Origin of the sequence: Pseudomonas sp. E6002, from assembly GCF_013385565.1 — a bacterium.
In the GTDB taxonomy this organism is placed as follows: Bacteria; Pseudomonadota; Gammaproteobacteria; order Pseudomonadales; family Pseudomonadaceae; genus Aquipseudomonas.
The window spans coordinates 1-49223 of the sequence record NZ_JACAPT010000056.1 but is presented as its reverse complement, the minus strand read 5'-3'; the positions used below and the strand labels follow the sequence as shown (position 1 = coordinate 49223).

49 protein-coding genes are annotated in these 49223 nt (G+C 61.4%); 33 read left to right on the top strand and 16 right to left on the bottom strand.

Annotation, left to right across the window (positions count from 1 at the left end):
* Positions 1-395: 395 nt before the first annotated feature.
* Positions 396-698 (bottom strand): DUF2288 domain-containing protein, encoded by a 303-nt coding sequence (locus HX815_RS30800; RefSeq protein WP_177029455.1) that lies wholly within the window; start codon positions 696-698, stop codon positions 396-398.
* A gap of 340 nt (positions 699-1038) precedes the next feature.
* On the opposite strand from HX815_RS30800, the gene HX815_RS30795 reads away from it, so the two are divergent.
* From HX815_RS30795 to HX815_RS30750, 10 genes are all read left to right on the top strand, one after another.
* Entirely contained in the window at positions 1039-2166 is a 1128-nt protein-coding gene (locus tag HX815_RS30795) for a branched-chain amino acid ABC transporter substrate-binding protein (protein ID WP_087693197.1), read from the top strand.
* 45 nt (positions 2167-2211) lie between these two features.
* Positions 2212-2394, top strand: coding sequence for a hypothetical protein (locus HX815_RS30790; protein WP_003211657.1), 183 nt, complete (start codon positions 2212-2214; stop codon positions 2392-2394).
* Positions 2394-3317: a high-affinity branched-chain amino acid ABC transporter permease LivH gene (gene livH, locus HX815_RS30785; RefSeq protein ID WP_003211659.1), complete on the top strand. Its 924-nt coding sequence runs from the start codon at positions 2394-2396 to the stop codon at positions 3315-3317. The genes HX815_RS30790 and livH overlap by 1 nt, the downstream gene beginning before the upstream one ends.
* A complete protein-coding gene (locus HX815_RS30780; protein ID WP_003211661.1) occupies positions 3314-4567 on the top strand; it encodes a high-affinity branched-chain amino acid ABC transporter permease LivM in 1254 nt (417 codons plus the stop codon). The genes livH and HX815_RS30780 overlap by 4 nt, the downstream gene beginning before the upstream one ends.
* On the top strand, positions 4564-5331 hold the full coding sequence (gene livG, locus HX815_RS30775; protein ID WP_003211663.1) for a high-affinity branched-chain amino acid ABC transporter ATP-binding protein LivG: 768 nt from the start codon (positions 4564-4566) through the stop codon (positions 5329-5331). The genes HX815_RS30780 and livG overlap by 4 nt, the downstream gene beginning before the upstream one ends.
* A 1-nt stretch (position 5332) precedes the next feature.
* Positions 5333-6034, top strand: a complete 702-nt coding sequence (locus HX815_RS30770) for an ABC transporter ATP-binding protein (protein WP_003211664.1) — start codon at positions 5333-5335, stop codon at positions 6032-6034.
* Positions 6035-6294: 260 nt separating this feature from the next.
* A complete protein-coding gene (locus HX815_RS30765; RefSeq protein ID WP_177029454.1) occupies positions 6295-6600 on the top strand; it encodes a DUF2282 domain-containing protein in 306 nt (101 codons plus the stop codon).
* A gap of 26 nt (positions 6601-6626) precedes the next feature.
* On the top strand, positions 6627-7502 hold the full coding sequence (locus HX815_RS30760; protein ID WP_003211668.1) for a DUF692 domain-containing protein: 876 nt from the start codon (positions 6627-6629) through the stop codon (positions 7500-7502).
* Positions 7499-8275, top strand: coding sequence for a DUF2063 domain-containing protein (locus HX815_RS30755; RefSeq protein WP_003211670.1), 777 nt, complete (start codon positions 7499-7501; stop codon positions 8273-8275). Before HX815_RS30760 ends, HX815_RS30755 begins: the two co-directional genes overlap by 4 nt.
* The gene (locus HX815_RS30750) at positions 8272-8757 is read left to right on the top strand and encodes a DoxX family protein (protein ID WP_008432068.1); all 486 of its coding nucleotides are present in this window, start codon (positions 8272-8274) and stop codon (positions 8755-8757) included. Before HX815_RS30755 ends, HX815_RS30750 begins: the two co-directional genes overlap by 4 nt.
* Here HX815_RS30750 and HX815_RS30745 read toward each other — a convergent pair.
* Positions 8754-9662, bottom strand: coding sequence for a LysR family transcriptional regulator (locus tag HX815_RS30745; protein ID WP_003211675.1), 909 nt, complete (start codon positions 9660-9662; stop codon positions 8754-8756). The genes HX815_RS30750 and HX815_RS30745 overlap by 4 nt on opposite strands.
* A 104-nt stretch (positions 9663-9766) precedes the next feature.
* Here HX815_RS30745 and HX815_RS30740 point away from each other — a divergent pair, with 104 nt between their 5' ends.
* Complete coding sequence (locus HX815_RS30740; RefSeq protein ID WP_003211677.1) at positions 9767-10366, top strand: short chain dehydrogenase; 600 nt, start codon at positions 9767-9769, stop codon at positions 10364-10366.
* A 16-nt stretch (positions 10367-10382) separates the two neighbouring features.
* Here HX815_RS30740 and HX815_RS30735 read toward each other — a convergent pair whose 3' ends face one another.
* Complete coding sequence (locus HX815_RS30735; RefSeq protein ID WP_008432073.1) at positions 10383-10778, bottom strand: hypothetical protein; 396 nt, start codon at positions 10776-10778, stop codon at positions 10383-10385.
* 136 nt (positions 10779-10914) lie between these two features.
* On the opposite strand from HX815_RS30735, the gene HX815_RS30730 reads away from it, so the two are divergent.
* Both HX815_RS30730 and HX815_RS30725 read left to right on the top strand, forming a co-directional pair.
* Entirely contained in the window at positions 10915-11586 is a 672-nt protein-coding gene (locus tag HX815_RS30730; RefSeq protein ID WP_003211681.1) for a COG3650 family protein, read from the top strand.
* A 107-nt stretch (positions 11587-11693) separates the two neighbouring features.
* Positions 11694-13307, top strand: coding sequence for an NAD(P)/FAD-dependent oxidoreductase (locus HX815_RS30725; RefSeq protein ID WP_102368251.1), 1614 nt, complete (start codon positions 11694-11696; stop codon positions 13305-13307).
* Positions 13308-13442: 135 nt separating this feature from the next.
* Here HX815_RS30725 and HX815_RS30720 read toward each other — a convergent pair whose 3' ends face one another.
* Complete coding sequence (locus HX815_RS30720) at positions 13443-14540, bottom strand: PLP-dependent cysteine synthase family protein (protein WP_173406096.1); 1098 nt, start codon at positions 14538-14540, stop codon at positions 13443-13445.
* A gap of 213 nt (positions 14541-14753) precedes the next feature.
* Between HX815_RS30720 and nhaA the strand changes: the two genes are divergently transcribed.
* On the top strand, positions 14754-15941 hold the full coding sequence (gene nhaA, locus HX815_RS30715) for a Na+/H+ antiporter NhaA (RefSeq protein WP_177029453.1): 1188 nt from the start codon (positions 14754-14756) through the stop codon (positions 15939-15941).
* 81 nt (positions 15942-16022) lie between these two features.
* On the opposite strand, the gene HX815_RS30710 is transcribed toward nhaA, so the two are convergent.
* The 6 genes from HX815_RS30710 to dinG form a co-directional block, all read right to left on the bottom strand.
* Positions 16023-16487, bottom strand: a complete 465-nt coding sequence (locus HX815_RS30710) for a glycine zipper 2TM domain-containing protein (protein WP_003189251.1) — start codon at positions 16485-16487, stop codon at positions 16023-16025.
* 281 nt (positions 16488-16768) lie between these two features.
* Positions 16769-17416: a pyridoxamine 5'-phosphate oxidase gene (pdxH, locus tag HX815_RS30705; RefSeq protein ID WP_177029452.1), complete on the bottom strand. Its 648-nt coding sequence runs from the start codon at positions 17414-17416 to the stop codon at positions 16769-16771.
* 27 nt (positions 17417-17443) lie between these two features.
* Positions 17444-18604: an OmpA family protein gene (locus tag HX815_RS30700; RefSeq protein ID WP_177021286.1), complete on the bottom strand. Its 1161-nt coding sequence runs from the start codon at positions 18602-18604 to the stop codon at positions 17444-17446.
* Positions 18605-18746: 142 nt separating this feature from the next.
* Positions 18747-19892 (bottom strand): serine hydrolase domain-containing protein, encoded by a 1146-nt coding sequence (locus tag HX815_RS30695; protein WP_102368248.1) that lies wholly within the window; start codon positions 19890-19892, stop codon positions 18747-18749.
* 92 nt (positions 19893-19984) lie between these two features.
* A complete protein-coding gene (locus HX815_RS30690) occupies positions 19985-22312 on the bottom strand; it encodes a beta-galactosidase (protein WP_008432094.1) in 2328 nt (775 codons plus the stop codon).
* A 95-nt stretch (positions 22313-22407) separates the two neighbouring features.
* Complete coding sequence (gene dinG, locus HX815_RS30685) at positions 22408-24552, bottom strand: ATP-dependent DNA helicase DinG (protein WP_008432096.1); 2145 nt, start codon at positions 24550-24552, stop codon at positions 22408-22410.
* Between the two features lie 99 nt (positions 24553-24651).
* On the opposite strand from dinG, the gene HX815_RS30680 reads away from it, so the two are divergent.
* Positions 24652-25116: a CopD family protein gene (locus HX815_RS30680; protein WP_003213709.1), complete on the top strand. Its 465-nt coding sequence runs from the start codon at positions 24652-24654 to the stop codon at positions 25114-25116.
* A gap of 102 nt (positions 25117-25218) precedes the next feature.
* Here HX815_RS30680 and HX815_RS30675 read toward each other — a convergent pair whose 3' ends face one another.
* The 3 genes from HX815_RS30675 to HX815_RS30665 form a co-directional block, all read right to left on the bottom strand.
* Positions 25219-25977 carry a hypothetical protein gene (locus tag HX815_RS30675; RefSeq protein WP_003213707.1) on the bottom strand — a complete coding sequence of 253 codons (759 nt, stop codon included), beginning with the start codon at positions 25975-25977 and terminating at the stop codon, positions 25219-25221.
* A complete protein-coding gene (locus HX815_RS30670; protein WP_177029451.1) occupies positions 25970-26263 on the bottom strand; it encodes a DUF1145 domain-containing protein in 294 nt (97 codons plus the stop codon). The genes HX815_RS30675 and HX815_RS30670 overlap by 8 nt, the downstream gene beginning before the upstream one ends.
* A 128-nt stretch (positions 26264-26391) precedes the next feature.
* Entirely contained in the window at positions 26392-27087 is a 696-nt protein-coding gene (locus tag HX815_RS30665) for an OmpA family protein (protein ID WP_177029450.1), read from the bottom strand.
* 180 nt (positions 27088-27267) lie between these two features.
* On the opposite strand from HX815_RS30665, the gene HX815_RS30660 reads away from it, so the two are divergent.
* The 4 genes from HX815_RS30660 (at position 27268) to HX815_RS30645 (ending at position 28999) form a co-directional block, all read left to right on the top strand.
* Positions 27268-27765: a DUF6231 family protein gene (locus HX815_RS30660; RefSeq protein ID WP_008432105.1), complete on the top strand. Its 498-nt coding sequence runs from the start codon at positions 27268-27270 to the stop codon at positions 27763-27765.
* A gap of 4 nt (positions 27766-27769) precedes the next feature.
* A complete protein-coding gene (locus tag HX815_RS30655; protein ID WP_003213699.1) occupies positions 27770-28240 on the top strand; it encodes a YchJ family protein in 471 nt (156 codons plus the stop codon).
* Between the two features lie 61 nt (positions 28241-28301).
* The gene (locus HX815_RS30650; RefSeq protein ID WP_177029449.1) at positions 28302-28802 is read left to right on the top strand and encodes an LEA type 2 family protein; all 501 of its coding nucleotides are present in this window, start codon (positions 28302-28304) and stop codon (positions 28800-28802) included.
* On the top strand, positions 28799-28999 hold the full coding sequence (locus HX815_RS30645) for an SEC-C metal-binding domain-containing protein (protein WP_003213695.1): 201 nt from the start codon (positions 28799-28801) through the stop codon (positions 28997-28999). Before HX815_RS30650 ends, HX815_RS30645 begins: the two co-directional genes overlap by 4 nt.
* Before the next feature lie 140 nt (positions 29000-29139).
* Here the strand turns inward: HX815_RS30645 and HX815_RS30640 are convergent, their stop codons facing one another.
* Both HX815_RS30640 and HX815_RS30635 read right to left on the bottom strand, forming a co-directional pair.
* Entirely contained in the window at positions 29140-30531 is a 1392-nt protein-coding gene (locus tag HX815_RS30640; protein WP_177029448.1) for an ATP-binding protein, read from the bottom strand.
* Positions 30528-31238: a response regulator gene (locus HX815_RS30635; RefSeq protein WP_003213692.1), complete on the bottom strand. Its 711-nt coding sequence runs from the start codon at positions 31236-31238 to the stop codon at positions 30528-30530. Before HX815_RS30635 ends, HX815_RS30640 begins: the two co-directional genes overlap by 4 nt.
* Before the next feature lie 196 nt (positions 31239-31434).
* Between HX815_RS30635 and HX815_RS30630 the strand changes: the two genes are divergently transcribed.
* The 5 genes from HX815_RS30630 (at position 31435) to HX815_RS30610 (ending at position 37649) form a co-directional block, all read left to right on the top strand.
* On the top strand, positions 31435-33816 hold the full coding sequence (locus HX815_RS30630) for a TonB-dependent siderophore receptor (RefSeq protein ID WP_177029447.1): 2382 nt from the start codon (positions 31435-31437) through the stop codon (positions 33814-33816).
* Between the two features lie 3 nt (positions 33817-33819).
* On the top strand, positions 33820-34500 hold the full coding sequence (locus HX815_RS30625; protein WP_177029446.1) for a Fe2+-dependent dioxygenase: 681 nt from the start codon (positions 33820-33822) through the stop codon (positions 34498-34500).
* Between the two features lie 28 nt (positions 34501-34528).
* Positions 34529-35644 (top strand): ABC transporter substrate-binding protein, encoded by a 1116-nt coding sequence (locus HX815_RS30620; RefSeq protein ID WP_177021283.1) that lies wholly within the window; start codon positions 34529-34531, stop codon positions 35642-35644.
* A 161-nt stretch (positions 35645-35805) separates the two neighbouring features.
* Complete coding sequence (locus HX815_RS30615) at positions 35806-36864, top strand: iron ABC transporter permease (protein WP_008432118.1); 1059 nt, start codon at positions 35806-35808, stop codon at positions 36862-36864.
* Positions 36861-37649, top strand: a complete 789-nt coding sequence (locus HX815_RS30610) for an ABC transporter ATP-binding protein (protein WP_134325842.1) — start codon at positions 36861-36863, stop codon at positions 37647-37649. Before HX815_RS30615 ends, HX815_RS30610 begins: the two co-directional genes overlap by 4 nt.
* 168 nt (positions 37650-37817) lie before the next feature.
* Here the strand turns inward: HX815_RS30610 and HX815_RS30605 are convergent, their stop codons facing one another.
* Positions 37818-38369, bottom strand: a complete 552-nt coding sequence (locus HX815_RS30605) for a cysteine hydrolase family protein (RefSeq protein ID WP_177021281.1) — start codon at positions 38367-38369, stop codon at positions 37818-37820.
* A gap of 96 nt (positions 38370-38465) precedes the next feature.
* Here HX815_RS30605 and HX815_RS30600 point away from each other — a divergent pair, with 96 nt between their 5' ends.
* From HX815_RS30600 to HX815_RS30560, 9 genes are all read left to right on the top strand, one after another.
* Positions 38466-39110, top strand: coding sequence for a glutathione binding-like protein (locus HX815_RS30600; protein WP_003213676.1), 645 nt, complete (start codon positions 38466-38468; stop codon positions 39108-39110).
* A gap of 233 nt (positions 39111-39343) precedes the next feature.
* Positions 39344-41785, top strand: coding sequence for a penicillin acylase family protein (locus tag HX815_RS30595; protein WP_177029445.1), 2442 nt, complete (start codon positions 39344-39346; stop codon positions 41783-41785).
* A gap of 199 nt (positions 41786-41984) precedes the next feature.
* Positions 41985-42989: a ligase-associated DNA damage response exonuclease gene (locus HX815_RS30590; protein WP_003213671.1), complete on the top strand. Its 1005-nt coding sequence runs from the start codon at positions 41985-41987 to the stop codon at positions 42987-42989.
* Complete coding sequence (locus HX815_RS30585; RefSeq protein ID WP_177029444.1) at positions 42986-44620, top strand: ATP-dependent DNA ligase; 1635 nt, start codon at positions 42986-42988, stop codon at positions 44618-44620. The genes HX815_RS30590 and HX815_RS30585 overlap by 4 nt, the downstream gene beginning before the upstream one ends.
* 329 nt (positions 44621-44949) lie before the next feature.
* Positions 44950-45729 (top strand): transporter substrate-binding domain-containing protein, encoded by a 780-nt coding sequence (locus tag HX815_RS30580; RefSeq protein ID WP_134325838.1) that lies wholly within the window; start codon positions 44950-44952, stop codon positions 45727-45729.
* 57 nt (positions 45730-45786) lie between these two features.
* The gene (locus HX815_RS30575; protein ID WP_134325837.1) at positions 45787-46515 is read left to right on the top strand and encodes an ABC transporter permease; all 729 of its coding nucleotides are present in this window, start codon (positions 45787-45789) and stop codon (positions 46513-46515) included.
* Complete coding sequence (locus HX815_RS30570) at positions 46512-47222, top strand: ABC transporter permease (RefSeq protein WP_003209532.1); 711 nt, start codon at positions 46512-46514, stop codon at positions 47220-47222. The genes HX815_RS30575 and HX815_RS30570 overlap by 4 nt, the downstream gene beginning before the upstream one ends.
* 9 nt (positions 47223-47231) lie before the next feature.
* Positions 47232-48350 carry a succinylglutamate desuccinylase/aspartoacylase family protein gene (locus HX815_RS30565; protein WP_177029443.1) on the top strand — a complete coding sequence of 373 codons (1119 nt, stop codon included), beginning with the start codon at positions 47232-47234 and terminating at the stop codon, positions 48348-48350.
* Between the two features lie 13 nt (positions 48351-48363).
* Positions 48364-49128, top strand: a complete 765-nt coding sequence (locus HX815_RS30560; protein ID WP_008432141.1) for an ABC transporter ATP-binding protein — start codon at positions 48364-48366, stop codon at positions 49126-49128.
* Positions 49129-49223: the final 95 nt, after the last annotated feature.

Genomic DNA, 49223 nt, shown 5'->3' with positions numbered 1-49223 from the left:
GGGTAAATCGGCAAGGATGCCGATTTAGCCGCGCCGGGCCATGGATGGCCCGTCGCGGCGGCCCGCGGAACCGGGCCGGAGTGCGGGCATGCCGAGCCTAGGCGAGGCACCGAGTGGTGGGGCAAAGACCTTTTGGTTACTTTTGGGGCGTTTGCCAAAAGTGACCCGCTGTAAGAGCGGAACCATAGGTGGCCGTTACCTAAATAACGGATATGTACACATACCCAGAAACAATTCCCCCCGCACTCCGCCGCTACCAAAACTGTTCCCATGACGCGCACGTAACCCCCGCCTGTGACCTTTCTCTACGGCAAGGTGCCATCACCGCAAATGCAGTTACCCGCCTACACACTTAAACTCGGAAAAATCACGCACCTTTTTCGCGCATGCATTTCCTACACTGCCCTTTCCTGGATCAGAATCCACGGCGAAACCACCACCGCCCACAAACTCGGCTCCCGCTCAACCAGGTCCAATGCCCGCGTCGCAGACACCTCGCCAAGACTCCCCGCAGCCAGCCAGGCAGCGACTTTCTCACGGTTGTCCTCAGCCATGCCCTCGGCGGCCTCGATCAAATCCAGCCCGGCGTCGACCCACAATAGGGCACCCTTGGCAAAGAACGGCTCAAGCTCCTTCCAGGAAATTTCGGCAGTTTCACCAAGCAGCTTGGCATAGAGGGTGCTAGGTTCTTGCGTCATGGGAGTTCACCTGAAGAAAAAATCGGCGCAATCATACCGTCGAGCCCCAGGCAGAAAAACCCAGTTGCAAATGAGGCACCGAACGAAAGTGTCAGGAAAGCCAAGGATTGCCCGAAACTCTGGCATCACCCCGCCGCAATTCTGTCTTTTTCTTTCATTTAAGCGACATACCCGGGTTTTGCCCCCAGCAGCCAGCTTTTCAAGCGATCAACCGGCGCTCTACACTGTACCGGTACAGTTGCCAGGCCGCTGCCGGGGGATATCCGAGATATCTGATCCGGTTCTGCAGCTCACAAGGCCGCTAGAACTATAAAAAATACAACAGTAAGAGTGGAGCACTATGAATAAGGCTACTAAGCAGATTTCCAAACTGTTTGCCGCTATGGTCCTGGCCGGGGTTGCCAGCCATTCGTTCGCAGCTGACACCATCAAGATCGGTATTGCCGGCCCTAAAACCGGCCCTGTGACCCAGTACGGCGACATGCAGTTCATGGGTGCCAAGCAGGCCATCGCCGACATCAACGCCAAGGGCGGCGTAGATGGCAAAATGCTCGAAGCCAAGGAATACGACGACGCTTGCGATCCAAAACAAGCCGTGGCCGTAGCCAACAAAGTGGTCAACGACGGCGTCAAGTTCGTGGTCGGTCACCTTTGCTCCAGCTCCACTCAGCCAGCATCCGACATCTACGAAGACGAAGGCGTGATCATGATCACCCCGGCTGCCACCAGCCCGGAAATCACGTCCCGTGGCTACAAGCTGGTCTTCCGCACCATCGGCCTGGACAGCGCCCAGGGCCCTGCCGCCGGTAACTACATCGCCGACCACGTGAAGCCGAAAGTCGTAGCCGTTATCCACGACAAACAGCAATACGGTGAAGGCATCGCCACCGCCGTTAAACAAACCCTCGAGAAGAAAGGCGTGAAAGTTGCCCTCTTCGAAGGCATCAACGCTGGCGACAAAGACTTCGGTTCGCTGATCCAGAAGCTCAAGCAAGCCAACGTCGACTTCGTCTACTACGGCGGCTACCACCCTGAGCTGGGCCTGATCCTGCGCCAAGCCAAGGAAAAAGGCGTGAACGCCAAGTTCATGGGCCCTGAAGGCGTCGGCAACGACTCCATCTCGCAAATCGCCCAGAACGCTTCCGAAGGCCTGCTGGTTACCCTGCCGAAATCCTTCGACACCGATCCTGCCAACAAGGCAATCGTTGAAGAGTTCACCAAGAACAAGCAGGACCCAACCGGTCCGTTCGTGTTCCCGGCCTACTCGGCTGTTGAAGTGATCGCCGGCGGTATCGCTGCCGCGAAGAGCGAAGACACCGCCAAGGTAGCAGCGGCCATCCACGCCGGTACCTTCAAGACCCCGACCGGCGACCTGAGCTTCGACGCCAAGGGCGACCTGAAGGACTTCAAGTTCGTGGTCTACGAATGGCACTTCGGCAAACCAAAAACCGAAGTTTCCCCTCAGTAAGCCAGGCGTTACTGGTCAACAAGCCCACTGTGCAAGCAGTGGGCTTTGTTTTACGAGGTTTATGGGCCTGTCACCCGCGATCCGGGCGCTGGCTCACCTGAAAATCTTAAAACCGTCACCAGCGGTTCGCTGGCAAACGCTTTGTGCAACCTGATCACAGAACAGGGCACCGAGCCGGAAATTGACTCCACCAGTGAAATGCGTATCGGGTTTTTAGGAGCGCTGTAATGCCTGAGATCTATCATTTTTTCCAAACGCTGGTTAACGGCATGACCGTTGGCAGCACCTATGCCTTGATAGCCATTGGCTACACAATGGTTTACGGCATCATTGGAATGATTAACTTCGCCCATGGCGAGGTGTACATGATTGGTTCCTACGTGGCCTTCATCGCCCTTGCCGGGCTGGCCATGCTGGGTATCCATTCCCTGCCGCTGTTGATGACCGCCGCATTCCTGGCGTCCATCGTCGTAACCAGTGCCTATGGCTACAGTATCGAACGCGTTGCGTACCGCCCCTTGCGTGGCAGCAACCGCTTGATCCCGCTGATCTCTGCGATCGGCATGTCGATTTTCCTGCAGAACACCGTATTGCTGTCCCAGGACTCCAAGGACAAATCCATTCCCAACCTGATCCCGGGGAGCATCTCCTTCGGCCCAGGCGGCGCACAGGAAGTGCTGATTTCCTATATGCAGATCCTGGTCTTCGTCGTCACCCTGGTGGCGATGCTCGGCCTGACCCTGTTCATCTCCCGCTCCCGTCTGGGGCGCGCCTGCCGGGCCTGCGCCGAAGACATCAAGATGGCCAACCTGTTGGGCATCAACACCAACAACATCATCGCCCTGACCTTCGTCATCGGTGCCGCACTGGCGGCTATCGCTGCCGTGTTGCTGAGCATGCAGTACGGCGTGATCAACCCCAACGCCGGTTTCCTGGTGGGCCTCAAGGCCTTCACCGCGGCGGTATTGGGCGGCATCGGCAGCATTCCGGGCGCGATGCTCGGCGGGCTGGTGCTGGGTGTGGCTGAAGCCTTTGGCGCCGACGTATTCGGTGACCAGTACAAGGACGTGGTGGCATTCGGTCTATTGGTTCTGGTGCTGTTGTTCCGGCCGACCGGCATTCTGGGCCGTCCGGAGGTTGAGAAAGTATGAGCAGATATCTTAAATCGGCGTTTTTCAGCGCCTTGCTGGTCTGGGCCGTGGCCTTCCCGGTACTCGGGCTCAAGTTGAGCATTGTCGGGATCAACCTTGAAGTGCATGGCACCGGTCCCGTGACGTTGACCATCATTGCCCTGTGCTCGGTGTTGATGTTCCTGCGCGTGCTGTTCACTCAGCAGGTCGGGGCACTCCTCAAGTCCAACCGTGGCCCGTTGGTATCGCCCAAGGTCAGCCAGTTCCTGACCCTGCCGCGCACCCAGCGCTACATCATCATCGGCCTGATCGTGGCCGCGTTGATCTGGCCGTTCTTCGGCTCCCGTGGTGCGGTGGATATCGCGACGCTGATCCTGATCTACGTGTTGCTGGGCCTGGGCCTGAACATCGTGGTGGGTCTGGCCGGCTTGCTCGACCTGGGCTACGTGGGCTTCTACGCGGTGGGTGCCTACACCTACGCGCTGCTCTCGCATTACCTGGGCTGGGGCTTCTGGATCTGCCTGCCACTGGCCGGCATGGCGGCGGCCACATTTGGCTTCCTGCTGGGCTTCCCGGTACTGCGCTTGCGCGGTGACTACCTGGCGATCGTGACCCTGGGCTTCGGTGAAATCATCCGTCTGTTCCTGCGTAACCTCACCGATATCACCGGCGGGCCCAATGGCATCAGCAGCATTCCCAAGCCAACGTTCTTCGGGCTGACGTTCGACCGCACCGCGGCCGAAGGCATGCAGACGTTCCACGAGTACTTCGGGATCGACTACAACCCGGTGAGCAAAGTGGTGTTCCTGTACCTGGTGGCCCTGCTGCTGGCACTGGCGGCGCTGTTCGTGATCAACCGCCTGCTGCGCATGCCGATCGGTCGCGCGTGGGAAGCGTTGCGCGAAGATGAAATCGCCTGCCGTGCACTAGGCATGAACCCGACCGTCATCAAGCTTTCGGCATTCACCCTCGGGGCCACCTTCGCCGGTTTTGCCGGCAGCTTCTTCGCCGCGCGCCAAGGCCTGGTGACCCCGGAGTCGTTCACCTTCATCGAGTCGGCAATCATCCTCGCCATCGTGGTACTGGGCGGCATGGGCTCGCAGCTGGGCGTGATCCTCGCGGCGATCGTGATGATCCTGCTGCCGGAAATGATGCGTGAATTCAGCGAATACCGCATGTTGATGTTCGGCGCCATGATGGTGCTGATGATGATCTGGCGACCTCAAGGCCTGCTGCCCATGCAACGTCCCCACATGGAGCTGCGCAAATGAGCCGCGAGATCCTGAAAGTCGAAAACTTGAGCATGCGCTTCGGCGGTTTGCTGGCGGTCAACGGCGTGGCCCTGACCGTTCAAGAGAAACAAGTCGTGGCCCTGATCGGCCCCAACGGCGCCGGCAAGACCACGGTGTTCAACTGCCTGACCGGCTTCTACAAGCCGGCTGGCGGCACCATCCTGCTGGACGGCCAGCCGATCCAGGGCCTGGCCGGCCACGAGATCGCCCGCAAGGGCGTGGTGCGGACCTTCCAGAACGTGCGGTTGTTCAAGGACATGACGGCGGTCGAGAACCTGTTGATCGCCCAGCATCGCCACCTGAACACCAACTTCTTTGCCGGCCTGTTCAAGACGCCGTCGTTCCGCAAGAGCGAGCGCGAGGCCATGGAATATGCAGCGTACTGGCTGGACAAGGTCAACCTCACCGAGTTTGCCAACCGTCCTGCCGGCACCCTGGCCTACGGTCAGCAACGGCGCCTGGAAATCGCCCGCTGCATGATGACCCGCCCGCGGATCCTCATGCTCGACGAACCGGCCGCCGGCTTGAACCCCAAGGAAACCGAAGACCTCAAGGCGCTGATCAGTGTGCTGCGTGAAGAAAACAACGCCACCGTGCTGCTGATCGAACACGACATGAAACTGGTCATGAGCATTTCCGACCATATCGTCGTGATCAACCAGGGCACGCCACTGGCCGACGGTACGCCGGAGCAGATCCGCGACAACCCGGAAGTGATCAAAGCCTATTTGGGGGAAGCGTAAAATGCTGCAATTCGAAAACGTTTCCACTTTCTACGGCAAGATCCAGGCGCTGCACAGCGTCAACGTGGAAGTGCGCCAGGGCGAAATCGTTACCCTGATCGGCGCCAACGGTGCCGGTAAATCCACGCTGCTGATGACCCTGTGCGGTTCGCCCCAGGCTCACAGCGGCAGCATCCGCTACATGGGTGAGGAGCTGGTGGGCCAGGCCTCCTCCGAGATCATGCGCAAGAGCATTGCCGTGGTTCCGGAAGGCCGCCGGGTATTTGCCCGCCTGACCGTGGAAGAGAACCTCGCCATGGGCGGGTTCTTCACCGACAAGGGCGATTACCAGGAGCAGATGGACAAGGTGCTGCACCTGTTCCCGCGGCTCAAGGAACGCTTCAGCCAGCGCGGCGGCACCATGTCCGGCGGCGAACAGCAAATGCTCGCCATCGGCCGCGCGCTGATGAGCAAGCCCAAGCTGTTGTTGCTGGATGAACCGTCTCTGGGGTTGGCGCCGATCATCATCCAGCAGATCTTCGACATCATCGAACAGCTGCGCAAGGACGGTGTGACGGTGTTCCTGGTGGAGCAGAACGCCAACCAGGCGCTGAAGATTGCCGACCGCGCCTACGTGCTGGAAAACGGCCGCGTGGTGATGCAGGGCAGCGGCGAACAACTGCTGACCGATCCGAAAGTACGTGAGGCTTATTTGGGCGGTTGATGCCCATCTGGTCAATGTATGAGCGGGCTTTTGTGGGAGCGGGCTTGCTCGCGAAGGCGGTGGATCAGCCAACTTGTTGGGTGACTGACCCACTGCCTTCGCGAGCAAGCCCGCTCCCACATTTGCTTGGTGTGAACCAAAGACTTTGGCGAAACCTGAAATTATTTTCCCCGGCTTTGTAACGAATCCCTTCCCCCTTTCTCTAGTGGTGTAAGCAGGCGAACATGCTTGCCAACCCAACCCACTGCTGGAGATACACCATGACTACCAAAACCCGCTCGCTGTCCGCCGCCACCCTCGTCCTGGCCCTGGGTTCGGCCCTGACCCTGTCCGCCCTGACCACCACCGCCCACGCCGCCGATGACATGCAGAAATGCTTCGGTGTAGCCGAAGCCGGCAAGAACGATTGCGCTGCAGGCGCCGGCACTTCCTGCGCGGGCACCTCGAAGGTCAAGGATCAGGCCAACGCCTGGAAACTGGTCCCGGCCGGTACCTGCCTGAAAACCCCAAGCACCACCTCGCCAACCGGCTTCGGCCAGGAAGCTGCCTTCACCGCCAAGTCCTGAAACCCTGCACAGCCTGAGTACTGACGATGACGCTCTCATTCACCCACTCCATCTCCCAGGCTCAGGCGCCCGGCCTCCCCCGTCGGGCCGGGCTGGGGCTCAAGAACGAGCACTTCAGTGAAGTGCTCGAGACGTCCCCCGATATCGGTTTTTTTGAAGTCCACGCCGAAAACTACATGGTGGCCGGCGGGCCTTTCCATCACTACCTGGGCTTGATCCGCGAACAGTACCCGCTGTCGCTGCACGGTGTAGGCCTGTCCATTGGCGGCGAAGGTCCGCTGAACGACGAGCACCTGGCGCGCTTGGCCACGCTGATCGAACGCTATCAACCCCACTCCTTTTCCGAACACCTGGCCTGGTCCAGCCACGGCCCGGTGTTTCTCAATGATTTGCTGCCGCTGGCGTATGACGATGAAACCCTGAAGCGGGTGTGCGAACACATCGACCAGGTACAAACCCGCCTGCAGCGGACCATGCTGCTGGAGAACCCGTCGACCTATCTGCAATTCCAGTGCTCCACCCTGGAAGAGACCGACTTCATCAGCGAAGCGATTCGCCGCACCGGCTGCGGGCTGCTGCTGGACGTGAACAATGTGTATGTGTCGTGCATCAACCATCAGCAAGACCCGCTGAAGTACATCGAGGCCTTGCCGTTGCACGCCGTGGGCGAGATTCACCTGGCAGGGTTTGCCGAAGACACCGACAGCCTCGGCGACCGTTTGCTGATTGACGATCACGGCGCCCCCATCGACAACGCGGTATGGCAGCTCTACCAGCACGTGCTCAGCCGCACCGGGCCGGTCGCCACGCTGATCGAGCGCGACAACCAGGTGCCGGCGTTCAGCGTGCTGCACGCTGAAGCACGCGAGGCCGACCGGTTTCTGCTGGAGGTGCGTGCATGAGCCGCCAGGACGTCTTTAGCCGCGCCCTGCTGTCCCCCGAGGAAAACTGCCCGCAAGGCTTGTTCAGCCGCAACGGCGCCGATCCGGCCGGTCGTTTTGCGGTGTATCGCAACAATGTCCATAGCTCGCTGATCAACGCGCTGGCCGCCGGCTACCCGGTCACCCTGCAACTGGTGGGCGATGAGTTTTTTCGGGCGATGGCCGGTGTGTATGTCCAGGGTTTCCCGCCGACAAGCCCTCTGATCAATGAATACGGCAGCGACCTGGCGGACTTTATCCAGGGCTTCGCGCCCGCCGCCAGCGTGCCTTACCTGGCTGATGTGGCGCGCCTGGAGCGATTGCGGGTGAGGGCCTACCACGCGGCAGACGCACAGCCACTGGATCAACAGGAGGTCATCGCCACCCTGCAACAACAGTCGGACCTGGGCGAACTGCGCCTGCAACTGCATCCATCCCTGGCCACCCTGAACTCGGCCTACGCCGTGGTGGCTTTATGGGCGGCGCATCAGACCGGCGAATCCCTCGCCACCCTCGACCCCTTCCATGCCCAAAGCGCGCTGGTACTACGCAATGGCCTGCACGTGCAGGTATTTCACATCGACAGCGGCTCAGCGACGTTTATCAACAGCCTGAACAACGGTTGGCCATTGGAAATGGCCGTGGCCTACGCCCTCGATGCGGCCGCCGAATTTGACCTGCACCAATGCCTGGCCCTGCTGATCGGTCACGGCGCAATCACCCACTTGCACACAGAACCCAAGGTATCGCCATGAACACCACCGCTCCCGGGCTGATCCAACGGATCATCCAGTGCTTCGAGAAAATCCCCTACAGCCTGATCGCCTTTGTCGCACGCTTCTCTATCGCGGCGGTGTTCTGGAAATCCGGACAGACCAAGGTCGAAGGCTTCGCCGTGGACCTGATCGGCGGCACGTTCCAACTGGGCTGGCCGCACTTGGCGCCGTCCACCCTGCCGCTGTTTCGCAGCGAATACCACGTGCCGCTGCTGTCTGCGGAAGTGGCGGCGCACATGGCTGCGTTCGCCGAGCATTTCTTCCCGGTGCTGATCCTCGTGGGGTTTGCCACGCGATTCTCGGCGCTGGCGCTGCTGGGCATGACCCTGACCATCCAGCTTTTCGTCTACCCGGACGCCTACCCGACCCACGGCACCTGGATCGCATTGCTGCTGCTGTTGATGGCCAAGGGGCCGGGCAGCTTCTCGATTGATCACCTGATCGCCCGGCGCTACCGCTAAAGGCGATCGAGGGCTTCGCCGCTGCGCTTGAACCAGCCCACCAGATAATCTGCGAGTACCTGGGTGCGGCGCGGCAGGCCGCCCTGATACGGATGGACCAGGTACATCGGCATGCTGCGGGTCTGATAATCCCGCAGGAGCCAGCGCAGGCGACCGTCAGCCAATTCCGCGTGCAGCACGTAGGACGGCAAGCGCGCGATGCCCGCCCCCACCAGTGCAGCCTTCTTCAACAAGTTGTAATGGTTGGAGGCAAAGGTCCCGGATACCCGAACCCGCAGCAGCTCATGCTGCTGGTGATACAGCCACTCTTCACGACCACTGTAGTGGCTGTTCAGCAGGCAGTTGTGGCCCACCAGTTCCGCCGGCGTCAGCGGCTCGCCGTGCTGTTCCAGGTAAGCCGGGCTGGCGCAGGTCATCTCGTGCCAGGCGAGCAACGGCTTGGCGACCAGACGCTCGTCGTTGGCGACCTCCGAACGTACCGCCAGGTCGAAGCCATCCCGCGCCAGGTCCCGGTACTGGTTGTTGAGTTCCAACTCGATCTGCACCTGTGGGTACTCCCGGGAAAACTCCAGCAACAGACCGTCGAAGAAGGTTTCGCCCAGGGACACCGGAACCGTCATACGCACCGGACCGACGAGATCATCCTTGAGCCTGGCCAATGCCTGACGTGCCCGCTCCACCTGGACCACCAACGCCTGGGCTTGCGGCAACAGCGCCGCACCCGCCGCCGTCAGGCTCAGGCGGCGGGTGGTGCGATGCAACAACACCACCGAAAACTGCGCTTCCAACTGGCTGATGCGCTTGGACAGTTGCCCTTTGCTGCAGCCCAGTTGCTGGGCCGCCAAGGTAAAGCTGCCGGCTTCGATCAACACGGCAAACGCGGCGAGGTCATCCATTTCGCTCATGGATTGTTTCCAATTGAAAACCAAAGGTTGCCTATTAGTGCACTTATCCGCGCAAAAAATCACTCTAGACTGAAACCTCACCTACACATCTGGAGGAAGGCACGATGAAAATCCTGTTGATTGGCGCAAGTGGTACCGTGGGTTCGGCGGTGAAGGCAGAACTGTCCCAACGGCATGAAGTGATCAGCATCGGTCGCAAAAGTGGCGACTTCCAGGTCGATATCAGCGACAGCGCCTCGATCCGCAAACTGTTCGAACAGACCGGCAAATTCGACGCACTGATCTGCGCCGCCGGCAGCGTCAACTTCGTGCCCCTGGGCGACATGAGCGAAACCGATTTTGACCTGGGCCTGCAAGACAAGCTGATGGGCCAGGTCAACCTGCTGCTGATTGGCCGCGAGTTCGCCAATGACGGCGCGTCGTTCACCTTCACCAGCGGCATTCTCAACCGCGATCCGATTCGCACCGGTGCTTCGGCTGCCCTGGTCAACGGCGCGCTGGATGCATTCGTGAAAGCCGCTGCGATCGAACTGCCCCGCGGCCTGCGCATCAACTCGGTCAGCCCTACCGTCCTGCTGGAAGCCATGGGCAGCTACGCGCCGTACTTCCGTGGGTACAAACCGGCTCCGGGTGCAGAAGTGGCGTTGGCCTACGCGAAAAGCGTGGAAGGCTTGCAGACCGGGCAGACGTTTATCGTTGGTTGACCAGCCTGAAAAGCCGTCACCGTTGAACCCAGGGCATCCATTTACGGAGCATGTCCTGGGGGACGGAAAACTGTATTTCTCGTGTGTTCAGCACACCCATTACAGTGGCGCCATCACTCACGTTGTAGCCGTCTACGTATGTCGAAACCTGCTTGTTGTAAGCCAGTAAAGTAATTGCAGCCGTGCGGGCCCTGGCCTCCGGGCTCAGCGTGACATTGACCGAAATAAAGTCCGGGCTACTGTCAGGCGTCCTCTTCACGGTGATCGAGATCTCGGTAAAGTCAGTGGCAGAGGAGTACTCCAGCCGCGCCGGTTCACTGCCCAGTGCAGAACCCGTCACCAGTAACAGCCCCCACAGATTCCATCGAATAGTCATCGCGGCTTTCCGAATAAAAGAGAAAGACGTTCCCATGACCGTTCACATCCCTCTATAGGAAAAGTCCCAGCAGGGATGATCGCCCCCGGCACACCTTATTCAACCTGTGTCCCGGGCTTGTGATGCACCGCCAGCCTGCGTAACGTGGCGGCACTTATCAGGAGACCCGATAATGCGTGCCGCCCGTACCCTAGCCTTGTTTGCCCTGCTGCCCCTGTTCGCCGCCTGCCAGATGTTCGATAACGAGCCGGCCAAGCCCTCTCTCGCCGGGATGACCCGCATGCAGGGCGAGTTGACGGCGCAGGGTGACAAACTGCTGTTCCAGCCCTGCAACGACAAACGCAACTACGTGGTCAACGACACCGGTGGCACCAGCATCCTGCAGGAGGCCGCCTCCCTGGCCGGCCAGCAAGGCGCACTGTTTGCCGACCTGCGTGGCAAGTTCTCCGGCGTCGCCAGCGGTACCCAGGGCACGGTGGACCTGCAACAGGTGTACCGTGTCGAGCGCTCGACCTCGGCCTGCGATGACCCGGACTTCAAGCGCATGATCCTGCGGGCCAACGGCCACAAGCCGGCCTGGGCGATGAACGTCACCGCCAAGGGCATGGTGCTGGAGCGTGAAGGCCAGCCACCCTTGGCCGTGCCGTATGTGGAAGAGCAATCGGGCGACGGACGGTTCAACCTGATGACCGAAGCGAATAACCAGCACATCGAACTGTGGGTGGCCCCGCAACGCTGTGTCGACAGCGCCAGCGGCAGCCTGCAGCACATGTCCGCCGAGCTTCGGGTCAACGGCCAGGTGCAACGCGGTTGCGCGTCGTTCGGCGGTTCGCGAGACGACTGATTGCGCCCTGCGCTGTTTTAGCATGACGGGAAACCGCTGTTGGGGCTTATAATCGCCGGTTTGCAAAACAGCCGGCCTCTTTGCCCGCCGCCTACCGGATTCCTGTCATGTTACGAATCACCGAACTCAAGCTGCCCATCGACCATCCCGAAGAAGACCTGCGGCCTGCCATTGTGCAACGCCTGGGCATCGCCAGTGATGACCTGCTCGATTTCACCCTGTTCAAACGCAGCTACGACGCCCGCAAGAAATCGTCGGAGCTGTGCTTCATCTACACCATCGACCTGGAAGTCAAAGGCGAGGCGGCCCTGCTGCTCAAGTTCGCCGACGACCGCAACGTCAACCCGGCGCCGGACATCAGCTACAAGGTCGTGGGCCATGCGCCGGAAGGCCTGACCGAGCGGCCGATCGTCGTCGGTTTTGGCCCGTGCGGGATCTTCGCCGGGCTGTTGCTGGCACAGATGGGTTTCAAGCCGATCATCCTCGAGCGCGGCCGCGAAGTGCGCCAGCGCACCAAGGACACCTGGGGCCTGTGGCGCAAGAATGTGCTGAACCCGGAATCCAACGTGCAGTTCGGTGAAGGCGGCGCCGGGACCTTCTCCGACGGCAAGCTCTATAGCCAGATCAAGGACCCGAAATTCCACGGTCGCAAGGTGCTGCACGAGTTCGTCAAGGCCGGTGCGCCAGACGAAATCCTCTACGTCAGCAAGCCGCACATCGGTACGTTTCGCCTGACCGGCGTCGTGGAAAACATGCGCCAGCAGATCATCGCCCTGGGCGGTGAAGTGCGCTTCGAGCAGCGGGTCACCGACGTGCTGATCGAAGACGGCCAGTTGAATGGCGTGGTGGTGGATGGCGGCGAGCAGATCCTGTCCAAGCACGTAATCCTGGCCCTCGGCCACAGCGCCCGCGATACCTTCCGCATGCTGCATGGCCGTGGCGTGTACATGGAAGCCAAGCCGTTCTCGGTGGGTTTCCGTATCGAACACCCGCAGTCGCTGATCGACGCTGCACGCCTGGGCAAGTACGCCGGCCACCCGAAACTCGGGGCCGCCGATTACAAACTGGTGCACCACGCCAAGAACGGCCGTTCGGTGTACAGCTTCTGCATGTGCCCGGGCGGCACCGTGGTCGCGGCGACATCAGAGCCGAACCGCGTAGTAACCAACGGCATGAGCCAGTACTCGCGTAACGAACGCAACGCCAATTCCGGGATCGTGGTGGGCATCACCCCGGAAGTGGATTACCCGGGCGGCCCGCTGGCCGGGATCGAGTTGCAGGAACGCCTGGAATCCCACGCGTTCATCCTCGGCGGCAGCAACTACGAAGCACCGGCGCAGTTGGTGGGTGATTTCATCGCCGGCAAGCCGTCCACCGCCATCGGTACCGTGGAGCCATCCTACAAGCCCGGCGTAGCCCTGGGTGACCTGGCGCTGGCGTTGCCGGAGTTTGCCATCGAAGCCATCCGCGAAGCGTTGCCGGCGTTCGAGAAGCAGATCAAGGGCTACTCGCTGCACGACGCGGTCCTGACCGGGATCGAGACCCGCACTTCTTCGCCGCTGCGGATTACCCGTAACGAGTCGATGCAGAGCCTGAACGTGAAAGGCCTGTTCCCGGCGGGCGAAGGTGCCGGTTATGCCGGTGGGATTTTGTCGGCGGGTGTCGACGGAATTCGGATTGCCGAGGCGCTGGCGCGGGATATGTTGGGCCTGGAGGCTTAACCACTGCGCTGAAAACGCAGCAGATCAAATGTGGGAGCGGGCTTGCTCGCGAATGCGGTGGATCAGCCGAATCATGTATTGGCTGACACTCCGCATTCGCGAGCAAGCCCGCTCCCACATTGATAATGCGGTGTTTTAGATATTGGCGCGCAGGATGCTTTCCGGCAACGGTTGCCCCCGCTCGACACTCGCCGCAACGGCCGCAATCAAACCCTCCAACTCATACCCCTGCCCTGCAAGCCAGGCCTGATCGTAATAGGTCGTGGCATAGCGCTCACCGCCGTCGCACAAGATCGCCACGATCGAGCCCGACTCCCCTGCCGCCTTCATCTGCTGCGCCGCGATCAATGCACCGATCAGGTTGGTGCCACTTGAGCCGCCTACTCGCCGCCCCAAGCGCTGCGCCAGGTAATGCATGGCCGCCAGGGACAGCGCATCCGGCACCTTGACCATCGCATCAATCACTTTCGGCAGGAACGACGCCTCAACCCGTGGCCGGCCAATACCTTCGATGCGCGAGCCACAGTCCAGGCGCAGGCTGGCGTCGCCGCTCAGGTAGTAGTCGAAAAACACCGAACGCTCCGCGTCCGCGCACAACACTCGGGTGCAGTGCTGGCGATAACGCACATAACGCCCCAACGTCGCCGTGGTGCCACCCGTGCCGGGGCTGGAAATCAGCCAACTCGGCTCCGGATAACGCTCAAAGCGCAGTTGCTGGAAGATCGATTCAGCGATGTTGTTGTTCGCGCGCCAGTCAGTGGCACGTTCGGCATAGGTGAACTGGTCCATGAAATGACCACCGCTTTCCTGCGCCAGGCGCTCGGATTCGGCGTAGATCTGCGTCGGATCCTGCACCAGATGGCTCTTGCCCCCGTAGAACGCGATCTGCGCAATCTTTTCCTGGGAAGTGGTGGCCGGCATCACCGCAATAAACGGCAAGCCCAACAGCCTGGCGAAGTACGCCTCGGAAATCGCCGTGGAACCGCTGGAGGCTTCGATCACCGGTGCACCGGGCTTGAGCCAGCCGTTGCACAACGCATAGAGGAACAACGAACGCGCCAACCGATGTTTCAGGCTGCCGGTGGGATGGCTGGACTCATCCTTGAAATACAACTCGATACCCGGCAAACCCTGCATTGGCAAGGGGATCAGGTGGGTGTCGGCGCTGCGCTGGAAGTCCGCTTCAATAATGCGAATGGCTTCGCGGGCCCATTGGCGGTTGTCGCTCATGATCGGTTTCTCTAAGGATTTCAGACCTGATCTTAGGATGTTTCCTACACTCCACACAGATACAGTCATGACTCAATTGGACACACAATTTTCGGGGTCTGGCGCGCAAGTGATCAGACCGATTCCTTATAACAAATAAGAATATAACTTTTGTTTTAACAACTAACGGTACGGGTTAGGGTACCCACCTATTGAACTTTGATTGGAGAGCATCCCTTGCCTCTGCGTAGCACTTTCACCCGTTTCTTCCAGCTGGAAGCCGCCAGCGGTCTGCTCCTGATCGCTGCTGCCGCTTTGGCGCTGATCATCAACAACTCACCGCTGTCGCACCTCTACGCGAGTTTTCTCGACGTGCCGGTGGTCGCACAAATCGGCGCCCTGAAAATCGCCAAGCCGGCGCTGCTGTGGATCAACGACGGCCTGATGGCCCTGTTCTTCCTGCTGATCGGCCTTGAGGTCAAACGCGAGTTGCTCGACGGCCAACTGTCCAAGCCTTCGCAAGTGGTACTGCCGGGAGCGGCAGCCATCGGCGGCATGGTCGTGCCGGCGCTGATCTATTGGGCGCTGAACAAGGACAACCCGGCCGCCCTGGGTGGCTGGGCAATCCCCATGGCCACCGACATTGCCTTCGCCCTGGGCGTATTGGCCCTGCTGGGCAAGCGCGTGCCGGTTTCGCTGAAGTTGTTTCTGATGACCCTGGCCATCATCGACGACCTTGGCGCGATCATCGTCATTGCACTCTTCTACTCCGCCGACCTGTCCGGCGCCTCGTTGGCCGGTGCAGCAGCGTGCCTGATCGCCTTGATTGCGATGAACCGGCTGGGTGTCGTCAAGCTGGGGCCCTACATGATTGTCGGGCTGATCCTGTGGGTCTGCGTGCTCAAGAGCGGCGTACACGCCACCCTCGCGGGCGTGACATTGGCGTTCTGCATCCCGCTGCGCACCAAAAACGCCGAACCATCGCCGCTGCTGACCCTGGAACACGCCCTGCATCCCTGGGTGGCCTACGCGATCCTGCCGCTGTTTGCCTTTGCCAATGCCGGCGTCTCGCTGGTGGGCGTCAACCTGGAAAGCTTCACCCACCACGTGCCAATGGGCATCGCCGCCGGCCTGCTGCTGGGCAAGACCGTTGGCGTACTGGGTTTCACCTGGGTCATGGTAAAAACCGGCCTTGCCGCACTGCCCGCCGGCGCCAACTGGGGCCAGGTGCTGGGCGTGGCGGTCCTGTGCGGCATCGGCTTCACCATGAGCCTGTTTGTCGGCTCCCTGGCGTTTGTGCCGGGCAGCAGTGAATACGCGGGTATGGACCGGATGGGCATCCTGACCGGGTCGATACTGGCGGCGCTGATCGGGTATGCAGTGACGGCGATGGCCAGTCGCAAGCAGGCGCTCGTACAAGCCTGACCGTTAAGAACAATCGCTCCCCCAACAAAAAACCCCAACCGGCCACCCGGTTGGGGTTTTTCTTTTCCTGCAACCTTACCCTTAACGAGTAACGCGGCTGGTTCCGTCCACCGTCATGATGCGGACGCGGTCGCCGATGCGGAAGATTTCGTTCTCTTGAACCGCCTGGACGTAGGCGCGCATGCTGCCATCATCTTCGCGGACGGTGATTTCAACACCCTGGGTGCGGGTCAGGCCTTCCTCGGTGGCCGAGCCCAGCAGGCCGCCGGCGACTGCGCCGATAACGGCGGTCACGATGCTGCCACGGCCGCCGCCGATGGCGCTGCCGCCAACGCCGCCGATGACTGCGCCCGCAGCGCCGCCGATTGGGGTCTTGGTGCCTTCGATTTTCACCGGACGCAGGGATTCGATGGTGCCCATGCGAACAGTCTGTACACGACGAGCTTCGTCACGGGAGTACGAGTCGCCGGTCAGACTCGAGGCGCAGCCACCCAGCAGCAGCGACAGGGTGGTAAAGCAGGCAACTAGTAAAACGGACTTACGCATAGCATCAACTCCAAAGGACAGGTATCCATTAAACCGCTGTGGCTTGCCGCCTGTCACGGCATGCCGGGCAGAAAATTGTTTTCATTCAGCCTTAGTACAGAGAACCTGTACCGAAAAACTCGACGAACGGTAGCGTTCCCACCTCCCTCAGGATCTTGATGGACGCTGTCATCATTGTAGCTAACGGCCGCATAACGCAGCGCAGCGCTACCCATCCAAGGCCTCTGACTAGAGACTTCGGCGTGCAGCGCTACATTCAGGCGAGGTGACGAAAGGTGGGCTCAGGGCGCCAGGCGCTCACGGGTCCAGTCGGCCCCCTGCAAGCGGAAGTTCAAGCGGTCGTGCAAACGACTCGCGCGGCCTTGCCAGAACTCGATGCGCTCCGGCAGCAGGCGGTAACCACCCCAGTGTTCGGGGCAATCAGGCTGGGTATCGCTGAAGCGTTGTTCGGTGGCCTTGAGCAGCGCCTGCAACTCTTCGCGGTCCCTGATTACCCGGCTTTGCGGTGAAGCCCAGGCACCCAGGCGGCTACCCAGGGGACGGACCTGGAAGTAAGCATCCGACTCCACGGGCGAGACCTTGACCACCCGACCTTCGATGCGCACCTGGCGCTCCAGGGTCGGCCAGAAGAAGGTCATGGCGGCAAACGGTCGCGCCGCGAGTTGTTCGCCCTTGGCGCTCTGATAATTGGTGAAGAAGGTAAAGCCCTGTGTATCCAGGCCCTTGAGCAGCAGAATCCGGCAGTGCGGGCGACCGTCCTGGTCCACCGTAGCCAGGGTCATGGCATTGGCCTCCACCGGTGGCTGTTCGGTTTTCACCGCGTCGGCGAACCACTGGTGGAACAAGGCAAACGGTTCATCCGGGGCCTGGGCCTCGCTCAAACCGTCCCGTGTGTAGTCACGGCGCATATCGGCCAGTGCCTGGGTCATGCGGCTTTATCCTTCTTGCTCAAATAATCAGTTCTTCGCCTGGTCGTTGGTAGCAGCTGGAGCGGCGGCCTTGGCAGGTGCTGGCTTTTTAGCAGCAGGCTTGGCCGGGGCCTTTTTGGCAGCCGGCTTGGCGGCAGCTTTCTTGGCGACGGTTTTTTTCGCCGGAGCGGCAGCTTTTTTGACCGGAGCAGCGGCTGGAGCAGGAACGTCCTGCACAGCGACCATTTCAGCCTTCGGCGGATTGGCCGAGTTGTACTTGCTCAACAAGGCCAGCATGGTGGTGCGCTGGGTGAACATGATTTCCATGCGACGGTTCAGGGCGCGGCCCTGGTTGCTGTCGTTGGCGGCACGCGGCATCAGGTCACCCATGCCACGCAGCATCAGGCGGTCCTGCTTCAGGCCGCTGAGGCTGAAGATCGAAGCGATGGACTGTGCACGTTCCTTGGTCAGGGCCTGGCTCACCGGCTCGGCACCCGAGGTATCTACATGGCCCAGGACCAGTACGGCAGTTTTCGGATCGCCTTCAACGGCCTTGGCAACACGGGTGAACGGACCCAGGGTCACCGGCAGCAACATCGCCGGGCGTTTCGGGTTGTAGGAGCCGTCAACCGGAGCAATCACCACCAATACGTTGTCGCGGCGTTCCAGTTGCAGGTTGCTGTCCTTGATCGCGAGACGCAGGCGTGGCTCGTAGTCGTCCAACCAGGCCTGGGTGATTTTTGGATCAGGCATCGGGATGTTGGCGACGTCGACCTTGGCCAATGGCTTTGGCTTGCTTTCGAACGGCCACCACCATTTGGTATCGGTATCCGTCTTGGCAACGGCAGGTGCAGCGGCCGGTGCATCAGCCGGGGCGCCGGAGGCAGGCGTTGCCGCCTTGAGGTCGGCCTTCAGGTCTGCCTTGGCGTCGTCGGCTTTCGACGAGAACGGCCACCAGCTAGAGCCGGTATCCGCCTTCGCAACCGGAGCAGGTGCAGCAGCGGCGGGTGCTACCGGCGCTGGCGCCTTGGCCGCTACCGCCGGCTTGGCATCCGGCTTGGTGTCGGCCTGGCTCACTGCGTCCTTGGTAGCAGCCTTATCGGAGCCAAATGACCACCAATGCCCGCCCTCGGCATCATTTTGTGGGGTTTGTGCACAGCCAGTAATAGTGAGGCATAGCGCCAGTGCCAAGGACTTGTTCGATAACATGAGATATCCACAAAATGAGAAAAAACCAGGGGCCTGAATGACCCGTTAAACAGACGCTTTTGGAACATTAAAGTTACAACATTTTGCCTAGCGTCTTTTTGTATGTGCCTTTGTAACAAAAAAACGCAAGACAGCAAGCTATTTACAGACAACCGGCCAATATTCTTACCAACTTTTGCGCCCGCGGGTCCATAAGTACATAAGGGCCCAATGTATTGGTCACGAAACCAAAGGCTACATCATGTTCCGGATCGGCAAACCCCACCGAACCACCGGCCCCGGGATGCCCAAAGGCCCGTGGGCCAAGGCCGAAAGTGGCGTTTGGCACGTGCGGTTGATCCAACATGCAACCCAGCCCGAACCGGGTTTGTGTCAATAAGGTTTTATCCGGGCCGATACTGTGTTCGCGGGTCAACTCTTCGAGCATATCGGCTTCCAGCAAACTACCGTCGAGCAGCCCACTATAAAAACCCGCCAGACTTCGCGCATTACCGTGACCATTTGCCGCTGGCTGCTGCATACGCCGCCATTCGGGTTTATTAGTGCTGGTCAGAATAGACGGTGGATTGGTAAATGCACGGGTAGTCATCGCCGTCGGCTCGCGCATCGTTACTTGAAGTAAACGTTGTGCCGCCTCATCGCCAACATTGCCCTTGCCACGGGCTATATGGGCAACTCGATAAAACTCTTCATCTGCCAACCCCACATGAAAATCCAGGCCCAGTGGCCGTGCAACCCGGGCCACGATGGACTCGCCCGGCCCACGACCGTCGGCGCGGCGCAGCAACTCGCCCACCAGCCAACCATAGGTAATCGCCGCATAACCGTGCCCTTCCCCGAGCTTCCACCATGGTGCTTCGGCGGCGAGGGCGTCGACCATCATCTGCCAGTCGTACAGGGCTTCGGCGGGCAGCGTTTCACGCAGGGCCGGCAACCCGGCCTGGTGGCAGAGCAGATGGCGCAGGGTGATGGCTTCCTTGCCCGCGGCAGCAAACTCCGGCCAGTACTTGGCGACCGGCGCATCCAGCTGCAACTTGCCTTCGGCCACCAGTTGCAGCGCCGTGACGGCCGTAAAGGTCTTGGTGCAGGAGAACAGATTGGCAATGGTGTCGCTTTGCCAGGCCTCGGCACCGTCCTTGTCGGCGGTACCGGCCCACAAGTCGACGACGGTTTCGCCGCCAATCTGGATGCACAGCGCGGCACCACGTTCCTGAGGGTCGTCGAACAGCGCGGCGAAGGCTTCACGCACCGCTTCGAATTGAAGCTCGTAATGACCCTGAATCTGCACCTAAGCCCCCTTGGAAAAGTACTACAGAAAGTGGCCGACATTGTTCCAGCCATTGAGCGATTTGTGAACCCGCTCTCGTCGATCAGCCCCCATCAATGACCTTTGCCGGAATGCCCGCCGGAATGCTCTGCACCCGGCGCTGCTGCATTGCCTTCACGCCCGGGCTTGCCGCCCTCACCGGCGTGGACCGCTGCGGCAGCCTTGGCCTTTTCGGCCTCCTTGCCCAGCTGATCGACGGCAGCCAGGTTACTTTTGCGCACACTGTCGACAAACCCCTGGAACGGCACATCGGTGATGCCGACCAGGCCGAAGTGGCCGTTTTCGCCGTCAAGCAAACGGCCGGTAACCGGCTGGTCCAGGTACTGGAACCAATGCACGCCGACGATCGACGGCTCGGCCATGGCCTGCTTCAGGAAGTTGGCGTAGGCAACCCCACGATCCTCTTCCCGGGCCAACTGCGTCACGCCGCCCCAGAACGGGCCGCGGTCCGCCGAGCCGAAGTTGAATTCGGTGATCAGCACCGGCTTGTCCAACGTCCGCAGGGCCGCGAAGTCGTAGCCGTCCTGAGGCTTGAGGGTGTACATGTTGAAGCTCAGCACATCGCAATATTGCGCGCAGGACGCCACCGCTTCCGGCGTGCTGACCGCGTATCGGCCACCCAGCAACAGCTGGTTGGGCGCATGCCATTTCAATGCATCGGAGATGGTCTTGAAGTAGGCGTCGGCAAAGGTCTTCTGGAAGTACTTGAAGTCCGCTTCGATTTCCGGGTGCTCCGGGCTTGGCATTGGCGGCACAAAGCCCGGGTCTTCCATCAGTTCCCAGGCGGGCAGCTCGATGCCCCAGGCCCTGGAAAGCCCCTCCTGGTTGCGGTACTTGTCGCGCAATTGCTTGAGAAACGCGCGCTTGGCCGGCACGTCGGTGGTCATGCGCAGGGTGCCGTAGGCCAGGGCGTAGCGGGATTTCGCATCATCACCGGGACCGGCCCAGGCCAGTTCGTTGTCGGCAAAGAAGCCGATCAGCCACGGGTCGTCGCGATGGTCACGGGCGGCAATTGCCACCGCACGCTCGGTGGCCATGGCGAAGCGCGGGTCGAACGGGTCGGGCATGCCGCCCCACCAATCGGTGCCGGTGCTGATGCTCGCGTAATCACCGACGATCGACAGTGGCAAGGTGTAAGGCACGCGGTCGGCGGTCGCCAGCTGCGGCGCACTCCAGTTGCCGACAGTATTGAAACCCCAGGCCCGCAGGCGGTCGAGGGTGTGGCTGACCCAGCGTTTCTGGTCGAAACCTTCCGGAGCACAAGGTGCCGGCGGCACGCACGGCTGGCCATAGGTACGCTGCAGGTTGGCGCCATAGAAGTCGTACCAGCGGCCGACATTAAAGCTGCGCCCCTGATCGGCACCATTGCCGCTGCGGCTGTCACCGCTGCCGTAGTATTTGTCGAAAGGCTCGCCGGCCTTGGGCAGCGCGGCAAACATCCATTCGCGGCCCGCCACGTAGGTCTGGCTGTTGTCCGGGGCGACGGTGTTGACGCCCAGGGAGTAGAACGGATGGCCTTCCGGTGTCACCAGGTACCAGCGCCCGTCGCGCTTCTCGGTGCGGAAGAAGCCGCTGGCGTCAAAGGCCGGGCCCTTGTTCCAGCCGCCGAATTTGTCCAGGGAGGCCTTGTCGCGCTCGGCCAGCCAGCCCTTGAGCTGTTGCTGTTCCTTGACCGCTGCGGCCCTCAACTGCTCGTCGCTGCTGACTTTCTCCGGCCACCGGGCGCGGGTGGACTGCCCATAGGCGTCCACCAGATCGCTGTAGGTAGCCTTGAGTACCGGCGCGATGTCCTGCACGCCAAAGCGTTCGAGCAAGATGCTTTGGGCAACGTTCGGCTTGATCATCGACAGGGTCACCGACACGATCTGGCTGCGGTCGATCTCCCCTTCGCTGCTGGCCAGCAGCACGCGCTGGCCATCGACAGTGATCGGCATCGGCGGGCCGGCCTTCATCCCCTGGCTCAGGGGCGAGTTGGCTTGCAGCGGAATCAACAGCGTTTGCGCGGGACCGGCTGGCAGGTCGATACGGCTGAACAGCGTCCGGCCGTCATTGCTCTGCACCTTGACGTACAGGGTCAGCGCCCAGTCCATCGCACTTTGAATCCGCAGGCTCATGGCACCGGATTGCGACCAGTCCCAGGCGCCGGTCTGCGGGCTGAGCACCAGGCTCGGTTCGGCCGCCGGGTTGAAGGTGATACGGCGCAGCACTTCGCCTTCAGCGGTTTGTTCGGCGTTGTATTGCGGCAGGCTGGCGTCCTGGGTCGCCACCTTGACCACATCGGCGGGCCGTACAAAGTTGAACAAGGTTTGTTGCCCGGCAGGCGCAGCCAGCAATGGCGCGGCAAACAACAGGGCAAAAACAGCGGGCAGCGTGCGAATCATGTGAACAAGGTTCTCCCAAACGGCCGGTGACTGGCCTGATGACGTGAAGCGATGGTGAGATAGACCACAAAGTGGGCGAATTCGCCCACTGGGCCTTAAGAAATTTCCCGCCGAAACGGCGGTAAAGCATTCAGGATAGCTTTCCCATAGCGCTGGGTAACCAGACGCCGGTCAAGCAAGGTGATGGTGCCGCGATCTTCTTCGGTACGCAGCAGGCGGCCGCAGGCCTGGACCAGTTTCAAGGAAGCGTCCGGCACCGAGATCTCCATGAACGGATTGCCGCCCCGGGCTTCGATCCATTCGGCCAACGCGGCTTCCACCGGATCATCCGGCACCGAGAACGGGATCTTGGCGATCACCACGTGTTCGCAGTAGGCACCGGGCAAATCCACACCCTCGGCGAAACTCGCGAGGCCGAACAGCACGCTGGAATCGCCGCCATCCACCCGCGCCTTGTGCTTGTTCAGGGTTTCCTGTTTCGACAGGTTGCCCTGGATAAACACTTGCTTGCGCCAGTCACGGTCGAGGCCGTCGAACACGTCCTGCATCTGTTTGCGGGACGAGAACAACACCAGCGTGCCCCGTGAGCCCTCCACCAATGATGGCAGGTCACGAATGATCGCCGCCGTATGGGCCGGCGCATCCCGTGGGTCGGCCTTGAGGTCCGGTACCCGCAGCACACCGGCGTCGGCGTGATGGAACGGGCTGGGCACCACGGCGGTGACGGCCTTCTTCGGCAGCCCGGCGCGCATGCGGAAGCGGTCGAAGGTGCCCAGGGCCGTCAGCGTAGCCGAGGTGACCAAGGCACCGTAGGCCACGTTCCACAGATTGCGTCGGAGCATTTCCGCCGCCAGGATCGGGCTGGCGTTGACCTCGATATCGAACAGCGCACCGCTTTCCGACAGGGTCAGCCAACGGGCCATGGGCGGGTTGTCTTCCGGGTCTTCGACGGTAAAGGCAGTCCACAACTCCCAGTTGCCCTGGGAACGGGACAGCAGGCTGCCAAACAGCGGGTACCATTCTTCAGCCTGATTGCTGGCGATGCCGATATTGACCTCGCCATCCATGCCTTCCTTGAGCAAATCGGTGAGACGGGTGAACAAGTCGGTCAGGCGCGAAAAGCCCTTTTTCAGCTCGACGCCCATTTCGCGCATGTGCTCGGGGATCAGCCCGCCAACGAAACGATGGCGCGGCCGTTCGCGGCCTTCCACGTCTTCGCCGGGCTTGAAGTCTGCCACCTGCTCGCAGGCGCTGAACATGAATTGCTGCTGGGTCTTGATCTCCCGCGCCAGCTCCGGCACCTGCTCGATCAACTTGCCCAGGTCGCCCGGCAGCGGGTGCTGGGCGAGCAACTTGGTGAGGTTCTTGGCCGTGGTTTCCAGCCAGTCGGCGGTGGAGCGCAGCCGCGTGTAGTGAGCAAAGTGGCCGATGGCCTTGTCGGGCAGGTGATGGCCTTCGTCGAACACGTAGAGTGTGTCGCGCGGGTCGGGCAACACGGCGCCGCCCCCCAGGGCCAGGTCGGCGAGGACCATGTCATGGTTGGTGACAATAACGTCGACCTTGCCCATGCCCTCCCGGGCCTTGTAGAAGGCGCACTGGCCGAAGTTGGGGCAATGCCGGTTGGTGCACTGGCTGTGATCGGTGGTCAGCCGTGCCCAGTCGGCGTCTTCCAGGGCATTGGGCCAGCTGTCGCGGTCGCCGTCCCATTTATTGCCCGCCAGTTTCTCGATCATGCTGGTAAACAGCTTCTGACTGACCTCATCGACTTCGATCTTGAAGCCTTCTTCTTCGAACAGCGAGGCAGTGGCGGTTTGCGCGTGGCCTTCCTGCAACAGCACGTCGAGCTTGGACAGGCACATATAGCGCCCACGGCCCTTGGCCAGGGCGAAGGTGAAATTCAGGCCGCTGTTGCGCATCAGGTCGGGCAGGTCTTTGTAGACAATCTGCTCTTGCAGGGCGACGGTGGCAGTGGCAATCACCAGGCGCTTGCCGGCGGCCTTGGCGGTGGGGATCGCCGCCAGGCTGTAGGCCACGGTTTTACCGGTACCGGTGCCGGCCTCGACGGCCACCACGGCGGGGTCGCCACTGCGCCGACCTTCGTCGTCGGTGTCGATATCCCCGAGGACCTTGGCGACTTCGGCGATCATCAGGCGCTGGCCGTACCGCGGTTTCAAGCTCTTGGCTTCGAGAAAACGCGAGTAGGCGCCCTGGATCGTGGTTTTGAGTTCAGTGCTGATCATGGATAGTCGGGCGCAAAAAACGCTGGATAAATTTTCAGTGGTTCGGATCGGCCGCTATCATACCCCGCTAATTAATCCCGCGCAGAACGGAGTACCCCAATGACCGTCTTTAGCTTCGCTTACACCCTGCATGTACTGGCCGCCCTGATCTGGGTCGGCGGTATGTTTTTCGCCTGGATGATCCTGCGCCCCGCCGCCATGGCCGCGCTGGACGGGCCGGCCCGGCTGAAACTCTGGGTAAATGTGTTTCAACGTTTTTTCGTGTGGGTCTGGGTGGCGGTGCTGGTGTTGCCGATCAGCGGTGTCGGCCTGCTGCAACTGCGCTTCAGCGGGTTTGAGACCGCGCCGCGTTATGTACAGGTCATGATGGGGTTGTATGTGGTGATGACGGCGCTGTTTATCCGGATTCAGGCGCTGAAGTTGCCGGAGCTGCGCGTGGCGGTGGCGGCTGAGGATTGGCCGGCCGGGGCTGCGGCGTTGGGGCAGATTCGTAAATTGGTGGGGATCAACTTGATAGTGGGGTTGGTGCTGGTGGCGATTGCTTCGGCACGGCCGATGTTCTGAAGCGCCTAGTAGACCGCTTTCGCGAGCAAGCCCGCTCCCACATTTGGAATGCGTTTCAAATGTGGGAGCGGGCTTGCTCGCGAAAGCGTCAGGCCAGTCGCCTCAGAGCCTCTGAATGGTCACAGCACCCGCAGGCCCCGCTGGCCCCGGCTGCCCTTCCAACCCGGCCCGGCCCTTTTCGCCGCCATCCGCGCGGTACACCAGGCACCCCTTGGACTGCCCGCCTTTACCCGGCTTGCCCGCCGTGCCCGCCAAACCACCGGCTCCGCCGTCCACCCAGACCTTGATCTTCTCGCCCGGGAAGTCCTGCGGCAATTCCACACGGACCTGCGCGCCCGCCGCGCCCGGCAGCCCGTCGCCGCCGTTGTCGCCATTGGCACCGCGCCCGGCCGAACCCCAGGTGCAGCCCGGGTCTTCGCCGTTGGCACCATCCAGCCCGGCATAACCCTGGGCACCCGCGCCACCGCGGGCATCCACCGACAGCTCATCGGCCGTCAGCGAGTTAATCCGCAACACCAGGTCACGCCCCGCCTTGGCCGGGCGCTCATGGGTACCGGGAGCGCCGCGTGAGGTGATCTGACTGCCCTGCTCCAGCTGCGCCTGACGCACCTGCAGTTGCAACGTGGTGCTACCGGGCACGATGGCGATTCGCGCGTCGCGGCCCAGGTGCAGTTCATCCACGGTCACCTGGGTGATATTGGCGGGAATCAGCAAGGTGCCGTAATCCGCCACGTCCAGTCGCTCCAGTTGCAACACGCCACTGCTGTTGGGCAGGCGCATCAACGAGTTGGTCTCGACGCTGACGCTCTGGGCCAGGGCAATGGGGCTGACCAGCAGGGCCAACAGAAAAACCTTACGCATGATTGGCCTCCTTGTTTACATCATTAGCCGGTGTCGGCGTCGAAAAGCTCTGCACATGGAACATACCCACCAGCAGGATCTGCAAGCGGTCACGCCAGGGATGGGCACGGGTTTTCACACTGCCGTTGAACAACAGCAGTTCCAGAACATGGGTCAGCAACAACAGGCTGCCGGCCAGGTTGACCAACAGGTGGAACGGGTTGATCAGCGGTGTGATCAGGTTGACCACCACCACGCCCCAGAACAGCAACGTCAAGAATTTACCCAGCCCCCAAAACACCTTCATCCCGCACGCTCCCCTTGCACATTATTCTTTGGGCGCACAGTAACGACTTCTACAGGCGTTGTGCCAGTGAAGGATTAAAAAATTGATGAAGGGGCCCCTGGGGATTCCACAGGGGCCTTGAGGCGGGGTCAGCGGTTGATCTGGATTTCCACGCGGCGGTTCAGCGCGCGGCCATCAGCGGTTTTGTTATCGGCTACGGGGTGGCTTTCGCCGGCGCCGGTCACGGAGACAAAACTGCTGCGCGGGATGCCGGAACTGACCAGGTAGTCGGTCACCGAATGAGCGCGTCGTTCAGAGAGTTTCTGGTTGTAGGCATCTTTACCGACACTGTCGGTATGCCCGCTGACGCGCAACTGCGCACTCGGGGCCTCTTTTTTCAGGCGGGTGGCAATCACGTCGAGCTTGGTTTTGTCGGCAGCCGTGAGCTTCGCGGAGTCGAACTCGAAGTGCACGTCACGAATCACGATGGTTTCTTCCTTGACCACCACCACTTCCTCTTGAACCACCGCTACCGGCAACGGAGGGCAGCCATTGGCGTCGACCTGCACGCCTTTTGGCGTGCCAGGGCACTTGTCGCGACTGTCCGGTACGCCATCGCCGTCCTCGTCACCGTCGCCATGCACCCAGCAATAGGCGCCAGCCATGCCGCCAATCAGCAGTGCGCCGTAGCCTGCATAGGACGAGCTTTGGGTCGCACCAATGGCAGCACCTGTCACACCGCCGACGGCGGCACAGGTGGGCCAGTCGGTTTTTTGCAAGCCTGCGCAACCTGTCAATACTCCGGTTAGCAGAACCAAGGGTAGAGCTGTCCGCATGATGCTCATCTGACTTTCTCCTGAGGGGATCGGCGGGGGCCGACGAGTGGAGTAAAGACGGCTCTTTTCATCTGCGCCAGCGTGTCACACCCCAGTATTCATTGGGCCGAGCGGTTTATTCTCGCCGCCCGCTCTAGGCCCGCACGCTCAGGCAGGCTAGTCTCTACGGTCCTGATGTGAGGATCTTCGATGACTGCCGGTATTTCTTCCCGTACACCCCAGCAAGCGCTCGCTGCGCTGCTTGATCTTCACGCGCCCAAACGCCTGCTGTTATTGGGCGCCAGCCAGTTCCCGGCGCTGGATGCCTTTAAGGAAGCACACCCGGATACCGTGGTGTCCTTCGCCGAGCCCGGCCCCTTGCCCACCGACCTCGCGGCCCAGCGTTTTGACCTGGCACTGGCGGTCGGTTGCCTGGAACACCTGTCAAAACCTGCGGGCCTGACCCTGCTGGGGGGCATCCGCAACCTCAATGCCAGTCGCATTGCGGTGCTGGTGGACCTGGAGGCCTGCCACTGGAAAGACACCGATTTCTTCTCCCTGGCCCTGCAAGCCAGCGAGCGTTTCCAGCGCGACGATCAGGTTTTGACGCTGTTTACCTATGATCTGCTTGACTATAAACAGGTGCCGGATTGGCTGAACGCCCGCTTCTGGGCCAACCCGCAAAACTTTGGAAAGTATTGGTGGTAACCCAATGAGTACATCCATTTGCCCCTGCGGCAGCGGCAACCTGCTGGATGCCTGCTGCGGTCATTATCACGCCGGCCACCCGGCCCCCTGCGCCGAAGCGCTGATGCGTTCGCGCTACAGCGCCTACGTGTTGGGACTGGTGGACTACCTGGTGGCAACCACCCTGCCTGCGCAGCAAGCCGGGCTGGACACGGCCGCCATCGGCGCCTGGAGCGCCCAAAGCACCTGGCTGGGCCTTTCAGTGGAAAGCTCCGAGGTGTTCGGCGGCCAGCCGGAACACGCCTTCGTGACCTTTACCGCTCGCTGGCATGACAGCACCGGCGAACACAGCCACCGCGAGCGCTCATCTTTCGTACAGAACAATGAGCACTGGTACTTTATCGACCCGACAGTGGACGTGAAGGCCGGGCGTAATGACGCCTGCGTGTGTGGCAGCGGGCAGAAATTCAAGAAGTGCTGTTCCGGCTACCTCTGACATTCATTGATACCCGACAGGCTCTCGCTTGCTATGCTGACTCTTCACACGGAGTAACGGCATGGTTTCTCAGGCGCGGGTATTCAGGACTTACAGCCTTCTGCTGGCATTGATGCTGGGGCTCTCCGGCTGCGCGTCGTGGTTCGCCGACGATACGCCCGCCCCCGAGGTGCGTCTGGTCAAGATCGACCCCGTGCGGGTCAAGTTGCTGGAGCAGAAGTTCAAGCTGTATTTCCGCGTGGATAACCGTGACGACAACGACCTGACCGTACGCGGCCTGGTTTACAAGGTCAGCCTCGGCACGATGGTGCTGACCGAAGGCGAGTCCAACGAATGGCTGACCGTGCCACCCCACAGCCACGCTTTTTTCCGGGTATCGGTGCGCACCAACCTGTGGCCGCAGATCCGCGATGTGGTCGACATGCTGAAAAATCCGCGCGATCCCGTGCCCTATCGTCTTGAAGGCGAGTTGAAAACCGGTTTATTTATCGGGAACGACGTGCAGGTGTTGCGCAATGGCGAGATAATCCCCGGCGATTTTATTCCGGAGCGACATCGATGACTCAGCAACCCCATGTCCATGGTCCCGACTGCAACCACGATCACGATCATCATGATCACGACCACGGCCATGTCCACGGCCCGAACTGCGGCCACGCTCACCAGGAGCCGGTGCGCAATACGTTGAAGGACGTGGGTCGTAACGATCCTTGCCCGTGCGGCAGCGAGAAGAAATTCAAGAAGTGCCACGGGGCTTGAGTTAAGAAACCCGATTCTCGAAACACTGCACATCCAAATGTGGGAGCGGGCTTGCTCGCGAAAGCGCAGTGTCAGTCAACCTCTCTGTTACTGATACACCGCTTTCGCGAGCAAGCCCGCTCCCACATTTAGCCTGTATTTCAAGGCCAGGATTTGCGCTGAAACTCCAACACCACTTCCAATCCCCCACCCTCCCGATTGCTCAAGCTCAACCGCCCGTCATGGGCACTGGCGATCGTATGCGCGATACTCAGCCCCAGCCCGTAACCACCGGTTTCCACATTGCGTGAGCCTTCCACCCGGTAAAACGGCTCCATCACCTGTTCCAGTTGTTCCTGGGGAATCCCCGGCCCACGGTCGCTGATGACAATCTTCAAGCTGTCCGCCTTGTCCTCTACCCGCACCACCACCTCGGAGCCATAACGCACCGCGTTCTCCAGCAGGTTCTGCACACAACGCTTGAGACTGCGGGCATACCCCGGCAATGGCTGTTTGGCCCGCCCTTCTATCGTCACCGTCTCGCCCACGTCCTGCAGGTCCGCCTGCAAGCTTTGCAGCAAGGCGTTGATGTCGATGTTCTGGCGCTTCTCGTTGATTTCGCCGCTGCTGACGAAGTCCAGGGTGCTGGAAACCATGTGCTCCATTTCTTCCAGGTCGCTGCGAAAACGTTCTTTGGTGCGGTTGTCGTCGAGCATTTCCGTACGTAACCGCAGGCGCGTAATGGGCGAGCGCAGGTCGTGGGAAATCGCCGCCAGGAAGCGCGTGCGCTCGGCGATATTGGCGATCAGCCGCTGCTGCATGGCGTTGAACGCCTGGGCGGCACGGCGCACTTCGGTGGGCCCATCGAGGGCCAGCGGTGGCCGCTGGATGTCCCGGCCCAAGGCTTCGGCAGCCTTGGCCAGGGCGTTGAGCGGGCGAATGGCCAGGCGCACCGCCACCAGGGCAATGATCACCAGCACCAATACCCGCAGCAGATAAATGCGCATCACGTAATCGAACAGCAAGTCCATCGGCGAAGTACTGGTCCAGCCTTGTTCCTCGGTGGCCTGCACCTGCAGCCAGCGCCCGTCCGGCAAACGCAGGTCAATCAGGAATTGCCCCACCACAGGCCTGGAGCTGAGCAGAGTCGACAGCCCGGCATGCTGGCCCTCGGCATCCAGCAACTTGAGGCTCAACAGATGCAGGTTCTGGGTGTAGCCGGTTTTCTCCGAGAGCACTTTATTCAGCAAGCGCTCGGTGGCCTGGTCGCTGTCGCTGATGCTGCTTGTCACATCACTGGCCTGGTCACTCAGGGTCAGGCGAAAGCGCGGCGTATCAAGCAGCTTGATCAGCAGATCCGCCTGCGCCGGATCGCTGTGTACCAGCCGCACCACGTCCGCCAGCCGCGTGGCGATCAGCCGGCTGGGGATTTCCAGCACCTGGCCGTGGCGCATGTCGTACCAGATGCTGCTGGTCAGGGCCTGGGCCCCGAGCATGCCGCTGACCAGGATCAGCACCAGCCGGCCGAACAGCGAACGCGGCAGCAGTTTCACGATTGCAGCGCCACGTCGTCGGCGGTGAGCATGTAACCCTCGTTGCGCACGGTCTTGATCAACCCGGCCGGCAACTGCGAGCGCAGTCGGCTGACGCACACATCAATCGAGCGGTCGAACGGCGTGCTGTCTTTGTCGAACACATGGTTGAGCAAAAAGTCGCGGCTCAGCGGCCGGTTGGGATGCTGCAACAACAGGCGCAACACCCGGTAATCGGAGTTGCCGAGGCTGACCACCACGCCTTCCGGCGAAAGCAATTGGCGGGCCCGGGTGTCCAGCTGCCAGCCGGCAAAGCTGATGCTCGGTGCTTCATCGAGCCGCGCCCGGTCCGGAAAACTCTGCACCCGGCGCAGCACCACCTTGATCCGCACCAGCAACTCCCGCGGGTCGAACGGCTTGGGCAGGTAATCGTCGGCGCCGATTTCCAGGCCGACGATCCGGTCGATCAGCGTGCCCTTGGCGGTGAGCATGATCACCGGCGTGTTGGAGCTGACGCGCAATTCGCGGCACAAACTCAGGCCGTCTTCGCCGGGCAACATCAGGTCGAGGACGATCAGGTCGATGACATTCAGCGCCAGGCGGCGGCGCATTTCCTTGCCGTCGCCGGCGGTGGACACCTGGAAGCCGGCGTCACTCAGGTAGTCGCACAGCAATTGGCGGATTTGCGGGTCGTCATCAACGATCAGCAGGTGGTCTTGCTTGGCCATGGGGCAATTCGTCCGAAACTCAAAAGGCAGGAGATAGCCGAAACTTCAGCCAGGAGTACGCGCAAATGTAATGGAATGTTGTGGGAAGCGGTAATCACGCATCCACATTACAAAGCCACGGCATGGCGGCCGGTATCGGTCTTTAGACTACCGAATCTAAATGAGATTAATTGTAATTTAGCCTAGGTCACTCCGAATGCCATTGCCTACCCCGCGCGCCCTGTCGCTGCAATCTACCCTTGCGCCGATGTTCGGCCTGCTTGCCGCCGGCAGCGTTTCTCCCACCGCCTGGGCCGATGCGCCGGTGGCGGCGTCGAATGATTCGGCGCTGAGCCTGCCGGAAATCAAGATCGACGGTGAAGCCACTTCCGCCTTTAAAGTCGACCGGGTGACCTCGGCAAAAATCAGCCAGCCGCTGCTTGATGCCCCGCAAAGCGTAACCATCGTCCCGCAGCAAGTGCTCAAGGAGCAAAACGCGCAGACCTTGCAGGAAGTGTTGCGCAACGTGCCGGGCATCACCTTCATGTCCGGCGAAGGCAACCTGGGCTGGGGCGACCTGTTTTCGATTCGCGGGTTTTCCTCGGAGCAGAGCCTGACCGTCGACGGTGTGCGCGATGCCGGCCAATCGACCCGCACCGACACCTTCAACCTGCAACAGGCAGAAGTGTTCAAGGGCACCGGCTCGATCGAATCCGGCGTTTCCGCGGTAGGCGGCAGCGTCAACCTGGTGAGTAAAGAGGCGCATCTGGGGGATGCCAACAAACTCTCGGCCGGCATCGGCACCGACAGCTACCGCCGCCTCACCGGCGATTTCAACCAACAACTGAATGACACCACCGCCCTGCGCATCAACCTGATGAAGCACTACAACCAGGTGGCCGAGCGTGACGACGTGGACTACGACCGCTGGGGCATCGCGACCTCCCTCGGCTTCGGCCTGGGCACCGACACCCGCCTGTTTATCGACACCTTCTACCAGAAGGACGACAACACGCCGGACGGCGGTGTGCCGATCCAGCGCGGCACCGACGGCGACCGCATGCCGGGAGTCAAGCGCTCCAACTGGTATGGCGACTCGCACCTGTACACCCAGCAGACCAAAACCACTTCGCTGACCACCCGCTTCGAGCATGATTTCGACTGGAACGAAGCGACCCTGAAGAACCAGACCAAGTGGGAGCGTACCGACAACTTCGCGGTGCTCTCGCCCGCGCGCTTCTTCGCCGCCAACGGCAATGGCCAAAAAACCTGCACCGGCACGCGCTGTGCGACCTTGGGCTACACCGGCGTAGGACCGATCAGCCAAGTGCCCGGCAGCACGGTAAATGCCTACCCGGGATACGCCAACAGCGGTAACACCGCCTACGGTATTTTGCGAGGGAGCGACTTCGGCCAGTCGACGCGCTATACCATCCTCGACAACCAGACCGACTTCGCCTTCAAGCTCAATACCGACGGGCTGGAACACGCGGTGGTCAGCGGGCTCGAGTTCTATCACGAGACCTACGGCGGCCTGAAACGCAACGCCGAAGTGCCGGCCGGCGATCTGTTCTTCGACATGAACGACCCGAACCACAGCTTTGCCAGCACCGAAGTGACCAAGGGTGAAGGCCAGCCACGCTCGGTGATCGACAACGCCGGCATCTACCTGGGCGATACCGTCACCCTGAATGAACAGTGGCAAGTGCTCGGCTCCCTGCGCTACGACAACTGGCAGGCCAAAACCACCCAGCGTGGCCAAGCGTCCATCGACAGCACCGACGGTGCCGTGAGCGGCCGGGTCGGCGCGGTGTACAAGCCGTTGCCTAACGGCAGCATCTACGTGTCCTACAGCGAAGCGGCACAACCGTCAGCCCTGGGCGCGTCGACCAACAACCAGATCTACGGCGCCGCGAGCACCAGCAACTACACCCCGGCCAAGTCGAAGACCTACGAGATCGGCACCAAGTGGGACATTGCCCACGACCTGCTGAACGTCACCGCCGCGATCTTCCGCACCGAACTGGACAACTCCTGGGAATACCAGGACGGCGAAAGCGCTCCGGTACGCGCCCTCCCCGCCAAGCGCGTAGACGGTGTGGAACTGGGCCTGCAAGGCAATATCAGCCCGCGCTGGACGGTGTACAGCGGGTTCTCCGCGCTGAAAAGCACCCAGACCAAAGGGGCCAACAAAGGCGAGGAAGCCAAGAACGTTCCCGACCTGACCGCCAACCTGTGGACCACCTACGCCGTCACCGACGACCTGAGCCTGAGTTACGGCGCGCAATACGTAGGACGCCGCCGCTACAGCGACAACAAATACGTCGGCGGCCTGAACAACAACAGCAGCTACGCCACCGGCCCGTCCGGCGTGTACGCGATCTACACCCGTGACCACGAAAAGGCCCCCGGCTACTGGCTCAACAACGTGGCTGCGCAATACAAAGTGACCAGGCAAACCACGGTCAACCTCAACCTGAACAACGTGTTTAACAAGTTCTACTACAGCCAGATCGGCGCGTCCCTGGACGGCTTCCAGCTCTACGGCATTCCGGGCGCCGGGCGCACGCTCACCGCCAGTGTCGACTATGAGTTTTAAGCCGTGCTGATCGAAATCCCCGGCCTGTTGAGTGCCGAAGAAGTCGCGGTGGCCGTCGCCACCCTGCTCGATCAACCGTGGGTCGACGGCAAGGTCACTGCCGGGCAACGCTCGGCCATGGCGAAAAACAACCGGCAGCTGTCGGAAGACGCGCCGGTAGCGATTCGCCTGGGTGAGCAGATTCTGTCGCGGCTGTCGGACAACGCGCTGTTCATGTCCGCCGCCCTGCCGAAGAAAATCTACCCGCCGCTGTTCAACCGCTACAGCGCCGGCGAAGCCTTCGACTGGCATATCGACAATGCGATTCGCGGCCTCAAGGGTGTGCGCGAACGGGTGCGCACCGACATCTCCGCCACCTTGTTCCTGGCTGATCCGGCCAGCTACGACGGCGGCGAACTGGTGATCCGCGACACCTTCGGCGAGCACGCGGTGAAGCTGCCCGCCGGGCACCTGCTGATTTATCCCGGCAGCAGTTTGCACAAGATCAACCCGGTCACCCGCGGCGAGCGCATCGCCAGTTTCTTCTGGGTCGAAAGCCTGGTGCGCGAAGACAGCCAGCGCCAACTGCTGCTGGACATGGACGTGGCGATTCAACGCCTCACCGCGCAACACGCCGACGACCACGCGCTGCTGCAACTGAGCGGCGCCTATCACAACCTTTTGCGGCGCTGGAGCGATGTCTGATGCGCCGCCTTCACCTGGAGTTCTCGCCATGCTGAAACCCCGCAACTTCCTCAAGCTGGGCGCGCTGTTTGCCGTGCTGATCCTCGGCCACGCCGAAACCGCCGCCGCCCATGAAGTCACCGACGTGCTGGGCCGCAAGGTCGAGGTGCCAGACCACGTGCAGCGCGTGGTGCTCGGCGAAGGCCGGCTGATTTCGGCCTTTGCCTTGCTGGACAAGGACGCGCCATTCCAACGGATTGTCGGCTGGCAGAATGACTTGAAACTGTTGGACGCCCACACCTATAACGCCTACGTGGCGAAATTTCCGACGGTAAAAGACATTCCGCTGATTGGCCAGGCGTCGGAGCAAAGCGTCAGCGCCGAGGAAATTCTTTCGCTGAAACCGGACCTGGCGGTGTTCAGCATTTCCGGCCATGGCCCGACTGAACACAGCCCGGTGGCGGACGTGTTGGCCAAGGCGGGCATTGCAGTGTTGTTCGTCGACTTCCGCATCAACCCGGTGCAAGGCACCCACGCCAGCATGACCGCCCTGGGTCAGGCCCTGGGCCGGGAAACCCAGGCCAAGGCGTTCCTCGACTTTTATGACCAGCACATCAAGGTGATCACCGACGCCGTCGCCACCTTGCCGGCCGGGCCGCGCCCGAGCGTGTTCCTGGAATTGCTGGCCGGCGCCTGGCAGGCACCGGGGCACACCACTGGCAAGAGCGGCATGGGTGAAGTGATCAAGCTGGTGGGCGGGCGCAACATCGCCGCCGACGTGGTGCCGGGGGCGCTGGGAGATATCAGTGTCGAGTACGCGCTGAAAGCTGACCCGGATGTGTATGTGGCCACCGGCAATCACAAGCCCGGGTTGATTCTGGGTGCTGGCGTGAGCAACGAAGACGCGCGTGCCGCGTTTGATACCGTGCTGGCCCGCCCTGAGTTTGTGAACCTTCGGGCGATTCGTGAGGGCAATTCCCACGGTCTGTGGCATGACTTCTACAACTCGCCGTACAACCTGCTGGCGATTGAAGCGCTGGCCAAGTGGGTGCATCCGGAATTGTTCGCCAAGCTGGATCCCAAGGCGACCATGGAAGCGATGAACCAACAGTTCCTCGGCATGCCGCTGCAGGGTGCTTACTGGATTGATGGCAAGGCCAAGTAACTAAGGCTCACAACCCATTCCCTGCCTGTACACGGTTCCTGTGGGAGCTGGCTTGCCTGCGATAGCGGTGTTGGATTCACCATCGCCATCGCAGGCAAGCCAGCTCCCACACTGACCGTGTACCGGCAGGGATTTTCGTCGTTTTCAAGGCTGCGAATCCAATGACCACTCAAACCCTCGACCTCGCCACCGCCAGCCAAGGCTATCGCCGCCTGCTGGCCCGCCGCTTCTGGCTGCTGGCCCTGCTGGGTGGCGCGCTGATGTGCGCGATCCTCGTGGACCTGGCCAGCGGCCCGTCGGGCATGGGCCTTGGCGCCCTGCTCGATGGCTTGCTGCACCCGGCCCACCTGAGCGCCACCGACCAGGTGATCATCTGGAACGTGCGCCTGCCCTACGCCTTGATGGCGGTGTTGGTCGGTTGCGCGCTGTCGCTGGCGGGCGCCGAGATGCAGGCGATCCTTAACAACCCGCTCGCCAGTCCATTCACCCTGGGGGTTTCCTCGGCGGCGGCGTTGGGCGCGTCCCTGGTGATTGTGTTTCCGGTGACGACGCTGTGGGTGTCGGCCAATACGGCGATTTCCATTTCGGCCTTTGTGTTTGCCGCCGCCTCGGTCTTTTTGCTGCAAGCCATGTCGCGCCTGCGCGGTGCCGGGGTGGAAAGCCTGGTGCTGTTCGGGATTGCCCTGGTGTTCAGTTGCAACGCGGTGGTCGCCCTGTTGCAACTGGTCGCCACCGAAGATGTGCTGCAACAACTGGTGTTCTGGACCCTGGGCAGCGTGACCCGGGCCAACTGGGACAAGCTCGGCATCCTCGCGTTGGTGGTCGCCGTGGTCATGCCCTTTTCCTTCGCGGCCGCGCCACGCCTGACCCTGTTGCGCATGGGCGAAGACCGCGCGCAAAGCTTCGGTGTCGATGTGAAGCGCCTGCGGTTTTTCTCGTTGTTGCGTATCAGCCTGCTGTCGGCCACCGCCGTGGCGTTTGTGGGAACCATCGGATTTATCGGCCTGGTGGGTCCGCACATCGCGCGGATTCTGGTGGGTGAAGACCAGCGCTTCCTGCTGCCGGCCAGCGCGCTTGTCGGCGCGTTACTGTTGTCGCTGTCATCCATCGCCAGCAAGCTGATCATGCCCGGGGTGATCGTACCCGTGGGTATCGTCACCGCGCTGGTGGGCGTGCCGATTTTCGTGTTGCTGGTGTTCAAGCGCGGGAGGCAGTTATGAGCAGCGGGCTGTCGATTCAGAACGCCCAGGTCAGCTATGGCCGGCGCCAGATTGTGCATGACCTGAGTTTGCCAACCCTGGCCCACGGCAGCCTGACCGCGTTGATCGGGCCGAACGGTGCGGGCAAGTCGACGTTGCTGCGGGCGGTGGCGGGGCTGGAAAAGATGCAGGGCGTTGTCAGATTGGGTGACCTGGACCTGACGAAAATGTCCGTCGGTGACCGCGCCCGGCGTGTGACCTATATGCCGCAAAACCTTCCGCCGGGCTTGAGCCTGAGTGTGATGGAAAGCGTGATCGCGGCGCTGCGGGTGGCGAACGTCGAGGGCATTGCGCTTTCAAGCGACGCGTGCATGCGCGAGGCCTTTGATGCGTTGCAAAGGATTGGCATCGCTCATCTGGCGGATCAGCTATTGAGCACGTTATCCGGCGGCCAGCGGCAACTGGTCAGCCTGGCGCAACTGATTGCGCGCCGGCCACAGGTGATGCTGCTGGATGAACCCACCAGTGCGCTGGACTTGAACTACCAGTTGAAGGTCATGGATTGCGTGCGCGACCTGGTGCGGGAACACAACCTGATCGCCGTGGTGGTGCTGCACGACATCAACCTCGCGGCGCGCTATGCCGACCATATCGCGGTGCTGCGCCAAGGCCGGCTGTACGCCAGTGGCGCGGCGGATGACGTGCTGGATACGGCGCTGTTTGCCGAAGTCTATGGTGTGCGGGTACGCATCGAGCGATGCTCACAACAAACGTTGCAGGTGTTGGTGGACGGCGCGGTGGCTTAGATCCTCTGTGGCGAGGGAGCTTGCTCCCGTTGGGCTGCGTAGCAGCCCCAAAATCTGTGCACGCGCGTCTTCAGGCGGACTGAGGTGAGGCACTCGGGAGCGCTTCGCACTGGAGCTCCAGCCTGGTCCAGCCTGGTCCAGCGGGAGCAAGCTCCCTCGCCACAACGGTCACTCCAGCAACTGTTTGGAGGAAATCACTGTGGCGTACTCGCCGTGCAGGTTGCCCAACGACATGGCATGTACCGCCTGCGCCGAATGCATCTGCCCGAAAAAGTCCGCCTTGTCGAAGGTGTAGCAGGCATCTTCGATAACCCACGTCTCAAACCCCAGGTTGCCGGCACTGCGGGCCGTGGCCTCCACCGAGTTATGGGTGGCCACGCCCACCAGCACCACTTGCCGAAGCCCGGCCTCATGCAACCTCGCTTCCAGCCCCGTCCCACAAAATGCGTCCGGCACCCGTTTCTGGATCAACTGCTCACCCGCCTGCGGAATAAATGCATCCTGAAACTCCACCCCCGACTGCTGCGGCCAGAACACCGATTCCGGTGAATGGGACAGATGCTGCACATGAATCACCGGCCAGCCTTCGCGCCGCCAATGCGCCAGCAACGCCAGCATGCGCGCCTCGGCGTGCGGATTATTGCGCCGTCCCAGCCTGGGATGATGAATGCCTTTTTGCTGGTCAATCAGAATCAACGCTGCGCCCGCACGAATTTCCATATCGATAGACCCAAATGTTTCATTGAATTTTCGTCACCCTAACATCACCTATACCTACAGGCATTCGCTCAAGCGTCACCACCCTTGGAGAGCTTCATGATCGACCTGTATTACTGGACCACCCCCAACGGTCACAAAGTGTCGTTGTTCCTGGAAGAAGCCGGCCTGCCTTACGAGGTACACCCGATCAACATCGGCCAGGGCGATCAGTTCAAGCCCGACTTCCTGAAGATCGCCCCCAATAACCGCATCCCGGCCATCGTCGATCAGAACCCGACCGACGGCGGCGCGCCGATTTCCCTGTTCGAATCCGGTGCGATCCTGCTGTACCTCGCGGAAAAAACCGGCAAGTTCATTCCCCAGGACCTGCGTGGTCGTCAGGAAGCGCTGCAATGGCTGTTCTGGCAAATGGGTGGCCTGGGGCCGATGGCCGGCCAAAATCACCACTTCAGCCAGTTCGCCCCGGAAAAGATTCCCTACGCGATCAAACGCTATGTGGATGAGACCGCCCGCCTGTATGGCGTGCTGGACCGGCGCCTGGCCGACCGCACGTTCGTGGCCGGCGAGGAATACAGCATTGCCGACATGGCGATCTACCCGTGGATCGTTTCCCACAAGTGGCAGAGCCAGAAGCTGGAAGACTTCCCACATGTAGAACGCTGGTTCAACCACATCAAGCAACGCCCGGCGACGGTGCGTGCCTATGAGCTGGTGCAGAAGGTCAATCCGCCAAAATCCTGAAGGTCAACGGGATCAAAATGTGGGAGCGGGCTTGCTCGCGAATGCGGTGGATCAGCCACAACTCTTTTAGCTGATACACCGCATTCGCGAGCAAGCCCGCTCCCACACTGATTTGTGCCCGACTGGAAACCTTACGCAAATCCTGAAATAAGCATCGCCTCCCGCTTGCGTCGTTTCGCCGCGCTCACTAACGTAGCGCCTTTACTGACGCTACCCCCCGCAGGAGCTTTGCCATGGCCTCGCCAGCCCTCTCACATTTTCTTCCCCGGTTCGGCGTTGCCGCGGCCATTGCCAGTGCCTTGGGCCTGGCCGGTTGCCAGTTACAGAGCACCCAAGACACCCTGCCTCCGGTTTCCGGCGTACAGCCGATCAAGGGCCTGGCGCAGAACGTTTCGGTGCGCCGCAACAGCCAGGGCATCCCGCTGATTGAAAGCAGCACCTTCCACGATGCGCTGTTCACCCTGGGCTACGTGCACGCCAGCGACCGCATCACCCAGATGGTCACCCTGCGCCTGCTGGCCCAGGGCCGCCTGGCGGAAATGTCCGGGCCGGATGTGCTGGATGTCGACCGTTTCATGCGGGCGGTCAACCTGCGCAAAAGCGCCGGCGAGCTGTATAACGCCTCGTCGCCGCGCCTCAAGCGCTTCTTTGAAGTGTATGCGCGCGGGGTCAACGCCTACCTGTTCCGCTACCGCGACAAGCTGCCGCCAGACCTGGCCCAGACTGGCTACAAGCCTGAATACTGGAAGCCGGAAGATTCGGCGCTGCTGTTCTGCCTGCTGAATTTCAGCGAGTCGACCAACTTGCAGGAAGAGCTGTCGTCATTGGTGCTCGCGCAAAAAGTCGGTGCCGACAAACTCGCCTGGCTGACCCCGAGCTACCCGGATGAACCGCTGCCAGTGGCCGAGTCCGACAAGCTCAAGGGCATCAACCTGGGCCAGATCCCGGGCCTCGCTGCGCTGACCAGCCTCAGCGAGCACCTCGGCACCCTCAACACCCTGGGCACGTCCAGCTCCAGCAACTGGGCGATCGGCCCGCAGCGCAGCCGCAGCAACAAGAGCCTGCTGGCCAATGACCTGTCGACCTCGATGCAGGCCCCGTCGCTGTGGAACTACGTGCAGATCCGCTCGCCGAAATACCAGGCCGCCGGTGTGTCCATCGCCGGTTTGCCAACCCTGCTTTCCGGCTTCAACGGCAAGGTGGCCTGGAGCATGAGCCAGGTCTCGGGTGACACCCAGGACGTATTCCTGGAGAAGGTCAAGCGCCAGGGCAACGCGCTGTACTACGAAAACAACGGCAAATGGCTGCCCGCCATCGTGCGCAATGAAACCTACTTCGCCAAGGGCCAGCGGCCGATTCGCGAAGCGGTGTACGAAACCCGCCACGGGCCGCTGCTCAACAGTGCCCAGTCGCTGACCAGCGGCTACGGCCTGGCGTTGCAAACCGCCGATTTCAAGGACGACAAGAGCCTGGACGCGTTCTTCGACCTGTCCCGTGCGCAAACCGCCGGTAAAGCGTCTGACGCCACCCGGGAAATTCGCGCAATTGCCTTGAACATGGTCTTCGCCGACGCCAGCAGCATTGGCTGGCAAGTGACCGGGCGGTTCCCCAACCGCCGTGAAGGCGAAGGCCTGGTGCCATCGCCGGGCTGGGACGGGCGTTTCGACTGGGATGGCTACGCCGACGCGATGCTGCACCCCTACGATCAGGACCCGGCCCAGGGTTGGATCGGCACGGCCAACCAGCGCACCATTCCCCGTGGCTACGGCATGCAACTGTCCAACTCGTGGGCCGCGCCGGAACGCGCCGAACGTATCGCGCAACTGGCCGGCAGCGGCAAGCATGACAGCCGCAGCATGATTGCCATGCAGTACGACCAGACCACCACTTTTGCCGCCAAGCTCAAGAGCATGTTCCAGGCGCCGGGCATGGCCCAGCCGCTGAAACAGGCGATCGATGGATTGCCGGTGGCAGACCAGGCCAAGGCGCGGGAAGCACTGGGCCGCCTGATGGCCTTCGACGGTCGGCTGGCATCCACCTCCGCCGACGCGGCGATTTATGAGTTGTTCCTGCAGGAAAGCGCCAAGCAGATTTTCCTCGACGAACTCGGTCCGGAAAACAGCGCCACCTGGAAAGTCTTCATCGGTAACGCCAACCTGTCGTACTCGGCGGTGGCCGACCACCTGCTGGGGCGCGAAGACAGCCCGTTCTGGAATGACGCCCGCACCGGGCAGAAAACCGACAAGCCGGCGATCCTCGCCCGCAGCCTGGCCGCCGCGATCACCGCAGGCGACAGCGCGCTGGGCGCCGATCACAAGGCCTGGCAGTGGGGCAAACTGCACAGCTACACCTGGAAGAACACCAGCGGCCAGGCCATTCGCGGCCCACTGGCCGCGGGCGGCGATCACAACACCCTGAACAGCGCACCGTATAGCTGGGGCCAGAGTTTCGACACGACCCAGGTGCCGGCGCTGCGGATGATTGTCGACTTCGGCCTGGCGGAACCGATGATGGGCCAAAGCGGCATCGGCCAATCCGGCAACCCGGCCAGCCCGAACTATGCCAATGGCATCGACCCGTGGCTGAAGGCGCAATACCTGAGCTTCCCGATGCAGCCACAGAACTTTGACGGGGTGTACGGGAAGACGCGGTTGACGCTGGTGCCGGGCAAGTAACCCGGTTTCCCTGACTCAACCGGATCAAAATGTGGGAGCGGGCTTGCTCGCGAATGCGGTGTGTCAGTCACCAGAGCTATTGACTGACACACCGCATTCGCGAGCAAGCCCGCTCCCACATTTGATTGCATGCATTCCGATAGAACTTCTCCACCCGCCCTCGCCTCATAATTAACAAGCCCACCTCCACGGCACGCCCATGGACCTTGTTATCGCCCGGCCCGAAGGCCTCTACTGCCCCGCCGGGGATTTCTACATCGACCCCTGGCGCCCGGTGGAACGTTCGGTCATCACCCACGCCCACGGCGACCACGCCCGCACCGGCAACCAACACTACCTGGCCGCCGCCCCCGGCGAAGGTATCCTGCGCTCGCGCCTCGGCCAGGACATCAACCTGCAAACCCTGGCCTACGGCGAAAGCCTGCGCCACCACGGCGTCACCTTGAGTTTCCACCCCGCCGGCCATGTCCTCGGCTCCGCCCAGGTGCGCCTGGAATACCAGGGTGAAGTCTGGGTCGCCTCCGGCGACTATAAAGTCGAGCCCGACGGCACCTGCGCGCCGTTCGAACCGGTGCGCTGCCATACGTTTATCACCGAATCGACCTTCGGCCTGCCGATCTACCGCTGGCAGCCCCAGGCGCAGATTTTTGCCGGGATCAACGACTGGTGGCAGGCCAATATCGCCGCCGGCAAGGCGAGCGTGTTGTTCTGTTATTCCTTCGGCAAAGCCCAGCGGATTCTCCACGGCATCGACGCCAGCATCGGCCCGATCCTCAGCCATGGCGCGGTCGAACCCTTGAACCGGGTGTACCGCGAAGCTGGCATCTATATCCCTGAAACCCTCTACGCCGGCGACTTCAAAAAGACCGACCCTTTGTTGCGCCAGGCCCTGATCATCGCCCCGCCCTCCGCCGGTGGCAGCACCTGGATGCGCCGCTTCGGCGACTACAGTGACGCCTTCGCCAGCGGCTGGATGCGCCTGCGCGGAACCCGGCGTCGGCGCGGCGTGGATCGCGGCTTTGTGCTCTCGGACCACGCCGACTGGCCCGGACTGTTATGGGCCATTGAGCAAACCGGTGCCGAGCGGGTAATGGTCACCCACGGTTCTGTGGGCGTATTGGTCAGGCACCTGCGGGAAAAGGGCCTGGATGCCCAGGGATTCACCACCGAATACGGCGATGACGAAGAGGAGGCCACGTCATGAAAGCCTTCGCCGAGCTGTACGCCAACCTCGACGCCACCACCTCCAGCAACGCCAAGCTCGCCGCCTTGCAGGCTTATTTCCTACAGGCGCCCGCGGAAGATGCTGCGTGGGCGGTGTACTTTTTATCCGGCGGCCGGCCCCGACAACTGGTACCCACGCGGTTGCTGCGGGACATGGCCACCGAAGCCGCGAGCATTGAGCCGTGGCTGTTCGAAGAGAGTTATCAGTCGGTAGGGGACCTGGCGGAAACCATTTCCCTGCTGTTACCGGAATCGCCCCACACCTCGGACGATGGTCTGGCCGTGTGGCTGGAAGAAAAACTCCTGCCCTTGCGCGGCCTGCCGCCAGAAGAACTGGCAGAACGCCTGCCCGCGTTGTGGGCACAGCTGGATCAGCCGAGCCTGATGCTCTGCATAAAGCTGATCACCGGTAGCTTCCGGGTCGGTGTGTCGAAGTTGCTGGTCACCCGCGCCCTGGCCGCCATGGCCGGGCTGGACAGCAAACGCGTGGCCCAGCGGCTGGTGGGCTACACCGACCTGTCGAACCGTCCGACGGCCGAAGGCTACTTGAAGCTGATTGCCGCCGAATCGTCCGACGAACACGCCCAGCGTGGCGGGCAGCCTTATCCGTTTTTCCTGGCCCATGGCCTGGCCCAGCCGGTGGAGCAGTTCGATGCCTTGCTCGGCTCCCCTGCTGACTGGCAAGTGGAATGGAAGTGGGACGGTATCCGCGCACAACTGGTCAAGCGCGAAGGCCGCTTGTGGATCTGGTCTCGGGGCGAAGAACTGGTCACCGAGCGCTTTCCGGAGCTTCATGACCTGGAAAACAGCCTGCCCGATGGCACGGTGATCGACGGCGAAATCGTGGTGTGGAAGGACTCGGTGCAACCCTTCGCCCTGCTGCAACAGCGCATTGGCCGCAAGACCCTGGGCAAGAAAATCCTCGAAGACGCGCCGGTCGCCGTGCTGGCTTATGACCTGCTGGAACACCACGGCGAAGACTGGCGCAACCACACCCAGGCCGAACGCCGGGCGCAACTGGAGCTGGTGGTCAGCGACTGCGACCAGCCAACGTTGCGCACGTCGCCATTGCTGATCGGCGATAGCTGGCAAGACTTGGCAGAGCAGCGTGAGGCGTCCCGCAGCCTGGGCGTGGAAGGCATGATGCTCAAGGCCCGGGACGGGCTCTACGGCGTGGGCCGGACCAAGGACATGGGCGTGTGGTGGAAGTGGAAAGTCGACCCGTTCAGCGTCGATGCGGTGTTGATCTACGCCCAGCGCGGCCATGGCCGGCGCGCCAGCCTGTACAGCGACTACACCTTTGCGGTGTGGGACGGCCCGCCCGGTACTGAGCGTACGTTGGTGCCGTTCGCCAAGGCGTATTCGGGGCTGACCGATGAGGAAATGCGCAAGGTCGACGCCATCGTGCGCAAGACCACCGTGGAGAAATTCGGCCCGGTGAGCAGCGTCACGCCGAGCATGGTGTTTGAACTGGGTTTTGAAGGGATTGCCCTGTCCAAGCGGCACAAGAGCGGAATTGCGGTGCGTTTCCCGAGGATGTTGCGCTGGCGCCAGGACAAGGCCGTCGAGGAAGCCGACAACCTGGCGACCCTGCAGGATTTACTGGCCTGACACGCCTCTCACGAACGCCACCGATCAATGTGGGAGCGGGCTTGCTCGCGAATGCGGTGTGTCAGTCAATACATGTACCGACTGATCCACCGCCTTCGCGAGCAAGCCCGCTCCCACATTTGAAAACCTCACGCGCCCCAAAATAATGCATAGATTGATCAATGCCCATTTTCGGGCATTTCCTACTGGCACAACTCCTTAATCTCACCTTTTAAAACGACCATTCGGAACTATGGTGCAGAAATTGCTACTTGAGTCCGGTCTGACACCGTTCAGTAACAGTCCTAACCGCGCCACAAGCGCTTATCTTGGTTTCCAGGGATTACATAATGAAAAAAGCATTGCTGACCCTTTCTGCACTGGCTCTGTGCATGGCCGCCGGTTCCGCGCTGGCCAAGGAATACAAGGAATTGCGTTTTGGTGTCGATCCGTCCTACGCGCCGTTTGAGTCTAAAGCCGCTGACGGCAGCCTGGTGGGCTTCGATATCGACCTGGGCAATGCCATCTGTGCCGAGCTGAAGGTCAAGTGCAAGTGGGTCGAAAGTGATTTCGACGGCATGATTCCAGGCCTCAACGCCAACAAGTTTGACGGCGTGATTTCCTCGATGACCGTGACCGAAGCCCGTGAAAAGGCGATCGACTTCTCCAACGAGCTGTTCTCCGGCCCAACCTCGCTGGTGTTCAAAAAGGGCGCAAACTTCTCCACGCCTGAGTCCCTGAAGGGTAAAACCGTGGGCTACGAGCAAGGCACCATCCAGGAAGCCTACGCCAAGGCCGTACTGGACAAGGCCGGTGTCACCACCAAGGCCTACGCCAACCAGGACCAGGTGTACGCCGACCTGACTTCCGGCCGCCTGGACGCTTCCGTGCAGGACATGCTGCAAGCCGAACTGGGCTTTTTGAAGTCGCCAGCCGGTGCTGACTACGAAGTCAGCAAGGCCATCGACGATCCACTGCTGCCGTCCAAAACTGCGGTCGGTATCAAAAAAGGTAACAAAGACCTCAAGGCCTTGTTGGATAAAGGTATCAAAGCGTTACACGATGATGGCACCTACGCCACCATCCAGAAGAAACACTTTGGCGATCTGAACCTGTACAGCGGCAAATAATGCCTGGGGCGCCCTTCCTCTGGAGGGGCGCTTTTTTATCGCCATAGGTCCTGATTTATGTTCGAAGATCTTTTGCAAACCCTGGGGCTCAGTGCCTTCAGCTTGAAGGGTTTCGGCCCGCTGTTGCTGCAAGGCACCTGGATGACTGTCAAGTTGTCGGTGTTCTCCCTGGCCGTCAGCGTGTTGCTGGGCCTGCTCGGGGCTACTGCCAAACTGTCCAGCCTGCCGTTCCTGCGAATTCCCGCACAGATCTACACCACCCTGATTCGCGGCGTGCCCGACCTGGTGCTGATGCTGCTGATTTTCTACAGCCTGCAAATCTGGCTGACCAGCTTTACCGACTTTATGGAATGGGACTACATCGAGATCGACCCATTCAGCGCCGGGGTCATCACCCTGGGCTTTATCTACGGTGCGTATTTCACCGAGACCTTTCGCGGCGCGATCCTCGCCGTGCCCCGTGGCCAATTGGAGGCCGCCACGGCCTACGGGCTCACGCGTGGCCAGCGGTTTCGCTTCGTGACCTTCCCGCAGATGATGCGCTTCGCCCTGCCGGGCATTAACAACAACTGGTGCGTGATGCTCAAGGCCACCGCCCTGGTGTCGATCATCGGCCTGGCCGACCTGGTCAAGGCCGCTCAGGATGCCGGCAAGAGTACTTATCAGCTGTTCTATTTCCTGGTGATCGCCGCGTTTATCTACCTGTTGATCACCAGCGCGTCCAACTTCGTCCTGCGCCGCCTCGAACGGCGCTACTCCGCAGGCTCCCGGGAGGCAGTGCGATGATCGAACTTATCCAGCAATACTGGCGCCCCTTCCTTTATAGCGACGGCCAGCACATCACCGGGCTGGCCATGACGATGTGGCTGCTCAGCGCGTCGATCTTCATCGGCTTCCTGGTATCGATCCCGCTGTCCATTGCGCGGGTGTCGCGCAATCGCTGGGTACGCTGGCCGGTGCAGTTCTACACCTACCTGTTTCGCGGCACGCCGCTGTATATCCAGTTGCTGATTTGCTACACCGGGATCTACAGCATCGCGGCGGTTCGCGCGCAGCCGGTGCTGGACGCGTTCTTTCGTGATGCGATGAACTGCACGATTCTCGCCTTCGCCCTCAACACCTGCGCCTACACCACGGAGATTTTTGCCGGGGCGATCCGCAGCATGGCCCACGGCGAAGTCGAAGCGGCGAAAGCCTACGGCCTCAGCGGCTGGAAGCTGTATGCCTACGTGATCATGCCGTCGGCCCTGCGCCGCTCGCTGCCGTACTACAGTAATGAAGTGATCCTGATGCTGCATTCGACGACGGTGGCCTTCACCGCGACCATCCCGGATATCCTGAAAGTCGCCCGGGACGCCAACTCGGCCACCTACATGACCTTTCAATCATTCGGTATCGCTGCGCTGATCTACCTGACCGTGACCTTTGCCCTGGTCGGTCTGTTTCGTCTGGCGGAGCGTCGCTGGCTGGCCTTTCTCGGCCCCAGCCACTAAGGAGCCTTCATGCGTCATCAGATTCATCCACTTGTGGCGCCGGTGCCGGGCACGGAGCGACAAATTCACAGTTTCCACTTCGGGCCGGAGCAGGCCGAAGGCAAGGTCTACATCCAGTCGTCACTGCACGCCGACGAATTGCCGGGCATGCTGGTGGCCTGGCACTTGAAGGCGCGCCTGGCGGAGCTGGCTGCGGCCGGCCGCCTGCGCAGCGAGATCGTGCTGGTGCCGATCGCCAACCCGACCGGCCTGGAACAGGTGTTGATGGACATCCCCCTGGGCCGCTACGAGCTGGAAAGCGGGCAGAACTTCAACCGCCTGTTTGTCGACCTGTCCGACGAGGTTGGCAATCAAGTCGAAGGCCTGCTGGGAGATGATCCTGCGCACAACGTCGAACTGATCCGCGATGCGCTGAGCATGGCCCTGGCGGCGCAAACGCCCGTCACACAACTGGAATCCCAACGCCTGGTGCTGCAACGCCTGGCGTGTGATGCCGACATGGTGCTGGACCTGCACTGCGACTTCGAAGCCGTGGCGCACCTGTACACCACCCCCGAAGCGTGGACCCGGGTGGAGCCGCTGGCGCGCTATATCGGTTCGGAAGCCAGCCTGTTGGCCACCGACTCCGGCGGGCAGTCATTCGATGAATGCTTCACGCTGGTGTGGTGGCAATTGCAACAACGGTTTGGCGAGCACTTCCCGATCCCGATGGGCAGCTTTTCGGTGACCGTCGAGTTGCGCGGCCAAGGCGACGTCAACCACGGCCTGGCCAGCCTCGACTGCCAGGCGATCATCGATTACCTGATTCACTTCGGCGCAATCAGCGGCGAGCCGGCACCGCTGCCGGAATTGCCCTACCCCGCCACACCGCTGGCGGGCGTCGAGCCGGTGGCCACACCCGTGGGCGGCTTGCTGGTATTCAGCGCGCTGCCTGGGGAATACGTGGACGCCGGGCAACTGATCGCCGAAATCATCGACCCCATTTCCGACCGCGTAACGCCAGTGCATTGCCGCAATGCCGGGCTGCTTTACGCTCGTTCGCTGCGGCGCATGGCCACTGCCGGGATGGTCATTGCCCATGTCGCAGGCACTGAAGCCTATCGCAGCGGCTACCTACTTTCGCCTTGAGGATGCACGCCCCATGTACAAATTGACCGTTGAAGGCCTGCATAAAAGCTATGGCGACAATGAGGTGCTCAAAGGTGTCTCGCTCAAGGCCAGGACCGGTGATGTGATCAGCTTGATCGGCGCCAGTGGCTCGGGCAAGAGTACCTTTTTGCGGTGTATCAATTTTCTTGAACAGCCGAATGACGGCGCCATGACGCTGGATGGGCAGCAGATTCGCATGGTCAGTGACCGCCATGGGATGCGCGTGGCGGATGATGCTGAGTTGCAGCGCCTGCGTACGCGGTTGGCGATGGTGTTTCAGCATTTCAACCTGTGGAGCCACATGAGTGTGCTGGAGAACATCACCATGGCGCCGCGCCGGGTGCTGGGTTGCAGCAAGAAGGACGCCGAGGATCGCGCTCGCCGGTATCTGGACAAGGTGGGGTTGCCGGCGCGGGTGGCCGGTCAATATCCGGCGTTTTTGTCGGGTGGCCAGCAACAGCGGGTGGCGATTGCCAGGGCGCTGGCGATGGAGCCGGAGGTGATGCTGTTTGACGAGCCGACTTCGGCGCTGGACCCGGAGTTGGTGGGTGAGGTGTTGAAGGTGATCCAGGGTTTGGCTGAGGAAGGCCGGACGATGATCATGGTGACCCATGAGATGAGCTTTGCGCGCAAGGTGTCGAGCCAGGTGCTGTTTTTGCACAAGGGGTTGGTGGAGGAACAGGGTGCGCCGGAGGATGTGCTGGGTAATCCGAAGAGCGAGCGGTTGCAGCAGTTTTTGAGTGGGAATTTGAAGTAGCCCGCAGGGGTTGGGTGTATATCCGTTATTTAGGTAACGGCCACTTATGGTTCCGCTCTTACAGCGGCTCACTTTTGAACAGCGCAAAAGTAAGC

Coding starts and splice junctions, on each gene's coding strand:
- HX815_RS30665 (WP_177029450.1), bottom strand. CDS start 27,087: ATGAGCATCATGCGGACAGCTCTACCCTTGGTTCTGCTAACCGGAGTA.
- HX815_RS30620 (WP_177021283.1), top strand. CDS start 34,529: ATGCTGAAACCCCGCAACTTCCTCAAGCTGGGCGCGCTGTTTGCCGTG.
- livH (WP_003211659.1), top strand. CDS start 2,394: ATGCCTGAGATCTATCATTTTTTCCAAACGCTGGTTAACGGCATGACC.
- HX815_RS30755 (WP_003211670.1), top strand. CDS start 7,499: ATGAGCCGCCAGGACGTCTTTAGCCGCGCCCTGCTGTCCCCCGAGGAA.
- HX815_RS30590 (WP_003213671.1), top strand. CDS start 41,985: ATGGACCTTGTTATCGCCCGGCCCGAAGGCCTCTACTGCCCCGCCGGG.
- HX815_RS30780 (WP_003211661.1), top strand. CDS start 3,314: ATGAGCAGATATCTTAAATCGGCGTTTTTCAGCGCCTTGCTGGTCTGG.
- HX815_RS30670 (WP_177029451.1), bottom strand. CDS start 26,263: ATGAAGGTGTTTTGGGGGCTGGGTAAATTCTTGACGTTGCTGTTCTGG.
- pdxH (WP_177029452.1), bottom strand. CDS start 17,416: ATGACCCAGGCACTGGCCGATATGCGCCGTGACTACACACGGGACGGT.
- HX815_RS30615 (WP_008432118.1), top strand. CDS start 35,806: ATGACCACTCAAACCCTCGACCTCGCCACCGCCAGCCAAGGCTATCGC.
- HX815_RS30570 (WP_003209532.1), top strand. CDS start 46,512: ATGATCGAACTTATCCAGCAATACTGGCGCCCCTTCCTTTATAGCGAC.
- HX815_RS30575 (WP_134325837.1), top strand. CDS start 45,787: ATGTTCGAAGATCTTTTGCAAACCCTGGGGCTCAGTGCCTTCAGCTTG.
- HX815_RS30645 (WP_003213695.1), top strand. CDS start 28,799: ATGACTCAGCAACCCCATGTCCATGGTCCCGACTGCAACCACGATCAC.
- HX815_RS30610 (WP_134325842.1), top strand. CDS start 36,861: ATGAGCAGCGGGCTGTCGATTCAGAACGCCCAGGTCAGCTATGGCCGG.
- HX815_RS30650 (WP_177029449.1), top strand. CDS start 28,302: ATGGTTTCTCAGGCGCGGGTATTCAGGACTTACAGCCTTCTGCTGGCA.
- HX815_RS30585 (WP_177029444.1), top strand. CDS start 42,986: ATGAAAGCCTTCGCCGAGCTGTACGCCAACCTCGACGCCACCACCTCC.
- HX815_RS30740 (WP_003211677.1), top strand. CDS start 9,767: ATGAAAATCCTGTTGATTGGCGCAAGTGGTACCGTGGGTTCGGCGGTG.
- HX815_RS30630 (WP_177029447.1), top strand. CDS start 31,435: ATGCCATTGCCTACCCCGCGCGCCCTGTCGCTGCAATCTACCCTTGCG.
- HX815_RS30765 (WP_177029454.1), top strand. CDS start 6,295: ATGACTACCAAAACCCGCTCGCTGTCCGCCGCCACCCTCGTCCTGGCC.
- HX815_RS30660 (WP_008432105.1), top strand. CDS start 27,268: ATGACTGCCGGTATTTCTTCCCGTACACCCCAGCAAGCGCTCGCTGCG.
- HX815_RS30565 (WP_177029443.1), top strand. CDS start 47,232: ATGCGTCATCAGATTCATCCACTTGTGGCGCCGGTGCCGGGCACGGAG.
- HX815_RS30560 (WP_008432141.1), top strand. CDS start 48,364: ATGTACAAATTGACCGTTGAAGGCCTGCATAAAAGCTATGGCGACAAT.
- HX815_RS30595 (WP_177029445.1), top strand. CDS start 39,344: ATGGCCTCGCCAGCCCTCTCACATTTTCTTCCCCGGTTCGGCGTTGCC.
- HX815_RS30745 (WP_003211675.1), bottom strand. CDS start 9,662: ATGAGCGAAATGGATGACCTCGCCGCGTTTGCCGTGTTGATCGAAGCC.
- HX815_RS30600 (WP_003213676.1), top strand. CDS start 38,466: ATGATCGACCTGTATTACTGGACCACCCCCAACGGTCACAAAGTGTCG.
- HX815_RS30675 (WP_003213707.1), bottom strand. CDS start 25,977: ATGCGTAAGGTTTTTCTGTTGGCCCTGCTGGTCAGCCCCATTGCCCTG.
- livG (WP_003211663.1), top strand. CDS start 4,564: ATGAGCCGCGAGATCCTGAAAGTCGAAAACTTGAGCATGCGCTTCGGC.
- HX815_RS30725 (WP_102368251.1), top strand. CDS start 11,694: ATGTTACGAATCACCGAACTCAAGCTGCCCATCGACCATCCCGAAGAA.
- HX815_RS30680 (WP_003213709.1), top strand. CDS start 24,652: ATGACCGTCTTTAGCTTCGCTTACACCCTGCATGTACTGGCCGCCCTG.
- HX815_RS30710 (WP_003189251.1), bottom strand. CDS start 16,487: ATGCGTAAGTCCGTTTTACTAGTTGCCTGCTTTACCACCCTGTCGCTG.
- HX815_RS30730 (WP_003211681.1), top strand. CDS start 10,915: ATGCGTGCCGCCCGTACCCTAGCCTTGTTTGCCCTGCTGCCCCTGTTC.
- HX815_RS30760 (WP_003211668.1), top strand. CDS start 6,627: ATGACGCTCTCATTCACCCACTCCATCTCCCAGGCTCAGGCGCCCGGC.
- HX815_RS30635 (WP_003213692.1), bottom strand. CDS start 31,238: ATGGCCAAGCAAGACCACCTGCTGATCGTTGATGACGACCCGCAAATC.
- HX815_RS30750 (WP_008432068.1), top strand. CDS start 8,272: ATGAACACCACCGCTCCCGGGCTGATCCAACGGATCATCCAGTGCTTC.
- HX815_RS30770 (WP_003211664.1), top strand. CDS start 5,333: ATGCTGCAATTCGAAAACGTTTCCACTTTCTACGGCAAGATCCAGGCG.
- HX815_RS30690 (WP_008432094.1), bottom strand. CDS start 22,312: ATGATTCGCACGCTGCCCGCTGTTTTTGCCCTGTTGTTTGCCGCGCCA.
- HX815_RS30795 (WP_087693197.1), top strand. CDS start 1,039: ATGAATAAGGCTACTAAGCAGATTTCCAAACTGTTTGCCGCTATGGTC.
- HX815_RS30735 (WP_008432073.1), bottom strand. CDS start 10,778: ATGGGAACGTCTTTCTCTTTTATTCGGAAAGCCGCGATGACTATTCGA.
- HX815_RS30655 (WP_003213699.1), top strand. CDS start 27,770: ATGAGTACATCCATTTGCCCCTGCGGCAGCGGCAACCTGCTGGATGCC.
- HX815_RS30800 (WP_177029455.1), bottom strand. CDS start 698: ATGACGCAAGAACCTAGCACCCTCTATGCCAAGCTGCTTGGTGAAACT.
- HX815_RS30700 (WP_177021286.1), bottom strand. CDS start 18,604: ATGTTATCGAACAAGTCCTTGGCACTGGCGCTATGCCTCACTATTACT.
- HX815_RS30605 (WP_177021281.1), bottom strand. CDS start 38,369: ATGGAAATTCGTGCGGGCGCAGCGTTGATTCTGATTGACCAGCAAAAA.
- dinG (WP_008432096.1), bottom strand. CDS start 24,552: ATGATCAGCACTGAACTCAAAACCACGATCCAGGGCGCCTACTCGCGT.
- HX815_RS30580 (WP_134325838.1), top strand. CDS start 44,950: ATGAAAAAAGCATTGCTGACCCTTTCTGCACTGGCTCTGTGCATGGCC.